Origin of the sequence: Synechocystis sp. LKSZ1, from assembly GCF_040436315.1 — a bacterium.
GTDB lineage: Bacteria > Cyanobacteriota > Cyanobacteriia > Cyanobacteriales > Microcystaceae > Synechocystis.
The window spans coordinates 2,529,945-2,587,615 of record NZ_AP031572.1; the positions used below are offsets into that span (position 1 = coordinate 2,529,945).

Sequence of the window (57,671 nt, forward strand, 5' to 3'; positions counted from 1 at the left end):
TTTCGCATTTTTGAGGTTGATCCGTCGCAATTTGACGCATCCTATGAAACTTTTTTGAATTTGGTGCATCCAGACGATTGTACTATGGTTGACGAAGCCTACCGTCGCCACCTCCAATATCACCAACCCTATAGCCTGGTGCATCGTCTGCTGATGGCGGATGGCCGGATTAAGTACTTGCAGGAACATTGCGAAACCCACTATGCCGAGGATGGCTCTCCCCGGCTCTCTCGCGGAACAGTGCAGGACATTACGGCTCAAACAGAAGCGGAATGGGAGCGTCAGCAGGCCGTCCAAGCCCTGGCTCAACTCAACCAAGACCTTGAAGAACAAGTTATCCAGCGCACCCAAGAACTGACGGACAAGGAGGCGAAGTATCGAGGCTTAATGGAGTGTGCCGCCGATGCCATTATGTTGGGCAATCTCCAAGGCTACATCCTGGAGGTCAATCAAAAAGCAGCAATACTATTGGGCTATTCCTCGGCAGAACTTACTACCCTACACTTTAGCCAACTGCATCCACCGGAAGAGCTACCGAAGGTTACTACAATTTTTAGAAAAGCCGCTGAACAACTCTCTGCTTCATCCTCCCCCGATGTTCTTATCTTTCAGCGACGTGATGGCTCTATGGTACCGGTAGAATTTACCTGTGCTCTGATTAAGAGCCATGGAGAATTCTTGTTGCAGGGTATTTTTCGGGACATTTCCGAACGACAAGCCATGGAGCAGGCCCTGCGGGCCAGTGAGGCCAAGTATCGCCAGATTATCGAAACGGCCCAGGAGGGTGTTTGGATTATTGATGCGGAAGCGAAGCACCAATTTGGCAATGCGGCCCTGTTGAAAATGCTGGGCCGAACCGCAGAAGAGATGGCCGGCCGTTCCCTGTTGGATTTCTTTGCCCCGGAACTGCATCCTCACATTCAAGAACTGTTAGCGCGGCGACAGGCCGGCATTGCGGAAGTCAATGAAGTGCCTCTCCTGCGGGCAGACGGGTCAGTGGTCTGGACTCTGGCCTCGGCGACGCCCCTTTTTGATGAAGCAGGCCAGTATATCGGAACCATGGCTCTGTTGGCAGACATCACCGATCGCAAGTTGGCCGAAGCAACCCTCCAGGCAGAAAACAACTTCCGTCGTTTGATTTTGGAGAATCTGACGGAGGGATTATGCGTGTGCCAGGCCTGCCCCGATTATCCCTTTGTACAGTTCACCGTCTGGAATCCCCAGATGGAGGTGATAACGGGCTATACCCAGGCGGAAATTAACGAACGGGGCTGGTACCAAACCCTCTACCCCGATCCAGAAGCGCAGGCCCGGGCCATGGCCCGGATGACCGCCATGCGCCAGGGTGATCATATTCAATCGGAAGAATGGACGATTCGCCACCGGGATGGCTCGGATCGGATCCTGGCCATTACCACGTCGCTCCTACTTGGCCCAGAAGATGGGACTCATGTTCTAGCTGTGATGAAGGATGTTACCGAGCAAAAGCAGGCCCAACAATTACTCCAACACAATAATCAACTACTTCAGGGCATCACCCAGGCCCAAGCCCAGTTCATTACGGCCCAGAACCGCCTCGAAATCTTTGAAGGCCTTTTGACCTTGCTTCTCGACATGACCGATAGCGAGTACGGTTTTATTGGCGAAGTCTTGTTCCGGGATGATGGAATCGCCGTGATGGAGGAGAGTTTCCTCAAAATCCGGGGCGTCCCCTACCTCAAGACCCACAGCATTACCAATATTGCCTGGGATGAGGTAACCCAAAAATTCTACGAAGAAAACTACGAACAGGGCATGGAATTCACCAATATGAATACCCTGTTTGGGGCGGTAATTATGACGGGCCGACCTGTGATCGCTAATAGTCCCAGCACCGATCCCCGTCGAGGCGGCATTCCCGAGGGCCATCCTCCCCTCAAGGCCTTTTTAGGCCTGCCCTTCTTTAGTGGCGATACCCTGATCGGCATGGTCGGGGTGGCCAATCGGCCCGGTGGCTATACTCTAAAACTGGTTGAGACTCTCCAACCGCTGTTGGTGACCTGTAGTAACCTGATCGAGGGCTATCGGGAAAATCGACGGCGACGCCAGGCCGAGGTCATTATTCATCAACAGGCCGAGCGAGAGGCTTTACTGCGACAAATCAGCCAGCGGATTCGTCAGTCCCTCGATCTCCAAGTTATCTTTGATACGGCTTGTCAGGAAATTTGCCAGGCCCTCCAGGCCGACCGGGTGGGGATTTTCAAGTTTTATCCGGATGCTCACTACAATGATGGGGAGTTTGTGGCGGAATCCCCGATAACGGAATGGCCCTCTGTCTTAGCGGTGCGGGTTCATGACCATTGTTTTGGTGAAAACTTTTCCTCCCTTTATGCTCAGGGACGCTACTACGCCGCCGATGATATTGAAAACAACGGCTTAGAACCTTGCCATAGCGCTATTTTGACCCAGTTTGGTGTCCGGGCCAATCTGGTTTTGCCCCTACAGTACAGACAGCAATTATGGGGACTCCTCTGTATTCATCAATGTTCGGCTCCCCGTCAGTGGCAAACTTCAGAGATTGCTTTAGTGCAACAACTGGCCAACCAATTGAGTATTGCCATCTACCAGGCCAGTCTTTATGACCAAGCTCAGATGGAATTGTTAGAGCGGCAACGGGCCGAGGCCCAGTTAGCGTCCCAACTCCGTCAGCAACAGGCCCTGGCCACCATTACCCAACTGATCCACCAAGAGGCCCTGGAACTACCCCAGATCCTCGTCACGGTTACTCAGCAAGTGCGAGAGGCCCTGAAGGGCGACCGGGTGATTGTCTTCCGGTTATACCCCGACGGCCGTAGTCAGATTGTGGAGGAGTCGGTGGTCGATGGCCTGCCGCGCCTCCGTGACCGCCATTGGCCCGATGAAGTGTGGTCTCAAGAGATTTTGGATTGTTACTGGCAGGGCCAACCCCGCATTGTCCCCGATGTCATGGATGATACTTGGACAGATTGCCTGGTTGAGTATTCCCTAGAAGGGCAAATTCAGTCCAAGATGGTTGCCCCCATTTTGCAGGAAATCACCCCGCCGGAAAGTCACCGCTGGGTGGCCCCCCAGGCGAATAACAAACTGTGGGGCGTTCTGGTCATCCACGCCTGTACCGAAAAACGGGTCTGGCTAGACAGCGAGGCCCGACTCTTGCAACAGGTGGCCAACCAAGTGGGGATTGCGATTCACCAGGCAAATCTTTTTGAGCAATTACAACAGGAATTGGGAGAACGCCAACGGGTGCAATCTCAACTGCTGGAGCGTAACGAGCAACTCGCCATAACCAATACTGAGCTAGAACGGGCTACCCGTCTCAAGGATGAATTTTTAGCCAATATGAGTCATGAACTGCGGACGCCCTTAAATGCGGTTTTGGGTATGACGGAGGGCCTGCAGGAAGGTATTTTTGGACTCATTAATGACAAGCAACTCAAGGCCCTGCGGACTGTCGAGAGCAGTGCCAATCACCTCTTGTCTCTGATTAATGACATTCTGGATGTGGCCAAAATTGAGTCGGGACAGGTCAGCCTCGACTACAGTGTCACCTCGATTGAACAACTATGCTATTCCAGTCTCGCCTTTGTTAAACAGCAGGCCCTGAAAAAACAGATTCGCCTGGAAACCAACATTCCTCCCCGTTTGCCGGCCATCACCATTGATGAAATCCGTATGCGGCAAGTGTTGCTGAATTTGCTCACCAATGCCGTGAAGTTCACCTCCGAAGGCGGTCGGGTGAAGCTAGCTGTTTCCGTTTTACTTTCAGACCCTGGAACGCTCCCCTATCTACGCTTGGCGATTACCGACACGGGGATTGGCATTGCCCCGGAAAATATTGCCAAACTCTTTAAACCCTTTGTCCAAATTGATAGTGCCCTCAACCGCAAATATACCGGCACGGGCTTGGGCCTGGCCCTGGTTAAACAAATTGTGGAACTCCACGGGGGCCGCGTTGGCCTCACCAGCGAGTTGGGGGTGGGCAGTTGTTTCACCGTTGATCTCCCCTACCGAGCGGCATCCTCCATCGCCAACTCAGGAAATATAGGCTTGGAGAATGAGGCGGCTCTCTCCTTCCTGGAAACTGGGGCATTGGAATCCGCCCGAGGGCCTTTAATTTTGCTAGCGGAAGATGAACCGGCCAACGTGATTACCATCTCCAGTTATTTAGAGGCCAAAGGTTATCGCCTCATCTGTGCCAATGATGGCCGGGAGGCCCTTGAATTGGCCCTGGCCCATCCGCCCGATCTCGTCTTGATGGATGTGCAAATGCCGGAGATGGATGGCCTAGAAGCCATACGAAAAATGCGTCAGCAGGCAAGCTTGTGCAACATTCCGATCATTGCCCTAACGGCCCTGGCTGCGGAGGGAGATCGAGAACGCTGTTTAGCGGCGGGGGCCGATGACTACCTGAGTAAACCCGTTCGACTCAAGCAATTGGATAGCACGATTAAGGCATTACTGGGCTCCTAATCTCTGGTTTTGGAGACAACCGTAAATCAACCTGGATAACACAATGAATCATCAAATAATCAATTTATAATTAACCTATAGTTCAACAGATCAACGCCGAAGCCTCCACTAGCAGAAAAGGGGGTCTTGATGGAGCTGACGCTGGCCGATACCGTTATTCGTGAGCCGATTGCCGTTTCCCCCGTAATCACTGTCAGGGAAGCTATCGCTCTGATGAGTGGGGCCCGCTCCTATGGTGAAGTTGACTCGACAACTCCGACAGAGGCCCAGCAGATGATGCTAGAAGCTCGGGCAAGTTGTGTGGTTGTCCTCGACGCCCAGCGGGTCATCGGCATTGTCACGGAACAGGATGTGGTGCGTCTCTGCGCTCAACAGCAATGCCTTGATGAAATATCGGTGGGTCAAGTAATGACAAGATCGGTACAGACCCTGCGGGAATCCACTATGACCGATCCCTTAGCAGTGTTTTCTGTACTCCAGCAAAACCATCTCCGCCCTTTACCCGTGGTGGATGAACAGGAGCATTTATTGGGCCTGGTAACTCCTGCCACCCTGCAACTGGCATTGCACCCGACGGCCCTGTTGAACCTCCAGAAACAACTGCAACGAGAACGAACCGTGGCCCATTTAGCCACTCAAATTCGTGCTTCCCTGAGCCTACAAACGATATTAGAGACTGCTGTTGAGCAAATTCATCAAGTGATCGACTGCGATCGCGTTTACATTTGCCAATTTGGGCCGGACTATGCCGGGGTGGTGGTGGCCGAATCCACTCATTTAGCCGAATCCCTGCTGGGAGTGCGGATTTTCGATACCTGCTTTCAGCAGGAGGTGCCCCATCTCTACCACGAGGGCTATGTGCGGGTCGTCCCAGACATCTACACCATGGAGATAGCTGATTGCCACCGGGCCTTACTCATTCGTCTGCATATTCGCGCCAAGGTGCTACTACCGCTCTTCTGTCGGGAGCAACTCTGGGGCCTGCTGAGTGTTTCCGAAAGTCATAGCGCAAGGGATTGGCAGGCGGACGAAGTGGATCTACTCCGCAACCTCGCCACGCAGTTGGCGATCGCCATCCAGCAAGCCTCAACCTATGAACAACTGCAATTGGAGTTGCAAGAGCGCCAACAAAGAGAAGCCCAACTACGTCAGCTCACCCAACGCTTACAAGAGGCTCAACGCATTGCCCATTTAGGCAACTGGGAACTGGATCATCGACAGAATCACCTCTATTGGTCGGAGGAGGTTTTTCGCATCTTCGAGATCGATCCGCAGCAATTTGGGGCCTCCTACGAAGCCTTTCTCGATTTGGTGCATCCCGAGGATCGCCCGGTGGTCAATACAGTCTATGAAAATCATTTGAACAATCACCAACCCTACAATCTGGTACATCGCCTGAAAATGGCTGATGGTCGTATCAAATATGTGCGTGAGCAGTGCGAAACCCGTTACAGTGCTGAGGGCACTCCCCTGCTCTCTCAGGGAACGGTGCAAGACATTACCCAACAGCGGCAGGCCGAACTAGAACGACTGCTGACCGCCCAAGCGCTGGAACAACTCAATATTGAATTGGAAGACCGAGTGACCCAGCGCACTGCCGAACTGGCGGAACGGGAAGCTCGCTACCGGGGCTTGCTGGAAGAGGCCGCCGATGCCATTTTGTTGACCGATCTTCAGGGCAACATTCTAGAAGCGAACCAGAAAGCAGAACTGTTGTTGGGCTATCCTCTGGCAGAGCTGACAACCTTGCAGGTGACCCAATTGCACCCCCCGGAAGAACTCGAGCGGGTGGGCAGTACGTTTGCCGAAATTACTCAACAACAACGCACCCAAGTTCTGGATATCACCTGCCGTCGGCGCGATGGCGGAACGGTGCCGGTGGATATTACGGCCAGTGTGATTAACCTGAAGGGAGAAGTCCTGGTACAGGGGATTTTTCGTGACATCACTGAGCGCAAACAGATTGAACTGGCCCTGCGGGAGTCTCAGCAATTCCTGCAAATGGTTCTGGATACCGTTCCCATTGCCGTTTTTTGGAAGGATCGCGCGTCTAACTATTTAGGGGCCAATCGACGCTTTCTCCAGGATGCAGGTCTCAGTTCTGTTGCAGAATTAATCGGTAAAAATGACTTTGATCTGCTCTGGGGAGCGACAGAAGCCAAAGCCTATCGTGCCGACGATTGCATGGTTATGGAAGGGGGCGAGGCCAAACTGGGCATCATCGAAACCGTTAGCAAATCCGACAATCAGATCCACTGGGCGGAGACGAATAAATTGCCTCTCCGTAATCTGGCAGGGGAGGTGGTCGGCGTTCTGGGAACGTCTCAGGATATTACCGAACGGAAAAACGCTGAAAATAGCTTACGAACCCAGTTAGCGGCAATCGAGGCGGCGGTGGACGGGATTGCCATTCTTCAGGATGACCATTTCCTGTATCTCAATTCTGCCCACGTGAAAATGTTTGGTTATGAGCAGGCAGAAGAGCTAATTGGACACAGTTGGCACATTTTGTATGGGCCTGAGGAGCTAGAGCGTTTCGATCGAGAAGTAAACCCCTCGTTATTAGCCCACCAGTCCTGGCAAGGAGAAGTCACCGCCACCCGCAAAGATGGCACCACTTTTCCTGAGCAGTTATCCCTAACTATTTCGGGGGACAATATCTTGATCTGCGTCTGCCAGGATATTAGTGCTCGCAAAGCGGCCGAACTGGCCCTGAAAGAGAGTGAAACTCGATTCCGGCGAGTGTTTGCGTCCAACGTGGTAGGGATGATGTTTACCGACTTTAGCGGTCAAATCATGGATGCGAACGATCGTTTTCTGCAGATCATTGGCCGTAGTCGCGCTGACCTAGAAGCCCATCGCATCAATTGGGCAGAGATGACTCCCCCAGAATATCTAGAAGCCGACCAGCAGGTGATGGCCCACCTACAACGCTACGGCGAGATTTCACCGTGGGAGAAAGAGTACCTGCGTCCAGATGGCAGTCGTGTCGCGGTCTTGCTCGGCATTGCCATGTTCTCTGAACGTGATAGTCGCTGTGTGTGTGTTGTACTCGACATCAGTGATCGTAAACAGGCCGAGGTCGAACGCCAGCAACTCTCCACCCGTCTAGAATTAGCAGCCAAGTCCGGCACCATTGGCATTTGGGATTGGGATATTAGCCACGATAACCTGACCTGGGATAATTCGATGTACGAACTGTATGGTATTGTCCCTCATCAATTTGACAACATTTATCAGGCCTGGTTAAGCCGGGTTCATCCCGAAGACCAACCCCGCACTCATCAGGCCATTCAGCAGGCATTAGCCGGGGAAAAAGACTACGACCCCGAGTTTCGAGTGCTACATCCCGATGGGAACCTCCGTTATATCAAGGCCTATGGTGTGGTGAACCGCGATGCCCAGGGGCAACCCCAACGGATGATTGGCGTTAACTACGACGTGACGGAACAAAAACAGGCGGCACAGGCCTTGCAGGCGGCCAAAGAGGCGGCCGAATATGCCAACCGGGCCAAAAGTGAATTTTTGGCCCTGATGAGCCATGAGATTCGTACCCCGATGAATGCCATCCTGGGCCTGACCTATCTGGCCCTCCAGGCCGAGCCGCCAGACCCCCAACAGGGGTATCTCAGCAAAATCCGAGTCGCGGCCCAGTCGCTTTTACAAATTATCAATGATATTTTAGACCTCTCTAAAATTGAAGCCGGCAAACTGGAGCTGGAATGCATTCCCTTTGACCTCGATGAAGTTTTAAACCAGCTCACCAATATCCTGGCCCTCAAGGCCCTGGAGAAAGGGATAGAGTTAGTGTTCCAAGTAGACAAAGAAGTCCCGCAACAATTAATTGGCGATTCTCTGCGGTTACGCCAAGTGCTAATGAACCTAATTGGCAATGGCATCAAATTTACAGAAGTGGGAGGGGTGCGGGTTTCGATTACCGTCATCACCGCTGGCCCAGATACGGTTAAACTCCGATTTGAGATCCAAGATACGGGCATTGGCATTGCTCCAGAGCAAATCACCAAGCTGTTCCAAGCCTTTACCCAAGCCGACCTGTCTATTACCCGCAAATACAGCGGCACGGGCCTGGGCCTGTCTATATGCAAGCGTCTAGTGACCTTAATGGGGGGAACGCTCGGTGTCGAAAGTGAAGTGAACCGGGGTAGTTGTTTCTATTTTGAGGTGACCTTGGGTTACATTCCCTCATCCCAGCTGCTCCCGGCCGTCGCAGTCTTGCCCGATTTAGAGGGCCTCAGGTCTTTGGTCGTCGATGACAATCCCCTCACCCGAGATACCTTAGAGCATATCTTAACCTCCTTTTCTTTTCGGGTCACCACGGCCAGTTCTGGGGCCGAGGCCCTGGCCTATCTGCGTCAGGCCCACGATGACCCCTACCAACTAGCTCTGATTGATTGGTCGATGCCCGAAATGGATGGTCTCCAAACCATTCGTCAGATCAAATCCGACCCCAATTTATCCGCTCTGCCCCATATTTTGATGGTAACGGCCTATCATCAGGAAGTGATTCGGCAACAACTGACCGAGCTCGGCATTAACATCCTTTTACCGAAGCCCTTCAATCGCTCTCAGTTATACAACGCTATCCTGGGAAGCTTTGGTTATGCTCCCCCTAACCCGCCTAAACAAGCCGAGGACGTGAGTACCGACCAGTACAAAACGGTCTTGCAGGGGGCCTCGGTATTGGTCGTTGAAGATAATGAGGTTAACCAACTGATTGCCCAGGAATTATTGGCAAGTGTGGGGATTCAGGTTGATCTCGCCGCATCGGGGGAAATTGCCCTGGCAAAAGTCCAAGCCCATCGTTACCAGGCCATCCTGATGGATATTCAAATGCCCAACTTGGACGGCCTGAGCACTACTCGTCGGATTCGCAATCTGAGTGTTGAGGTGGGCAACTTGGAGCAGGAGTATTTTGCGACGGTGCCTATTATCGCCATGACAGCCCATGCCATGAAGACGGATCGGGCCAAGAGCCTGGCGGCTGGCATGAACGATCATATTGCCAAACCCATTGATCCCCAAGTCTTGTTCCATATCCTGGTTAAGTGGATTGCCCCCGAAACCACCTGGGAAGATCTGCTTTCTGCCCCTGTCCCCGACCAGCCAGCGGCCCTGCCCTTCACCGTGCCCGGCCTGGCGGTGGCCACGGGCTTGGCAAGAGTTGGCGGGGATTCGGCGGTCTATGAACGTCTTTTACATCGCTTTTGCCAAAGTCATCACCCCACGCCGGAAGCGCTACAAACGGCCCTCGCTGTTGCGGATCGGGAGCAACTGGCCTACTTGGTTCATACCCTCAAAGGCTCCGCCGGTAATATTGGTGCCGAGGACTTATTTGACCAGGCCAGTTCCCTAGAAGCCAATTTAAGGAATGACGCCATCCCCCTTAGCTCCCTGGCGACGTCGGTGCTCAACTTGGCATCTCGCCTCCAAGATCTCCTGAGGGCCCTGGCCACGGTTCTGGATCAAGGGGATGATGCGGTTAGTTCCGAGGGATCGAGTCCGACCATCAGTCTCTCGGAGGTACTGTCGGTTTTGACTGAGATTTCAGATCTCCTCGAAACAGATTTGCCCGAAGGCATCGCTCGCCTTGACCACCTCCGCCAACACCGGTATGACCCTGTCCTGCAGGAGCACCTACAGGTGATCGCCGGTCATCTAGCCGAGTTTGATACGGATACTGCTCATACCCTTATACAATCACTAGTAACAGATTTAAAGACCGATAAACGATAATTTATGGATACCCTATAGCCAATGTCTACCACCCCCAAACCCAAAGTCTTGATTGTCGATGACAGTCCCGATAACCTCCAGATGCTGATGGAGATTTTGAAGACGGATTATGCCGTGGTGGTGGCAACAACGGGGGAAAAGGCCCTGCAGTTGGCTCGGAAAATCCCGCCCCCTGATCTGATTATTCTCGATGTCATTATGCCGGGTATGGATGGCTACGAAGTCTGTACCCAACTTAAGCAAGATTTCCAGACTCAGGCCATTCCGGTCATCTTTGTCACGGCCCTGGGGGAAGCGGGCCATGAATCCAAGGGCTTTGAACTAGGGGCAGTGGACTATATTATCAAGCCCTTTAGTCCCCCCGTCGTGAAAGCACGCCTCAAAAGCCACCTAACGATGCAACAACTCTACAACGAACTCCAACAGACAAATCAGGAACTCTCACGAGCCACCCACCTGAAAGACGAATTTCTAGCCAATATGAGTCACGAACTGCGGACTCCCTTAAATGCGATTTTGGGTATGACGGAAGGCCTCCAGGAAGGTATTTTTGGCCTCATTAACGAAAAGCAACTCAAGGCCCTGCGCACTGTTGAAAGTAGTGCGAATCATTTACTTTCCCTGATTAATGACATTCTGGATGTAGCCAAAATTGAGGCGGGGAAAATCACCCTCGACTACGGTAGCACTTCAATAGAATCTTTGTGTCAATCAGCCTTAACTTTTATCAAACAGCCAGCTCTCAAAAAAAATATCCAACTGCAAACTGATATTCCCTCCGACCTATCTGACATATGGGCTGATGAAATCCGTCTGCGGCAGGTTTTATTAAATTTGTTGACCAATGCGGTGAAGTTCACCCCTGAGGGGGGCACCGTGACCCTAGCTCTTTCGGTTTTACCCCCAGAAAAGAATGAACCGGCCTATCTCCGCTTTGCCATCACCGATACAGGCATTGGCATTGCGCCGGAAAATATGGTCAAATTATTTAAACCTTTTGTTCAAATTGACAGTGCTCTCAACCGGCAATACAATGGCACGGGCTTGGGGCTAGCCCTCGTGAAGCAGATTGTGGAACTCCACGGAGGTCACGTGGGTCTCGTCAGTGAATTAGGGGCCGGTAGTTGTTTCACGGTTGATCTGCCCTATGAGCCGAAGCCCGATTCCTCTCCCCACGCTCAGGATTTCTCCTACGCCAATGGGACGGGTCGTGTTATCCCTGAGACGAGCCCCTCTTTGAGACCGTCAGCCGCTTTAATTTTGCTGGTGGAAGATGAGCCAGCTAATGTAATTACAATTTCCAGCTATTTAGAGGTTAAAGGTTATCGTCTACTCTGTGCCAACGATGGGCGCGAAGCCATCGAACTGGCCCTGGCCCATCATCCCCATCTAATCTTGATGGATATACAAATGCCGGGAATGGATGGGCTAGAAGCCATACGGCAAATCCGTCAGCAGGAAGCTCTGCAGGAAACGCCGATCATTGCCCTAACGGCCCTGGCCGCGGAGGGAGATCGAGAACGTTGTTTGGCGGCCGGAGCCGATGAGTACCTTAGTAAACCCGTGCGACTCAAGCAATTGGAGAAAACTATTCAGGCCTGGCTGGCTCACGGTCACTCATAATCTTTTGCTCTAGGCCCGACGGCTCAGGGCCGTTCTAATTTCTGCGTGGCGTTCACGGGTAATGGGATAATAGGCCGCAAGCACAATCCCGAACAGGAGGAAAACCGCTGGCAGGGGAGCCACGGCAAACCGAATTGCCCAGAGGGCACTATCCGGCTGGACAGGAATCGCTTCTCCGGGAATGCGGGGAATAAACCCGGCGGCTTCTAAGGTGATACCCACTAAAAAGAGACCCAGGGCCAGCCCAATTTTTTGCAAAAGAACCATAAAAGCATAGAAAACCCCTTCCCGTCTTTGGCCCGTTTGCAGTTCATCCCAATCCACCACATCGGGAATCATCGACCAGGGAATCAGGTAGGCCACGGATACACCAAAACCCGCCAAAATGGCCAACAGATACATAGCAGTGATTTGCCCCGGTTGCAGGAGCCATAAACCCGTCTGGGCCCCCAACCACACCAGCATCCCCAGTACATAAACCACCTTTTTATCCCAGCGCTGACAGAGGAATTGCCAGAAAAAGAGCATCAGCAAAGCCGTGCCCTGAACGGCCAGGGCCACCGTCCCCGATTGCTCTTCACTGAGACGCATCCAACTAACAACGTAGTACACCAGGATCGAAGCGGTGAGTTGAACGGCTAACCAGGAGCAGAGGTAAATACCAATCACAAACAAAAAAGCCCGGTTAGCAAAGGCAATTTTGAGTTGGGCCAGCAGGGGTAAGGCCTCGGCACTGACCGTTGACCCCTGGTGGTTTTTGGTTTTCAGCAGATGGAACTCGGTTTTAATGTCCGTCAGCGTATAGCCAAAGGCCCCGACCATGGCTCCGAGCAGAAGCAGAAAAAAGACGAGGTGATCTAGGTTCCCGATGATCAAGCCATGGGCCAGGCCAACCCCCGCCAGAGCTAAACCCGTGAACAGTAACCCTTGACCCAAACGACGACGCAGACGCGGTTCCAGAATGGCCTGGTAGCCCCGTTCTTGCAAACGCAGGGCACACCAGAGGAGGGCCACGGTGGAGAGTACCGCACACATGATCCCTAGTTGCCAGAATTGGGCCTTGGGTTGGTTGGGTAAGCTCCGGGCAATCAGGATATAGAGAATCAGGGAAAGAATACTACCGCCAATGGAAAAGGCAAAGCGAAAACTGTTCAGGCGAGTCCGCTCGTTATAGTCCTGGGTCAACTCCGGGGTCATGGCCGTGTAAGGAAGATTGACCATGGTATAGGCCAAGTTAAAGCCAATGCCAACGGCGGTGTAGTAGGCAAATAGGCCCCATTGATTGACGCTGGCTTCAGAGCTGAAGTGGGGAATGAGCCACTGGGCCAGATAGAGCAAAACGAAGGGAACAATACCCGCCAGCATCCAGGGCAAACGGCGGCCCCAGGGGGTTTGCAGGCGATCACTCCATAGACCAACGATAGGATCATTCACCGCATCGAAAATTTTGCCGATCATCAGCACACTTCCGGCCAGGCCCGCTGGCAGGCCAGCCACATCGGTGAGAAAGAAGAGCAGATAAAAAACTAGGATATTGGCGGTAACGGCAGGGCCAAAATCCCCGGCCCCATAGGCCAATTTGGTACTGAAATGGAGTTTTTCCGGGGACAGGGATGCCATGGTTAGCCCACCACGTAGGCCACTTTTAAGGCCCAGATAATTAAGGCCCCGATACTGCCGAGGACAAGAATAGCGGAAACAATGACCAGGACAGGCTTATCGGCCCCGTCAAATTTCATGATGCCACGGTTTAGGTCTGACATAAAAAGCTAACCCCTTGGGAAATGCAAGATAAGGAAGAACAAGAAATTAGAATTTTTCAAGTTTTAAGTGTATCGTCTCCTTTACGGCTAGGTAGGTTTGCTTAATAACATTTAGCGTAAGTATCTTTGAGCGGGTGGGAGTCTTAACCTGGACATAATCGTTGCTGGAGGGGCTTGGGGTAAGATTGGGGAAAGTTTTGCCCCGACGGCATTTTTCTCCAAAGCCATGACTCAAACTCCAGACCTCCAAGACCCCCAATACTATTTCAATCGTGAGTTAAGTTGGTTGGCCTTTAACTACCGAGTCTTAGCGGAGGGGATGGATGAGCGCACACCTTTGCTGGAGCGTCTCAAGTTTTTAGCCATTTTTAGTTCCAATCTAGATGAGTTTTTCATGGTGCGGGTGGCCGTCCTCAAGCAACAACTAGAAGCCAACGTTTCCAAATTGCCTCCCGATGGCCGCACCCCAGCCCTGCAACTTCAGGAGATTAGTGAGGCCCTGCGCCCCCTGCTCAAACAACAGGAACAGGTGTTTGAATTAAGCCTGAAGTCGGAACTAGTGCAGCAGGGAATCCACCTGACCCACTACGTTGACCTCAACCAAGAAGAACGCCATTACCTGCATCGCTTTTTCAAAGACCATATTTTTCCAGTATTGACCCCTCTAGCCGTCGATCCGAGCCATCCCTTTCCCTACATTTCCAATCTCAGCCTTAATCTGGCGGTGGTGGTGCGCGATCCAGAAACCGATGAAGAACTTTTTGCGCGGGTCAAGGTGCCTAAAATTCTGCCGCGTTTTGTTTCCCTGCCCGCAGAAATTTGCCGGCCCAAGGGCGACCCCCACTGGGTTTGGAGCGGTGTTCCCCTAGAGCAAGTGATTGCCCATAACCTAGAGGCCCTGTTTCCGGGAATGATCATCCAGGAATGTCATCCCTTTCGCGTGACTCGCAACGCGGATCTTTCCGTTGAAGAAGATGAAGCCGATGACCTCCTGCTGGCCATTGAACAGGAATTGCGCAAACGACGGGTGGGTAAATCAGCGGTGCGTCTGGAAATCCATGCCTCAACGCCCCAGGCTATCCGGGAGCGATTAATGGGGGATCTCGGCCTGGCAGAAATTGACGTTTATGACATTGATGGCCTGCTGGGTCTGAAGGATTTGTTCTTTTTCCTCTCCCTGCCCTGTCCCCACCTGAAGGATACGCCCTGGTCGCCCGTGGTTCCCGTCTTCCTCAAGCGCGTTAAGGAAATTGTCGATGGCGATGAAGACGGTGAAATTCAACAGGAAGGCTCCGATATTTTTACCCTAATCCGCAATGGCGATATTTTAGTCCATCACCCTTACCATTCCTTTGCGGCCTCTGTCCAACAGTTCATCACCCAGGCCGCCCACGACCCAGATGTTCTGACTATCAAAATGACCCTCTATCGCACCTCAGGGGATTCTCCCATTATCAATGCCCTAATTTCTGCCGCTGAAAACGGCAAGCAAGTGGCGGTCCTGGTGGAACTCAAAGCTCGCTTTGATGAGGAAAATAACATTACCTGGGCCCGTAAACTAGAGCAGGCGGGAGTTCACGTTGTCTATGGCCTGGTGGGCCTGAAAACCCACACCAAGACCATGCTGGTGGTACGCCAGGAAGGCAAAAATCTCCGGCGCTACGTTCACATTGGTACGGGTAATTACAATCCCAAAACCGCTAAACTTTACACCGATCTGGGCCTCTTGAGTTGTCGGGAGGCATTGGGGGACGACCTCACCAATCTGTTTAACTACTTGACCGGCTACTCTCGCCAAACAGCTTATCGCAAACTGCTGGTGGCCCCAGTCAATATGCGAGAACGCATGATCGAAATGATCAACCGAGAAGCCGAGCATTGCCGTAATGGCCGCACCGGCCGGATCGTGGCCAAAATGAATGCCTTGGTAGATGCGCCCGTGATTCGTAGTTTGTATCAGGCCGCCCAGGCGGGGGTGAAAATCGACCTGATTGTTCGGGGTATCTGCTGTCTGCGACCTGGCCTGCCCGGCATCAGTGAGAATATTCGCGTGATTAGTGTTGTCGGTCGCTTCCTAGAGCATTCCCGTATCTACTATTTCCATAACGACGGCCAAGAAGAGGTCTATATCGGTAGTGCCGACTGGATGGGCCGTAACCTCAGTCGTCGGGTCGAAGCAATTGTCCCCATCGAAGACCCTGCCATTATGCAGGAACTCCAGGAAATCCTCGGTATTTTACTGGCCGATAACCGCCATGCCTGGGAACTCCAACCCGATGGTTCCTACCTCCAACGCCGGCCCCAGGCCAACGAGCAGGCCCATAGCGCCCAGGATATTTTCATGGCCCAGGCCAGTCACCATGCCCTAAACGGAGAAATTTAGGTAAGTCCATTTTTGCTGGACGCTAAACATTATCCTGGCGCAGGGCCAGAATGGTTTTCTGTAAAATCTCAAGGGCCTGGTCAATCTCGGCTTCGGTGGTAAATCGTCCTAGGCCAAAGCGCAAAGAAGCCCGCGCCAAGGACTCCTCTCGACCTAGGGCCATGAGTACATGGGAGGGCCGGGGATTGCTAGCAGAACAGGCGGATCCCGAGGAAAGGGCCAGGTAGGGCTGGAGGGCCAACAATAAACTAGTTCCCTTAACCCCTGCGATACCGACATTCAAGTTGCCGGCTAAACGCGCTTCGGTATCCCCATTGAGATAAATTCCCCCTAGGGATTGCAGGCCCTGCCACAACCGCTCCCGCAGGGCCCGTTGACGGGGGATCTCCGTGCTTTGCTCGGCCAGGGCCAGGGCCACCGCCTGGCCAAAACCGACAATTTGGGGGACAAAAAGCGTGCCCGCCCGCAGCCCTTGTTCTTGACCACCGCCGTGGAGTTGGGGGGCCAAGCTAACATGGGGAGAGCGCTGACGCCGGTAGAGGGCCCCAATGCCCTTAGGACCATAGAGTTTATGGGCCGTGATCGATAGGAGATCAATCGACATTTGCTCAACATCCAGGGGAATTTTCCCCAGGGCCTGGGCCGCATCGGTATGAAACAAAACACCCCGCTGACGACACAGGCGACCAATCTCCGCCAGGGGTTGAAGCACACCAATTTCGTTATTAGCAGCCATCACCGACACCAGCAGAGTATCCTTCTGCAGAGTGGCCTGGAGTTGCGCTAGATCCAAGCTGCCATTATCCTGTACCGGCAAGTAGGTCACCTCAAATCCCAGAGATTCCAGGTAGCGACAGGGCTCTAAAACGGCTGAATGCTCCGTCTGGACAGTAACGAGATGTTTGCCCCGACCCAAATAGGCCTCCGCGACTCCCTTCAGGGCCAGGTTATTGGCTTCGGTGGCCCCGCTGGTGAAAATAATTTCCTCCGGTTGGGCCTGGATAGCCGCCGCCAGGATTTCTCTGGCCTGTTTCACTGCGGCCGCGGCCTCCCAGCCGTAGCGGTGTTGACTGCCTGGATTGCCGAAGTTCTTTTGAAAATAGGGCAACATGGCCGTCAACACGCGGGGATCGAGGGGGGTTGTGGCCTGGTTATCGAGGTAGATGGGCCGCTGTCCCATGGTTAGGCTTGCCGTTGCTTGAGGTAGGTAAAGACCGATTTATCGCCAATATCGGGCGGAATCGGCTGAATACTCTTGCGGACGACGAAAATTAGTAGTAATCCCGCCAACAGGGCCAGCAGAATCTGTTCTGCTTCAAGGGTTAACCAATGAAAAAGATGGCCCAAAATCAGAATCGGCAGCAGAGGCGTGAGGCACTTGGTTTCCAATCGGTTAAAACAAAAGGCCTCTTTGAAAAAGATCCCGGTCAAGGCGGCAAAACTAAAACCCAGGCCCCAGAGGCTAGAGGGATTGTGGTAAACGTAGGCCAGTAGGGGCTCCGAGTGCATCAAGCCCAGGAGCAGGGCCGTTGCCGTGCCAATGGCCCAGAAGGTTTGTAGAAGCCGATGAAGAGGTACTAAATAGATATGAATTTTCCACAAACTCAGGCCGAGTCCTAGACTAAACAGGGCAAAGAGGGCAGTTAAAGCCTGGAGGAGACCCCCCGTGGGCGGGAGTCGCAGGATTAGGCCCGTCCCCAGGATGACACTCAGCCCCACCATACCTAGGCCCGTGCGGTAGAGAATCACATCACGGCGGTCTTGGTCATCAATGGTAAAGTCGCCAAATTGGCCCTGGTAAACAGGGGACGGGGTTATCATTTTGCCTCAACTTTGCTTACAACAAACGGAGCACCCACTCCGTGGATGACCCTATTTTAGGGGAGCAAAGCCAAAGGTGGCATCAAATTGTTCACACCAGATCCCGACGGTATTAATCTCCTTCAGATTAACGGTGGCGGGAATTTCATACCGTTGCTTACCCGTAAAATTCTTGAGGGGAGACAGTTTGATGTAGGACATCCCTTTGAGGTGGACAGGGAGTTTGCTTGGCTTGGCCAGAATGACCTTAAGGTCAGGGCCATCGGTCGAGGTTTTAAAATCAGGCCCTAACTCAACATAGGTCTTATTCCCTTCCTTAACAATTTTGGCGGTGCCGGAAGTCGGTTTTTCCACCTGCATAAAACTGCCTTGGGAGCCAATGCTGGCCGCGATACTGGGGATGGGGAGAATGACACCCGCGCTGAGCATGAGCAGACTGGAGAATACGAAGGATTTGATCGGTTTCATGGTTTTTGTCCTGGTTTGAGAAAAATCCAGCATCGCCCCGGCCCTGTCCCTAAAAGCATGAGTCAAGGCCAGAAGCGACTGATTGCTTCTAATACGGAGCGGAGTCGGGCCTGGATGAGGGGCGGAGGATATTCCGGCCTTGTCTTGAAGTCCGTCGGGCGGTTGACCATGGCCTACATCCCTTGAATGGTTAGAGATGTTTCCAATCGTGACACCATGGCCAGGCCGGTTTCACTCCAGGGCCGAACAGGGGTCACTTGGCCCAGGACAGGCGCGGTGTAACTGGGATAAGCACTGGCCACCAAGGCCACATGACGGTCACTCACTGCCAGGCCATGGGTAGGATCATAACCCCGCCAACCGGCCCCCGGTAAATAGACTTCTGCCCAGGCGTGCAAATGCCACTGGTCTTGGTCGGGAACCCCTTCTTCGTAGCCACTGACGAAACGCGCCGCCAGGCCAACGGCTCGACAGGCCTCGATCCAGAGGACAGCCAGGTCACGGCAGGAACCCTGACGACGACGCCAAGTGACACCGGCGGGCCAGGGGTCTCCCTGTTCTCTCGTCAGGTACTCACAGTTTTGGTAAAGGTGTTGCGTGAGCACAGCAAGAAATGCCACCGTATCAAAGTGAACCTCCGCCAGTAGGTCTTGGGCTAATTTCAAGGCCTCGGGGTCTAGGGCCACTCCGCTGGGTTGGAGATAGGGTTGGAGTTGGGCTGACAGACGACTGGGATAATCGCAGGGAAGACGCAGGGCCCAGCTTTCCAGCAGATAGTTAAAGGGATTGGTTCGATGGGTTTCGACTTGGCTCAGGGTCTGGATAGTGAACTGCTCGGTGCTCGTGTTAAACCAAACGCGGGTGATGGGATTGCCATCCAGGTCATCGTAGGGAGATTGGCCCGCAGGGGCCGGGTCGAGGTGGAGGGAAAAGGCCCGGAGGGTCTGGGCACTATCCCCGCGGGGTTGGAGCCGCACCAGTTGGGGCTGGAGCCAGACGGGTTGATTGTAACGATAGGTTGTCCAGTGGCTAATGGAATAGAGCACGTTACAGGGCCTCTAGGGCAAAAAAGGTCGCGTAGATCTGCTCTCCCACCTGATTAATCTCCTGTTGGGTTTGGTCTAGAAATTCATGGAGGCCAAGGTTAACAATGTCCTCAATAGTGAGATAGCCCAATTGACTACACAGCTTTCCCAGGGACTTTTCTGCACCATTGCACCAGGTACCGGCGGGAGTTTGAGTAATAGCGTGGAGACACTGCTCCGCCTGGCCCAGGCAAAAACGAATAGAGCGGGGAAACTGTCGGTTTAGAATCAGAAATTCAGCGACGCTGTTGGGCAAAATCCGGTGTTGCGACTTGCGGTACATTTCGTAGGCACTGGCAGACTTGAGCAGGGAAATCCATTGAATTTGGTCGAGGGGCGTCCCCACCCAGCGGGCGGAGGGTAGAAGTAGATAGTACTTGACATCTAGAATCCGGGCCGTTTTATCTGCCCGTTCCAAAAAGCGTCCCAGTTGGCCAAAGTGCCAGCCTTCATTGTGGCTCATGGTGGCATCCATTACCCCGGCAAAGCGATGACTGGCCATTTTGACCTGATTAAAAAATTCCGGCAGGGCATCAAAGGGTTTTCCCTCGGCGGCCTCCTTGACCATCAAATAAAAGGTGTTGACCTCCTCCCACATCTCCGAGGAAATAATTTCCCGGATCGAGCGGGCATTTTCCCTCGCACTCTGTAAACAGGCCACGATGGAGTTAGAGTAATCCCAATCAAAGGTTAAAAATTGGATTACATTGTCCGCCGTCACGGCGCCGTAACGACTTTGAAACAGGGCCAGATCGCCTGTCGTATGAATTAACGGCTCCCATTGTTGGATCATCCCCGTGGAGAGATCCAGCATGAGATTGAGATTAACGTCCATAAAACGGGCAATATTTTCGGCCCGCTCAATATAACGGTTTAACCAGTAGATCGAATCCGCCACCCGACTCAGCATAAATCCTCGCTTCCTATTGATTTTGTTGGTAGATAGGGAAGGTCTCCGGGTCTGGGGCCAGCACCCAAGTATCTTTACTGCCGCCCCCCTGAGAGGAATTCACCACCAGAGAACCCTTTTTCAGGGCCACCCGCGTCAGTCCACCGGGATGGACGTAGATATCTTCCCCCCGGTGCAGAATATAGGGCCTTAAATCCACGTGGCGGCCCTCCACTTGGTCATCGATTAGCGTGGGCACCCGCGACAGACTCAAGATCGGTTGGGCAATGTAATTGCGGGGATTGGCCTGGATGCGCTGGGCAAATTCCTGGCGCTCCGCCGGGGTCGCCGCCGAGCCCACCAACATACCATAGCCGCCGGATTCATTGGCCGCCTTCACCACCAAACTCTCCAGGTGGTCTAGAACGTAACGCCGGTCTTCTTCTTGCCAACAGAGGTAGGTGGGCACATTGGCCAGTAGGGGGTCTTCCCCAAGGTAGTAGCGGATCATGGCAGGAACGTAGGCATAGACCACCTTGTCATCGGCCACGCCAGTTCCCGGTGCATTGGCCAATACCACTCGGCCCTGGCGATAGACCTCCATCAGGCCCGGCACGCCCAGGAGCGAATCGGGGCGAAAGACCTGGGGGTCTAAAAAATCATCATCGACACGGCGATAGACCACATCCACCCGATGCAAGCCCTTGGTGGTTCTCATTTGCAAGTAACCATCCACCACCACTAAATCCCGGCCCTCCACCAGTTCCACCCCCATCTGCTGGGCCAGGAAAGAATGCTCGTAGTAGGCGGAATTGTAGATACCAGGAGTCAGGACAACCACCGTGGGATTGGGTAAATGGGGCGGCGCTAGGCCCAAGAGGGTCTCCAGCAAATTACCGGGATAGTCATCAATGGGCCGGACTCGCATTGTCTGGAAAATATCGGGAAAAGTACTCTTCATCACCCGACGATTATCCAGCACGTAGGAAATGCCGGAGGGAACCCGTAGATTATCCTCCAGCACATACCATTGACCATCCCGGTCTCGTACTAGATCAGTACCCGTAATATGGCACCAGATGTTATGGACTGGTTTTAAGCCAATGCAGGGTTTTAAGAAGCCTGTGGCGGATTGGATGACTTCCGCCGGAATCGCACCATCCTTGAGAATCTGTTGAGGGCCATAAATATCCGCCAGAAACAGATTCAGGGCCCGAATCCGTTGTTTAAGACCTGTTTCCAGCCCTTGCCATTCCTGGGCGCTGATGATGCGGGGAATAATATCAAAGGGAAAAATTCTTTCCAGGCCCCGCTGGTCGCTATAGACATTAAAGGTCACGCCTAACCTAAACAGGGCGATCTGGGCGGCCTGTTGATACTGCTGGAGCTGTTGCAGGCTAATATTTTGGATGCCTTGAATTAAAGCTGCTAGATGGGGCCGGGGTTGACCAGGGGCCAAAAAGAGTTCATCGTAAAAATCTTCGGGATCATAATTATTGATCTGCACAACCAGGCCTCCTGTTAACCGGAACCCTAACCTATCCTCATCCATGGCCCCTCGGCTCGACGTCAGGAAAGATTCTCGGCGTATTGACAACACTGTCCTTAGGGTCAGGCCAAGGGCCCCAAAAAAAAGTAACTTGGGATACTTTTATCCCGCCGCCACCCGTTCTCGTCCCCCGTTTCCCGTCCGCTGGCCCTTGGCCCAAGGGTGGTACAATGCGTTTGTTCAAATCCACCCTAGCAACGAGGAGACTAATTTGGAACGCACATTTATTATGGTCAAACCCGACGGAGTTCAGCGGAATCTGGTCGGCGAAATTATCCGTCGTTTTGAAACGAAGGGCTTTAAGTTAGTCGGCCTCAAGCTCATGGCAGTTAGCAAAGAACTGGCGGAAAAACATTACGAATCCCTGAAAGATAAGCCCTTTTTTCCTGGCCTGGTGGAGTTTATCTGCTCTTCCCCTGTAGTGGCCATGGTCTGGGAAGGAGAAAACGTGGTTGTTACCTCTCGCCAAATGATTGGGGCCACCAATCCCCACGCCGCTGTGCCCGGTACCATTCGGGGAGATTTTGGGGTTGCCGTCGGACGCAATATTATCCATGGTTCTGATGCCATTGAAACGGCCCAACGGGAAATTGCCCTCTGGTTTAGCGAAACGGAATTAGCTCCCTGGGATGCAACGATTGCGCCTTGGTTGTACGAGTAACTTCAGTTATCTGATGGGCTTTGCCCTAGAAGAGGATGAAGAGATAGTTATGGCCTGGAATCTGAGTCGCAATGAGCCAATCTATGGCAAGGCGGCCCAGAGACAGGCCTTTAAGGTCTTTAGAACCCTCTATGACCAAGGCCCTCTGGGGGTTTAGCTTACATGAAGCCGATGGTAGCTAGACCTCCTTATTTGATAATAATTTTAAGTATCTTTACAAATAATTGCGAAAGACTCATGTTCTTGTTATTCTCAATACATCTTAAGTAGAAAGTACTTACAGGCGATTTAGGAAACAAGCAATATCATCTATAAGCGAATAGCATTATGTCGTTTGCTTCGCTATTTTATGGCTTTTTTGTTTCACTTTAAACTTCTGGTTATAGATAAATTTTTTGATTTTTATACGGTGAGAAATGTACCTCATCTTAAGACTGTAGATAGTTCCAATAAATGCTTACTCATCGCTCTCACAGACGACAGAAACCTATTGAGGTTCATGCTCTTTATCCTAGATATCCACTGATGGGAGTTATTACATGGACATCAGATAAAGCATTTGGTCATATAAAACCTGATATTAATATCATAAATTTTTATCTGGGAAGGGTTTTTGCAAACATTACTGGATATAAGGTCTTTGCACATATTACTGGATATAAAGGGCATCATTCTAGAGATTGGCTAAGACAAAATGATATTTCTAATGAAAGATGCCTATTTACTCTTGGAGTAAGTCCTCATGAATATCAAAGAAATGGCAGAGCAATCGCTATTAATTGGCTTCTTGAAAGTGATCTTGCAGATCCAGAATCTCTCGAAACTTATTACTCAGATAGGCTAAAAGCACTAGCCAACTTTCCATCATCGTCATTAAATAATATTCTACAGTCTCAATGGTACGTTGATTTATGGACAAGAAGTGGAGTTTTTAATTATCCACAAGTTAAGCTTGACCTAGACATTGATCCATTACTTGCATCAGTAATAGATCAGTATGAGCAAAAAATTGAAAGTATTGAAGAATACAAAAGATGGATAAAAATTAAGCAAAAATCACCTTATTTTGCTATAAATGAAGCAGAGAAAAACAGTCTTAAGCAACAAATGCTTGAAGCATTAAGGCAAAAGCCTACTGCGTTTTTTTCTAATCTGTCTTATAGTGAACTAATTAACTTAATAGATGAATGCGAGCAATTCCTGCCTGATAATTTCTGGAGCCGTACATTAGCAGAGTTATCGGTAATGATGAAACCTCAGGAGCTGATTCAAATTACTGAAAAGCTTACTGATTTAGACCGCCAAAAAGATTACATAAATGCTGTTTTTTCTGGTCGTACAATTGCTGTTGATATTGAAAGTGATGGAAAGCAAATTTATCAAATGGGCTGGTACATAAATGGACAAAGATCTCTTGAATCAGATAATGTTGCATTAAGCAATATTAGAAAAATTTTAGAAAAAATAGAAACTCATGCTAATAGGCAACCACTTCAATGGTTAGTTGGTCATAACATAATTGCCTGGGATTTACCTATTCTGCGCCAATTCTATTCCAACTTTTTCCAAAATATTCCCGTCTGGGATACTCTATTGATATCATGGTTGCTAGAACCTTGGAAAAAAAGCCACGCCCTCACAACCTCAGACAAAGCCCACCAAGCTGACTATGACGCAGAGGCGACTTTTCAACTTTTTCAACAACAACTTCCATATTTGCCTCAAAAGTTCAGAGAGTCACAAATTGAACAAGCGACTAATCCCCTTCAATGCCTGTATGAGTCTGGCGAAAGTATTGAGCGCTTAGGTGATTTAAAATATCCATCTTTGTCAGCTAATTTTGCTCAGTCTCCGAGGCTAATTGTTGTATCAAAATGGCGATTATGGTCAGAATTTGCGTGGCGGCCCAAGGTTATTCATGCTTATTCCGATGCCCAAATTCTCTCACCAGACAAACTAGACGAAGCGGTCGTTAATCATCCAGATAACGCTGGGCTAATGGCAATTGCTTGTGTCGTCAGAGATGCGGCAAACTACCAGATTCAAGTCACACTAGCCATGCTACCTGCTTGGTTAAAAGAACAAGTAGTCCAAATTCTCCCAAATTGTATTGATAATGATTTAGTACCAGATTTACGAGACTCTGGTGATTATATTCAAGTTACAACCTATAGTGCCTACCGAAATGATATTGCTCAATTTCCAAACACAGAAAATATCCAACTAATCCATGCAGAAGAAAGCTATCTGGAGTTGATACCGCAAAGTCTAAGCCTGTCAATTACCGATGTTAACAAGCTTAATTTACCTGTCTCTAAACTTCCTACTCGTGATGAATTTAGTACAAATTCGCTCTTTGCCCAAAGTTTGTTCCAGCTTATAGACGAAGCCTCACTTTTACAATTAGTCCGTCAAGATGAGCTTCCCAAGTTTCGCTACTGGCTAGAATACAATCCTGTAGCCTTGCAAGAAACCAATCACCCTTGCTGGTGGCTCCATCGATTTTGGAAGCAATTGCCGTCATTATTGACAATTCAAGAAACCAGTTCTAATTCCAACGATCAGGCAATAGCCACCTTGCCTCGCTGGCAAGCTACAGGAACATCGTACAACCGACTTGCTGAAGAAGCCATTCCCCCAACCTCTGGTAATCGTTTACGCTACTGGGAAGCTACCTTACTTCGATTATTTGCCCTTGCCGCTGTTTATAGCGATGAAACTACCATTGTTCTCCTAGCCACTCATTCCCGCGAAGTAGAGGCCATCACCCATGTATTAGCTAATTTAGGACAAACTTATCGAGTGTCCAGTAGTGTGCTACGGGTCTTAGAAACCCTTCACCGTCGAGGAATGCGTCTAGCGGTTGATACCGTCAACAATGCTCACCTTTGGTTAGAAGCCTCTGAAACCTTGAGCTATCCCGTCCAATTGGTTATTGAGTCCTTGCCACTTTATCAGTGGTGGATCTGCCTAAACTCACAAGCCATTACGGAAGACCTCTCAATTCAACCAGAAGAAAATTTAGAACAAGAGCATGAAGCTGACGAAGACGAGAGTAACAGCGACGATGATATGGATGGCGCTGATCCTGAAATTTTGGACTCATTCACTCAATATGAATCTTCGTCGGTACCTCCTCGTCAACCTATTCCCGTCAGGCTGTCAGAAAGTGATGTCTTAAACTGCCTTGATTACTATTTGAGACCTTGGCTCAATGGACTTTTGCAGTGCGAAACAGTTAAGTCCGTGCCCATTATCCTAGACTCTCGGCTGGACAGCGTTAGACTCAACCGAAGAAACGACTTGGTACGCCAAGACATCCCCATTTCCCCGCCAACTGAGGCAGAGGAAACAAGATTAATCGAAGCACTCAGAGATGGACTTGGAGAATTGGAGCGTCAGATAGCACCCACAGATTACGAATCCTATCGAGCTTTTCTCCAGGCCAACTGGGATTATCCAGACTTTAGAGAAAATACTCAAAAGCCTGCCATCGAAGCCATTATTCCTAACAACCAAGATGTTTTAGTTCGCCTGCCCACGGGTGAAGGCAAATCGGTCTTGTTCCAGGTGCCAGCTCTACTGCGCGGTTTCCATACACAAAGGCTGACTCTAGTGATTACTCCCCTACGGGCCCTTATGGCAGATCAGGTCAAAAGTCTGTGGGCTAAGGGATTTTTGCAGTCGGTCGATTACTTGAGCGGAGATCGTGATTCTTGGGTGATGGATGAGGTATACCAAGGGATTGTAGATAATCGTATCAAACTGCTGTTTGTTGCTCCGGAGCGGTTCCGTGTAAAGCGTTTTCGGGAGGCCCTACAGCGTCGGTACGACATTGATAATGGATTTGAGTACGTCGTCATCGATGAAGCGCACTGCATCAGCCAGTGGGGGTTCGAGTTTCGACCCGATTATTTATATGTGATGAAAGAAATTCGGCGTTGCTACAGCAATACTCATCTACTCATGTTTTCTGCTACCGTTACAGAAGCTGTTAGAAGCGAGCTAGAACGAGAAGCTGGTATTGCAGAAGGTGAACGTGCCTATGTCGCACGTCCTGAAACTATGCGGCATCCCATTCAGCCATTTATTCATCTGGGTGCTGAAAATGTCGGCACATCAATTTTTGGTAAAGATCCAGATGCCCTCATTTCTAACCGCATTGGTTATATAGAAGAAGCTATCAAAAAAGCCAACCCAAAGATTAGTAGTATTATTATATTTGTTACTCGAAAAAATCATGCAGAGATACTGTGCAGACTACTCAAGGAGCGTCAAGAAGTGGATGCTACAGTTGAATATTTTCATGCGGGTCTGGAGGCCGAGACACGCCTTGAGATCTATGAAGCCTTTTTAGAGCGGCAAATACAGGTTCTAATTTGTACCAAAGCCTTTGGGATGGGAATGGATATTCCCCACATCCATTGGTGTATCCATCTCGCACCGCCACCTTACCTCGAAGACTATTTGCAAGAAGTGGGTAGAATTGGACGAGATCGCTTGTTGAGAGAAGAGGCTGGCCTCGACAGGTTAGAAGGAAAATTACTGTATGCACTGGCGGATTTCGATAAAAATCACGCTCAGATTAAAGAAAGCCGAATTACGCCCCCTATGCTTATCAAACTCTGGAACAGCATTCGGGACGCATCTAGACCATTAGCTCAAACCAATCAACAGGTCTGTATCATTCCAGTTGATCAATTTGATGATCTCACAGAAAATGCTCTAAGAAGTCATCTTTTTTGGCTAGAAAGATGTGAAAGAATTGAAATCAAGGGTTATTTAGCGGGACTGCTTAAAATTCAAATTAATCGCGCTCAACTCGAAAAAGATGCTAATAAATCTAGTGATATTGGCTTACTTGCTCAAGCTTTGTTGGAAATCTACTCTCAATCTCCTAGCGACTCTCAAATATTATCTGAATCTCCAGAAAATATACCTAGAGAATCATCTGGTTTTCTAGATAATTTATTTGGCTTTGCAAAAGACTTTCTTGGCTTTTTATTTGGCTCAAAATCAAATTCAACTAGAGTAGATTCAGCAATTGTTAAAGCTCAACAAGGTTCTGAAGCCAAGTCTAGTCAAACAATCCAAGAATTAGATGAAGCAGAAATTAAAATAGATTCTCTATGGCAGAAATCTGATTTACCTCGATTGGATGACGTCTATCATGCTCTTTATCAATTAAATCGCTCTGGTAGTATTAAAATCTTAAGAGAAATTGAGTTTGAAGAAGGTAAGTATAACAACCTTCAAGCTCAAATGTGGACTTGGCTTGACAAGGTTTTGGAATTTCTTCTGGTCAGCTCTAATGATGTCAATAGAAGTATTTCAATCGAAATGATGCTGGCATCAATAAACAAAGCTGTTCTAGAGAAAGAAGAAGGTCAAAATATTACTCAAAGAAGAATGCAAAGCTCTCAGAGAAGAGTTGTGAGATCTGCAATCAAACTCTGTAATGATAGCTCTTTAAGGATTCGCGAAACTGTTGACAAAGAGAATAATATAATTTGGCAGTATACATTATCTAGAGAGCGCAAACAAATTATTGAAAAAAGGCTCAAAAACATTCAGTATCTAGCAAGTGAGATTGCTAAAAAATTAGCAACTGAATCAAGCTTAAGCTTAGCTAAATTATTAGAATGCTGTCAGACATCAATTAGTATTCGAGACCTAAAAGCAGCTCTCAGACTGCTCTCTAATCTCGGCCTCTATAGAAACCAGAAAAAACTAACGACTTATAGCTATATTGTAGCAGTTCACAAAATAGATAAAAATCTTGTCTCTCCAGGTGCTGAAGGTATCTTGGAAAGTGATTGTGAAATGTATGAGTGCTTAGCCAGAGTAAATAAAATGGCTGAGTTTCGCTCTTTTGCAACAGAGTTATATGCTTTATTGCCAGATAGTATGAAATCAGCTTATATCGATAAGTACTTCTCGGCTGATTCACCTGAAGAATTGCAGAAAGTGATAGAAAAAAGTGTTGGCGAAATCGAGGAAGAAACCCTGCAACGAAATGCTGATTTATTAAATTTGTTAACTCGAGTTCGTCAAGAAGCATTTACTAAAGAAATAGAGAAGCTAAGTGCAGAGCAATTGCTAGTTTGTCAGTTTCCTTATAACAAAAACTTGTTGGTCAATGCCGGCCCTGGCGCTGGTAAAACTCATGTCTTAATGATGAGGTGTGCAGACCTAATTTATCGCCAGGGGATACAGCCACGTGAAATTCTAGTTTTAGCCTTTAATCGCGCTGTTGTATATGAAATTAAAAAGAGAATTAGTCGGTTATTTACTGAGTTGGGCTATGGGTCTTATGTTCAGCGACTGCAAGTTTACACATTCCACAGCTTTGCATTAAAAAATCTAGATAGCGATCTTAAGAGCTTAGAAGATTCTCTGCATGAATTTGCTCTAAAAATGGCAGAAAATAGTGATTTTAGAGAACAAGTTGCTAGCCAGTATCGAGCAATTCTTGTTGATGAATTTCAAGATATGAATGAGGATTTTTATAGTGTTATTAATTCTCTTTATAAAGCCTCTGGTGCAGGTGTAATGGTCATTGGAGATGATGATCAGGATATTCTTTTATGGAATCGATTGAAAAATCAACAGCTATGGCTAGCGGATTTTGGTCAAGCTCGTCTTCACGCTCACCAATACTTCGATGATTTTCAAACTAATTTTAATGCAGAATATCTTAATTTAACCTTTAACTATCGGTCAGCTATATCGATTGTAGAGCGCTCTCAATCATATACAAACAAAATTACTAACAGGCTACAAAGAAGATTAAAAAGTGATGTGAAATTAAGTGCTTTTAGGAATGATACTGGAAGTGTTTATAGTATAATTTCCAATCTTGAAGAAATAGTAAAAGCTTTATTAGATGATGAGAATAGTAAACATCAAAAGAGTATTGCTGTCTTATGTAGAACTAATGCTCAAGCTTCTGAGATATATGAGAACTTTAGAGAAAATGGATTTCAATCATTAAAGATTCAGCGTTCAGACGACCTAAAGCTGTCTCAGATACGGGAAATTGCAGAGTGGCTAGATATTTGTGAAAACTATCAACAAAATAATGGAGAAATTTCTCTTTCTAATCAACTTTATTTACAGTTAATTAAACAATACAATCAATATAATTTAGCTGACCATGTTAAAGGGAAAGCACAGATTGAAGAACTGTGGAATGCAACTTTAATAGAGAATAGCAATAACAGCATTTTAAGTCAACATATTGAGTTTATAAAAGACTTAAAAACTTCAGATTTTGAGCGCGTTGTCAACCAGGTTTCATCTAGCAATTACAATATCACAATTTCAACAATCAATAAGGTTAAAGGGCTGGAGTTTGATGTTGTTTTTGTTACTTCTTCTCAGGCTCGTTTTCCACTTACTAATAATCCTAATTCTGGAATTAAACTAAGGGATTTTGCTGCTGAAGAAGCCCGACTGTATTATGTGGCTCTGACTCGTGCTAAGAATACTCTTTACTTTAGTTGGGGAGATAGAGAAAAGTCTTGGAAAGATCTTAATCAATATACTAGCGTTAATCAAAATAGAGTTTTCCTTGAAGGTATTCCAGATGAGGTTTTTATTTCTTGGCCTGGATTTTCTATAGAATATAGATTTGGTTCTAATTTACGAGTTCAAGACCTTCAAAACTATATTAAATCTCAAGTTAAAGTTAATGACTTGGTGCGTGTTAATCAAAGAACTATCTGTCATGGCAAAGACAATACAAGAATAGCAATACTAAGTAAGGATTTCTCGGGAAATAGTAATTCAAAGCTGAGAGTAAGTAATGTTTATCGCTATCCTGTTGATCTTCAAAGAATTAATGAGAATATTCTTAATAAAATCGCGCCTAAAATTAGAGAACAGGGTTGGTTATACACTGTATTACTAACTGGAAGACTCACTTGAATTTTTTAGGTGAAATTAGCTATTGATTTATTGCAGAAATATTGAATGGTTTATTTGAACCACCAAGGAATAGACACAACGATTCTGTAAAAGCCCAGATTCAACAATTTACCACTAACTCTCTTAGCCAGTGTACATAACTTATTTTTTCACACATAAATGCCTGTAAATACCGTAGCTTATCTAATAAAGATTCCCCAAACTCTTTCGGAATTCTTACCAATCTCAACATTAAATATCCAATCAGGCAACTATAAATCTGAATCTCTATTCCGTTTGTATTTTTAGTGATTAGCCTGTCCAACTTTAAGTGCATTTTTAAGAACTTCCATAATAGTTCTATTTGCCAACGCAATCGATAAAACTCAGCTATCTCTTCATTACTTATTCCTCCCTCTCCCTCTTCTGGTAAATTTGTTGCCAACCTAAACTCTGTTCTTTCTTCTCTATCACTAAATACTACTACTCTTCCTTCTAGCTTTTCCTTCCCACTTCCTATTTCATACTTTCCATTTTCCAGCATATTTAAGCTTATATTGTTCTTTGTTCTTAACACAAAGTAACGCTCTTTCTCTTCTTGCAGTTTTGCTATTCTTGCTAGACTACAAAATCCTCTATCCATTATCCCAACTCCATTCTCTGGCGTTGCTTCTATCGTTTCATTCCCATATTTACTATCATGCCCTTGACCAAAATTAATTACTATTCCTCCTGGGGCTCCTGTGTCTAAATTAATCCCACTAAATAGTTTTACCTGATGATGTCCTTGTCTCCATAATAATTTGCTCGTTAACGATATCACTGTTGAGTCCAGTGGAAACAAAACCAGTTCCCTTTTTTCTGGTTCTCGAGAGACTTCTACTTCTTTTTTTAGCTTTTTTAATATTTCTTTAAAAACCTTTGGGTTTCGCTTTTTACTTGCTTTTGAGAAGGTCGATATATCTACTGACTCTCCTCTCGCGTTTAATCTCTTGAATTGACTTCTCATGCTTGTTTGGCTTTGGTCTAGCACGAAACTTAGCCAAATTGAGACAAACTTAAAGGTGTCCAGTTCTGGATAATCCTTTTTGGGCAAGTGACCCAGATGCTTTTGCACAACTTGAGGAAAGTTTGATATAATCATATTCAGTTATTTTGATTTTGTGCCCCTAATTATACAAGTTTAGGGGCTTTACCTTTTTGATTTTCTTCTAACATTCAACACTTCTGGATTTATTGAGTATTAGTTTATTAAAATTGGATAAAGCAAAAATACTAAATTAATAACATTTAGTTCTCTCTATTTTTGACAAATTTCTTATTATTATCCTTCCTTTGGAAAACCAGCACCAAGCTTTCTGGTTTACTGAGCATCTTGGCTGACAGGGCCTTGGAAAAGCTCCATTAAACCGATGGTTCCCACAAAGAAGGTATAAACGCCGATACTCAGTGGTGATCTTCCCTTAGAAGGAGCGTACACTGCGGCAATCAGGCTCTCGAGAGCATGACCGATTAGCGCCACCCTCCCCAGATAAAAAACCAACGACCAAGCGGGGAACAGGGAGCCTTGAAGTATAACATTCCCCAGCTCTAACCCCAGTGCTCCAGTAATCAAGGCACTAGAAAAGACCTTAACTAGACGACTAAGACGCTCTCCAATTTTCATGAGTGAATCCTTGTGTTGTCCTACTCGCCAAAGCAGTAATGCTTACGAACGGCCTCGTGAATCGTCCAGGTGCAGGACAGGCCTGCTGAAAAGGTCACTAAATCTCCTTTGCCAAAGGTCACCGTTTCTGAGTCTGTGGTCACGCTTACCTGGCCTGCCAGTAGGTAACAGGTTTCCTTTTCTTCGTAGTACCAGGGAAACTCCGAGGCCTCCTTTGTCCAGATGGGCCAGCTCCGAACCCCCAGAGCGGTGAGCTTTTTTTGACTAGGTTGGCTATCAATGTGAATTTTGAGTTCGGTTTGAGCAGTCATAGGAGATGATAAAGGGAATTTTCCATCAGTATATCCCCAAAGCTTCAGACCACGGGACTAGTCATTTGACAATGGATTTAGCGCTGAAACCTCTACTAAAAAAGAATTTGAATTCCCTACTTTCCTCTGACTCAAAAACCTGCTCCTATCCAGGGTCACAGATAAGTGTCAATGGATAACTAGGGAGACGCCGCGACTCTTCATGCTTTGTCAAGTTACCCGCTGATCAAATTCCTTTAAATCCCATTTGGGTCTCGATCGCTTGCTCGGCTTGAGCAGATGTAACCCTCGTCATGGCAAGTCTACGAAGGGTTTGGGAATAGACGCCTACCTGACTAAGAACCAGACCCAGAAAAATGATACTGCCACCGACAAATTGGGCATGAGTGGGAATTTCTCCCAAAATCCAATAGGCGGCCAGAATACCTGCGATTGGAGTAAAAGAGCCAATCACTGATGCTGTAGAAACCGATGAGGCCCGTAATCCCACGATCCAGAAAGATTGGCCTACCACCACAATAATGACACCGTATAATAGCATCCACTCCCACAGAAAGGGGGAGAAGACCCCTATAAAATGAGTGCGGCCATACAGCACTAAGGCCACCACAAAAAAGATCAGGGTTCCCAGACCTGTCCGCACCGTACTGTAGAGGCCAAGTGGCACTCTCGCTAATCGCTGTTTACCAATGATAGTTGAAATGGATAAGGTAATTGCTCCCAACACAGCCCATAACTCACCCAGGCTGAGGTGAAATCCCCCCATGGGCATCAGAGGGGCTGGAGTAGGTTGAAGCAGGATGGTAATGGCAACTCCTATGAACGCCGCGATCGCCCCCGCAACGTCCCAGCCCTTCACCTGTTCGCCTAGTAGCCAGATCGACAACGCCAGGGTAAGCGGTGGTTCTAAGCGCCCCACCAGAACCACATTGGTCACTGGAGTTAAGGCTAATGCCTGGAAGATTAGGCCAGGAGCCAGGGCACCTGATAGAACTGCAACCATCGCTAAAGCGATCCATTCTCGCCGGGATAATCGTGCTAGGGTTCTCCGGTTCCACTGATGTTTGTGAATTATCAGTAGCACCAGCAAGGCACACAGATTGCCGACAAACAAAACATTGCACAGGGAGATCGGATTTTGTCCGCCCACAAAGTTATGAGCACCAATTTCTGTAATCTTGCGGGTCACGGCACTGGAAGCTCCAAAGATCAGAACAGCTAGCCAAAGATAAAACTGCCCAGGAATACGGTTGATGAGATGTATCAATTTTGGTTTCCATTCAATTAGTTTCCCTAGCGAGTAGGGCCTCGGAAACGGAGCTTTACTCGCCAAGGGTTGAGTCTGAGTTTCCATTCAATTAGTTTCCCTAGCGAGTAGAGAGGTTGAAATTGAACTGAAGACAATTTAGGGAGATAGTCGATCGATCGTCCATGGGGAACTCCCGCTTGCCGCAGCACGATACAAAAAGCGATCGTGTAGGCGGTTGGAGCGTCCTTGCCAAAACTCAAAGCTTTGGGGAATCACTCGATATCCACCCCAAAAGGGGGGCAACGGCACTTCGCCCTGAGCAAATTTCTCCCGCATTTTCTCAAACTGGACTTCTAGCAACTGACGGGAAGAAATCACTTGGCTTTGCTGAGAACACCATGCCCCAAGCTGACTACCCCGAGGACGAGACAGAAAATAGGTTAAAGATTCCCCGGTAGAAACTGGGATGGCGATGCCGGTAATAATCACCTGTCGTTCCAGCGCCCACCAGGGAAAAAGTAGACACACCTGGGGGTTGTGGTGAATATGTTGGGCTTTGCGGCTCTCGTAATTGGTAAAAAAGACAAAGCCCTGGCGATCGAAATATTTAAGTAAAACAGTCCGCTGCATGGGCATTCCCTGGGCATCCACAGTAGCTAAAATCATGCCATTAGGTTCTAGCAGGTTAGCTTGAGTGGCTTGCTGAAACCACTGCTCAAATTGATCAAAGGGATCCGACTGAAGGCTCGATCGGGTGAGCCCAGTTTTACTATAATCACGACGTAACGCACTTAAATCCATATGTTTTCATTCTATTCGTTTCCCTAACTAGTACAGCGAATGGCGTGTGAGTCTGGTGTGCTCAGAAAAGCTGAAAAGCCTACTCACTCGTTGATTTGCTGTCCCCAACGGATGTCGTAACTGCTGTACCGTAAGCCTAATTAGGCTTATTATGTTAGTCCTGACCGGTAATTAAGGCCCCAATCCTCAGGCCACGGACTCGACTAACGGCTGGTATTGACTCAGACGTTCTAGCCAGGGCCAAAGGTAGCCATGGATTCACTAAAAACCTGAGTGCGCTAGAGAAAACGTTGACCTAACTTGGTTAATCTAGACTACCCAACGGGAGCCCGGATAAACGCTGAGAGAAGGGCCTTAAGCCAACTTCCCAAGGAATATAGTACATAAACCAGACGCAGGACTCGGCCTTTGGCTCTAAACCACCGTTTTAGGCAGACTAGGCAGAGGATGCAGGATGCAGAGGATACGGAGAACCCGGCCCTGCCCATCACAGATGGGACTACACCACCCTTGATAATTCAGACCATGGAGTTTAAAGTTGACTGCTTCAACGCCTTGGCCAGTCAGGGCTTCGTTAATGGCAGTGAGTAAATTAGGGGCAATGGCGTACAGGTCGAAGACGGAACGCCCCAGGCTCTCTTCTAGGGAAACACCTAGATTGGGAAAGGCCAGGCCCCCGCAGACTAAAAAGTTCCCCTGATTATCCAACACCCAAAGAATACCGGGAAAATTGAGAATTAATTGGCCAAAGAGCTCGTCCCGAGTCCGCAATTCATCTTCAACCTGCTTGCGCTCCGTATAAACTTTGGCCGTATTCAATACCAGGGCAATCAGCTCGGCGGTTTTTTCCATGCCGTGGGCTATCCCTTCATTAAATTGGCCCGGTAACGGGTGCATCAGGGTCATGACCCCCAATAAAACTCCACCCCAAAAGATGGGAATCCCCAGGGCCGAGCGAACTTCGTAGGGTTCATCGGGAAGCTTCAGCCAGCGAAAATCTTTGAGGGTATCTGTTACTAGGCCCGTTTGGCGATTTTCCTTGACCCAACCCGCTAATCCCTTATCCAACACCTGGCCCAGAATTTCTTCCCGTTGGACACGGGTTGTGGCCCCCCGAGCCAGAATACTTTCGGTGACATGGCCCTGGGAATCGAGGAGAAATAAACTCCCCTGGGCCGCTTGGGTCTGCTTAATCGCCGCTTCCAGGGTCTTCTGGAGAGTGGCTTTCACAATTAGCCAGCCAGCGGAGGTACTGGCCAAAGAAACAAAGTTTTTCAGAATCTGATTATGAACCGTGAGCATCGCCGTTTCGGCTCGGAGCGTTTCTAGCTCTTGGCGGTGGTGGTGGATGCTCTGGAGAAGTTCATCCGGGGATTGGGAATCAATACTCATTTTCAATAATGGTTAGGAATTTATAACGTATCAGAGACTTTTTGAGAAGGGCCGGTGGGCGGGCTAAATCTTCCGGAGTGGAAGAATAGAAGGTCTTCCCAATAACAACTTAGATAGTTGTCTTGGCGAGATCCTGTAGCGTTGCTTGGATCTGGTGGGCAATGGCCAAAGACCCACCGCTAGGGCCAAGCCGTTCTACCCCATTCTCCCGACAGCGAGCCAAGTAGGCGGGATTATCTAGAATTGTCAGTATTTTAGCGACAGCTTTGTCCACGAGGCCCACTTCTTGGGGATGTTTGCCCACCATCGTAACGGAAAGCCCCAGCAGACGCATTTGAGCTTCCGCAAAAGCGTAGGTAAATTGAGGGCCATGGCCCGGAATTTGCAGGACGGGTTTACCGAGTCCCACCGCTTGTTCTACGGCCGTTCCCGCCATCCCCAACACCAAGTCACAACGGTGAACAATATCGGCAAAGGCCTGCCAATGACAGCTTACCCGACAAAGCCCTTTGCATAACTGCTGGTTCTCGAAGATCCAACCGAGACGATCCGCCAAGGCTTGGAGATCCGCTGGCGTAATCACTGACACAAGGGCAATGGCAAAGTGACTGGGCCGAACGTCTGTCAACCGTTCACACAGGGGCAAGAGTAATTCAAGATTATTGATCGCCTCGGGCAGACGACTACCGGGGAGAAGGGCAATGAGGGGCCGACCCGGTTCTTGCGGTAGGACAATGCCTTTCGGGGTGAGGGCATCCATCACCGGATAGCCGAGACATTGGGCCTGATGCAGTCCCCTGGCCTGGAGGTCTTGGGCTGTAAACGAGTCGCGGGTTAGAATTTGCACACAGCGGGATGAACGCAAGCACCAGAGGGTCAGGACTGGAATCCGTAATCGGCCCTCGTAGTAGCTAGAGGTCGAAACCAAAAAAACAATAAAGGGCCTGCCGCTAAAATAAGCAAAGGCAATGGGAACAATATCCCCCACCGCCACCAGCAGGTCTAAGCGATGGCGGACGCGCAGAAGGGCCTGGAGTTGTTGTAGAAGAAGGCCCAAAAGTCCCGACGAAATGTCCTTGATCCAGTTCAAAGGACTGGTATAAATAATGCCACCGGAGGGCAGACTCCGGGTCGGTGCAATCAGAGGAATTTGCTGGTTACGATAGGCTTGGCCTTCCCCCACCAAAGGTAGGCCCTGGATGACAATCTGGGGCTCAAGTTGCTGCAAGGCCGAGATAATCAGGCCGGCATTGAGGTCTTCGCCGTGGCCATTACTCAAAAATAAAACGTTGCGCACACAACTCCTGATTATTTTATCCTTTAAGTATTGGGCGCAAAACAGAGGAGAGAGTGGCCTGACTCCCAGACCATCTTCTCATCCATGACAAAGAACAAGACTCAGTTCTATTCCCTGAAAGACTTGGTTACTCCGGCAATCACCGACTACTCTTCGGCTTGGTAATTGCGCCATACCCCAATCAAAATGCCTTGAATTTCTACTTGATTGGCCTTGAGTTCTAAAACTTTTTTGTTGGAGGTCATGGGCTTTAGCAACACATTATCCCCCTCTTGGTAGTAGCGCTTGAGGGTTGTTCCTTCCTCTTCGACACGCACGGCCACCAGTTCTCCATCAGCAATGGTTTCTTCTCCGCTGACGGAACGCAGAATCAGCATATCGCCATCGGCCACGAGGTCATCCTCCAGGCTATCGCCACAAACCTTAAGGGCATAGACATGGTTGAGCTTGAGCAGATGACTGAGATCTAGTTTTTCTACATCCTCGGTGGTGGGCTCTACAATTTCCCCGTTGGTTAATTCCCCTAAAACCGGCAGGCCTTTGGGCTTATGGTGCAGGATCCGAAGCGTACGCGCCTTACCGTCTGTCCAATCAATGTAACCTTTGTTGCGGAGGCGCTCCAGACGACTTTGGATCGGGGCCGGAGACCGCAGATTCATGGCTCGCATCATCTGACGAATAGAGGGGGCATGCTGGGTTTCCTCAATGTACTTTACTAACCAGTCGTAAAGCTCTTGTTGGGCGCGGGTCAGAGATTCCATAGTGAGTCGCTCCTGCTTGTGTTCTTTAGCACTGCTGACCTATTTTAGCGTACTCCCCCTTTTTTCAGAACCCTCGTACTAAAAAATTAAGTTTTGTAACAGGCCCTGAGGTAGCCGGCTCATTTTTCAGGTTTTGAGCGACCGCAGGCAATGAAGCCAATGATGCAAGCGGTCACCGTTGAGACGATAGCTAAGGGGGTGGGCAATCAGGCGAGCCGTACTTTCAAATAGCACCTCAATTTCGATCAGGCCATTTTCCTTAAGCGTCCGGCCGGTAGAGACGAGATCCACGATGGCCTCGGACATGCCGGTGATAGGGCCAAGTTCCACGGAGCCGTAGAGGGGCACGATTTCCACCGGCAGGTCTAGACGACGAAAATGCTCTTGGGCACAGTGGACAAATTTCGAGGCGACTTTGCTGTGGGGAGGCAGGTCGATGGAACGCCGGTAGGGACTCGCTTCGGGCACGGCCACCGACAGGCGACACTGGCCAAACTGGAGGTCGCTAAGGTGGGCCACGCTGGGGCTTTTTTCCAGGAGAACATCGTAACCCACGACCCCGAGTTGGGCCTGTCCGTACTCGACGTAAACTGGTACATCATGGGTTCTCACCAGGAGCGCTTTTGCGGTTCCAGTGGGGTCGATAATCTGGAGTTGACGATTCTGGGGGTCGAGAAAGGCGCTGAAGTCTAGGCCAATGGCCTGGAAGCGTTGGATACTATCGCGGAGCAAGGCCCCCTTGGGTAAAGCAATGGTAAGCATGATAGAACCGTAGGATTAGGAGTCGCTGGCGGGAGGGGCCGGTTGGATATTCCAGTTTTCAATCACCCGTTGCCGGGAGCGGGCAATCACCAGGGCATCGCTGGGGACATCATGGGTCACGACGGAACCCGCCGCCACCGTTACGGAATTGCCCAGGGTGACGGGGGCCACGAAGACGCTATTGGCGCCGGTTTTAGTCCCATTACCAATGTTGGTTTGATGCTTATTGACCCCATCGTAGTTGGCGGTAATGGTGCCAGCACCGACGTTCACCCGTTCCCCTAGACGGGCATCCCCTAAGTAACTGAGGTGAGCCACGTTGGTTTGGGGGCCAATCTGGGATTTTTTAATTTCAACAAAGTTACCGATACGACAGTGGTCACTAATTTCAGCTCCGCCCCGCAGATGACTATAGGGGCCAATGCGGCAATGGGAGGCAATTGTGCTCTGGCTGACGACGGAGTATAAAATACTCGTTCCTTCCCCGACCACGCTATCTTCGAGCAAACTGCCCGGCCCAATCCGACAGCCATTGCCCAGAATGGTTTTACCCCGGAGGTGACTATGGGGTTCAATAACGACATCAGTGCCGATTTGGACGGTATCGTCAATGGTAATACTGTCGGGGTTAATCAGGGTAACGCCCGCCGCCATCCATTGGTCTTTAATGCGGTTTTGCAGAACTTCGTAGGCACTGGCTAATTGTTTACGGTCGTTAATGCCGCTAATTTCTAGGTGGTCTTCGACGTCCATGGCCATCACTGGTTGGAGGAACTGTACCACATCGGTTAAATAATACTCCTGTTGGTCATTGTTAGCCTGGAGTTGAGGAAGGATAGCCGCTAGACGGGGCCAATGAAAACAATAAATACCACCGTTAATGCGATGATTTTTGCGTTGGGCGTCATTACAGTCCCGATCTTCCACGATCTGGGTAACGTGATTATTGCCATCGCAGAACACCCGGCCGTAGCCCTTGGGGTTAGGAAGATGAGCTGTTAAGACGGTAGCGACATTTTGATGTTGCTGATGAGTCTGCATAAGTTGTTGCAGGGTTTCCGGCCGCAGGAGGGGGGCATCGCCATTCAGAACCAGGAGATCACCTTGGTATCCCTGCAGATGGGGTAGAAGTTGTTGAATCGCGTGGCCCGTGCCGAGTTGTTGTCGTTGCTCGACAAATTCCACATCGATTCTGCCTTGAAACTGGGCCCGGACGGCATCGGCCTGGTAGCCGACGATCAATAACTGTCGTTCTGGATTCAGGGAGCGACAACTTTCTAAGACTCGCTCCACCAGGGTCAGCCCGCCGAGTCGATGGAGAACTTTTGGTAAGGTGGACTTCATGCGAGTACCTTTACCCGCCGCCAAGATTGCTACCGCGACCATGCTGTATTTTCGTCAATATCATCGCATCTGAGTATATCGTGTCCCATCCCACTCCCCTGCAACGGATTTGTGAGACCACCCTGCTGTTCTATAAGCCCTACGGGGTTCTTTGTCAGTTCACGAACCCTGGGGATACTCCCGAACCACGTCTCACCCTCAAGGATTTTATTGCCCTACCGGATTTTTATCCTGCCGGTCGTTTAGATTTTGACAGCGAGGGCCTCCTACTCCTCACCAACCATGGCCCTCTCCAGCATCGCCTGGCCCATCGTCAGTTTGCCCATGCCCGTACCTACTGGGTCCAAGTCGAACGGATTCCCGCAGACAGCGACCTAGAACCCCTACGCCAGGGAATACGAATTCAGGACTACCACACCCGACCGGCCCAGGTGCACCGCCTGGAGCCAGAACCGCTACTTCCCCCGCGTCAGCCCCCGGTACGCTATCGTAAAAGTGTTCCCACGAGTTGGCTAGAACTGACCCTAACCGAAGGGCGCAATCGTCAAGTCCGTCGCATGACCGCCGCCATTGGTTTTCCGACGCTTCGCCTGGTGCGGGTAGCGATGACGGTGATGATCCCCCAGCGCAGAAGAACGCCTCAGCCGTTAACCTTAACCCTTGAGGGGCTCCAGCCGGGCCAGTGGCGTTGGCTAACTCCCACTGAGGGCCAATGGTTGCAACGACTAGGCTAGATTGCTCTGGATGGCCCAGCGGGCCAGTTCTGTCCGGTTATGCAGACTGGTTTTGTTGAGCATGTTGGACACATGGCTTTCGATCGTACGCTGACTGACTTTCATTTTCTCGGCAATTTCACGGTTGGCCATGCCCTGGGCTACTAACTGCACCACTTTAAGCTCTGTGGGAGTCAGCTCAACATTACTGGGAACCTGGAGGGGGTGACTATCCTCCGTCGGCCGATGATGGAAACGCAGGAGACGGCTGGCCTGCCGCAGGGAGGATTCAACCTGAGCCACCAGTTCCTCGGGCTCAAAGGGCTTCACCATATAGACATCGGCGCCGGTATTGAGGCCTTTGACTCGGTCTTGACTCTGGCCCTTGGCTGAGAGAAACATAACCGGAATCCAGCTAATCCGGGGGTCTTGGCGCACTTGGTTAATCAGGGCATAGCCATCCATCTCCGGCATCATGATGTCGCAGATGATCATATCCGGCACATAGGTATCGAGAATCGTCAGGGCCTCTTGCCCATTCTCCGCCGTCATGACGTCATAGCCCTGAAATTCGAGGTAATCTTTGACCAACAAAATAAGATTGGGGTCATCGTCCACGAGGAGTAAGCGATAGGTTTCTTTGGTGGCTTTGGCTGGATGCTCTTTCATGGATACCCTGGGCAGTGATTAACCGCAAAACGAGGCTTTCAATCTCTTCAATTGTAGCAGTATAATTGCTCATACTGATTCGATAGGCTGAAAATAAGTAGGGCTTATCACTAACAGCAAACCTTCTGCGTGGACTGGGTTTAGCCCCTTGAGGCTGGGGTAATAAGAGGCCTAGGCAAGCTTTTTTGAATATGAGGGGAAGAAACGGGGAATGGTATGATAAACCATTGAAAATTTGCTAACTTATTGATGCCCCGCGCTCCATGGAAAAACTCCTTGAGGGACTACAACAGTTTCAGATGGGTTACTTTAGCTCCCATCGAGACTTGTTTGAGCAATTATCCCACGGTCAACACCCCCGGATTTTGTTCATTACTTGCTCGGATTCCCGCATTGACCCCAATCTAATTACCCAGGCCCAGGTAGGGGAATTATTTGTGATTCGGAATGCCGGTAATATTATTCCCCCCTACGGAGCGGCCAATGGAGGAGAAGGAGCGGCGATGGAATACGCCCTTGCCGCTCTGGGTATCGAGCAAATTATTGTCTGTGGCCATTCCCACTGCGGTGCGATGAAAGGCCTCCTCAAGCTTAACTCTCTCCAAGAAAAACTCCCCCTCGTCTACGATTGGCTCAAACACGCAGAAGCTACTCGTCGCCTCATGCTGGAAAATTACAGCAACCTAGAGGGAGAGGAACTAATCGAGATGACAGTGGCCGAAAATGTCCTAACTCAACTCGAAAATTTACAGACTTACCCCATCATTCGCTCAAAACTCCACCAAGGAAAGTTGGCCCTGCACGGTTGGATCTATCGCATTGAAACCGGAGAAGTTCTGGCCTATGACGGGGTTCTCCACGATTTCGTCCCTCCCCAGAGTCGGTTATCGACCCCGGAGCCAGAGTATAATCTCCACCCCAGTTGTCCGCTCCTGAGCCATCAGCCCTTCAAGATTGCTAGTCCGGCAACGCCCCTCTCAACCCTAGCTGTACCAGCGAATCGTCCCATGTCCCGGCCGGGGTTCGCCCATTTGTCCCCAGAACAAGCCGAAAGAATCTATCGGGGTTCTGTCTAGGGTTTTTTGCCCAGGGCCTTGACTCCGGTGAGGAGCAGAATTAGGCCAGCACAGCAAATCCCCAGGGCCAGAATTCCCAGCAGACCGTCTAAGGTGGTAGTACTTTCCATCGCTCGATATCGTAGGTGAACGGTAGAGTAGACGCTATTTCTGGCAACTCAGTTGCTGTAGCTTGGCCTTGAGGCTGTCATTTTCCTGTTGGAGTCCTTGGTTACGACGAATCAGTTCCCGACGAAATTGCTCCTGCTGTTGGGCTTGGCGCTGGCGTTCCCGCAAGTCTTGCAAAATGGCCATTACAAAGGTCATGGTTCCCTGGCTATCAAAGATGGGGCTGGCCGTGAGTTCAATGGGAATAATCTGGCCGCCCTGGTGGATCTCCAGATCCGTCACGGTATTCGTTTCTCCCTGAAAGGCCAGGAGGAGAGGATGCTCTGCTAAAGGATAGAGTTGATTGGTGCCAGCTTGATAGGCCTGGTAAATCACGTTTAACTGCTCTAAATTAGCCTGAGGAAGAACGCCTTTACCTAATAGATCGATGGCCTTGAGATTGGCATAGTAGGGGTGGCCTTGGGCATCCAGAATGAAAATTCCTAGAGGACAAGCATCTAAAAAAGCTTTGAACGCCATGAATTGTTAACGAAAGACTCCATTCGTTGTAGCTACTTTCCTATCTTAAGGGCCGTCTCCGGCCTTCTGCATCGACAAAGTTGAGCGTTGAGACGATGGCCCCATCGGCAGTTTATCCTGGCCGCGATGATCGACAGCAGAGACTGATACAATGAACCACGAACCAATCACGCTTGCCGTCCTGATTCTGGCAATCGAAGACCCTACTTTTCTCCCGACCTATGAGTATTTCTGTTGACGGCATCGCCCCCCACGGTGGCCAACTGATTAATCGCATTGCAACCCCAGCGGAGCGAGCAGAATTTTTGGCCCAAGCGGATCATCTGTCCCGTATTCAGCTCGATGAACGGGCCACCTCTGACCTGGTGATGATTGCCATTGGTGGTTTCAGTCCCCTGAAGGGCTTTATGGAACAGGCTGATTATGAGTTGGTCGTGGAGGAAATGCACCTCACCAACGGTCTGCCCTGGACGATTCCCATTACCCTCTCCGTTGCGGAAGCGGTGGCTGAACCCCTCAAGGAAGGCAGTTGGGTGCGGCTCGATAATCCCCAGGGTCAGTTCATCGGGGTCTTAGAACTCACGCAAAAATATTACTACAACCGGGCCCACGAGGCTGTGAATGTATACCGCACCGATGACCAGGCCCATCCCGGCGTTAAGGTGGTTTACGACCAAGGGCCTGTCAATTTAGCCGGGCCGGTTTGGTTACTAGAGCGTGAAGCCCATCCCCAGTTTCCGGCCTATCAGATCGATCCCCTAGTCTCTCGTAAATTATTTGCTGAAAAAGGTTGGCAAACCATTGTCGGCTTCCAGACCCGTAACCCCATTCACCGGGCCCATGAATATATCCAGAAATGCGCTCTAGAAGTGGTGGATGGCCTGTTTCTGCATCCTCTGGTGGGGGCCACTAAAAGCGACGATATTCCGGCGGATGTGCGGATGCGTTGCTACGAAATTATGCTAGAGCATTATTTCCCCCAAGACCGGGTGATTTTAGCCATTAATCCTTCTGCTATGCGCTACGCGGGCCCTCGGGAGGCGATTTTCCATGCCTTGATCCGCAAAAACTACGGCTGTACTCACTTTATCGTGGGCCGTGACCATGCGGGGGTCGGTGACTACTACGGCACCTACGATGCTCAGTATCTGTTTGATGAGTTTAAGCCTGAGGCCCTGGGCATTGTTCCCATGAAATTTGAGCACGCCTTCTATTGTACCCGCACCCAACAGATGGCCACTACTAAAACGAGCCCCAGCAGTAAGGAAGAACGCATTCACCTCTCGGGAACCAAGGTGCGAGAGCTACTCCGCCAAGGTAAAATGCCGCCACCAGAATTTTCTCGGCCTGAAGTGGCCCAGGAATTGATTCGGGCCATGCAAGCCGCGGCCACTGAGGGGTAACAATGGGACAGGGGGGCTTGGGGACTGCGTGCCTGAGCCTCTCTGGCGTGCTGTATCAGAGGGTTTTCCCTATGAGCTTGAATCGACGAACCTTCCTGAAATGCGGCTTTGGCCTGGGGGCCAGTTCCCTGGCCTGGGGAACGCTTCCCTGGCAAGGCTGGGCAGACTCGTTTCAAGCCACCGCCGCGACGGCCCCCCGTAAGTTGGCCCTGCTGGTGGGTATTAATCAGTACGCAAAACCGGCGACAGGCAATAATCTTCTGCCCGACTTGGGGGGCTGTGCCACCGATGTGGCCCTGTACCGGGATCTATTGGTGGAGCGTTACGGTTTTCAGCCAACGGATGTCCTGAGTTTAGTGGATAGTCAGGCCACGTTAGCTGACCTGAAAACTGCCTTTCAAGAGCATTTAATCCAACCGGCCCGGGCCGGAGATTGGATTGTTGTTCACTTCAGTGGTTATGGCACTTGGTTACCACAACCCGCAAGCCTGACAATGCCTGAGCCTGTTCTCCTGACGGCTGAAGCTGGAGAATCAACGACATCGTTAGTGGGCCTGGCCTGGTCTGAGTTATGGAGTCTCGTACAGGGCCTAGCCACCGATAAAGTCACCCTGATTCTGGACAGTAGTTTTAGTCCTCGCTCAACCAGCCTATCCGGCAATTTGCAGAGTCGGAGTGCTCCTTTAGAGGGGATCGTCCCGGCTCCCACCCTCCCGGATCTGAAAAAAAACCTCAAAAATCGCTGGGTGCTCTGGGCGACGCAGGCCGATGGGGAAGCCTTTGAATTACGCGGGAATGGCTTTCAGTGCGGAATGTTTAGCGAGGCTCTGACCCAATACCTCTGGCAAGCGGCTACGCCCCAGCGTCTCCAGGTGGCCCTGGCCCATACAGCAGATAGTCTTGTCCCCCGTCTGGGAAATCAGCAACAACCCCAGGGGAGCGGCAACCCCTCCGGAACCTGGGGCGACACGACCTTAGCAGGGCCTTTTCTGGGGGCAGACGGCTTTGTGCAGGAGAGCCTAGACGAACAGACACTCCTACTCTCGCTTCGGGGGCTAGCTCCCGATCTGCTCAATTGCTCCCGTCTTAATTCCCAGTTCCAAGTCCAGACCGCCGATAGTACCCTGCCCCTAATTGTCAAAATTACAGAACACAATGGTTTCCAGGCAAAGGCCGTGATTCAAGGTTCCCTTGTTGCGATACCCCAGCCCGGCCAAGGGATTCAAGAAAAAGTCCGGGCTGTACCCCGACATCCGAGCCTTACGTTGGCCCTGGGGCATCAATTAGATCGTATTGAGCGGGTCGATGCCACCAGTGCTCTCACCGCCGTTACGACCGTGACCCAGGTCGTCAACGCTGGAGAGCAAATGGCGGATTGTGTCTTGGAAAAATCCAGCGATGACGGTTATATCCTGCTCACGGAGGGGGGGCAGACGTTGGGGAAACTCAAGGCCAAGGAAAGCGAAGCCATTAAATCGGCGATTGGTCGTCTGAACCCTGTTTTTGAACGATTACTGGCCCTGAAATGGTTGCGGCTACTAATCAATGACGGCGCGACGACCCTCGGTCTGCGGGCGAGTCTAGGAAGCCTGGAGGGCCAGCGTCTCCGTTGGTGGCAACAACGTGAAACCGTCCACTCCCAAAGAACCGCCCCACTGGTTACCACCTTTTTGCCCCAAATTGCCCGGGACATTCCCCTCCAATTACAGCTCGACAACCTTAGTAACCTGGACTTGTACTATCAAATTCTGGGATTAGGGAGCCAGGGCCAGATGATCGCTTGGTACGAAACCCCGACTCCCCTGATGGCCTATCAAAATCAGATAGCGCCGAAGCTCCACCGCTTGCCTAGTGGTAAAACTTCCGGTCTAAACCAATGGTTTGTGGTGGCGGCCCCAGCCTCCTTCGGAGTAGTTCAGAGCCTCTTCGCCAACTGGGCTCCCACGCCAGGTCAGTTCGTTGACATTCCTCAGCCCCTGACGTTGATTCGTGCCCTGCTAGAGGCTCTGCAAGCGCCGGCCCTCGCCTCAGACGGAGAGAATTATTATCTGGCCCTCACCGATTGGGTAACGTTGCCCTTGTTGTACCAAATAGCCGGCGAAGGTTAGGAGGATGGTAAGGGACGGAATCCTTGTTAGGATGAAGAGCACCCCTGATAATAATCTTTGCCCCTGCTTTTTGAACAGACTCTCTGGCTGTGTTTTCTATGACCTCCCTGCCCTCGAATACCCAACATCGTCTCCAAAAGTTGCCTCAAATTCCCAGTGTGTGGGAAGGAGATCGTCGCACCCTACAGGGAGGGGAGTACAGTATTGATGGTGATAGTCCGGCAGCAGGGGATTGCATTCTTTGGGTCGATGGTAGCGAAGGGATGGTCAGGGCCATGGACATCGTAGCTAGTGACATTGGCCCCGAAGCCATTGTCCGTACGCTGATCCGAGCCATGGAAACCCCTCGTCGTCCAGCGGTTCCTGCCCGTCCTCAAAAAATTGTAGTACGGAATCGAGAAATCCAGTTTTTTCTGCGGGGGGCCCTGCAAAGCCTGGGGATTGCTATTGACTACGTTCCAGAACTCCCCCTGATTGACGAACTTTTTCGCAGTTTTGAGGCCCCCGAAGATAATCGCCCCGACCCCCTACCCAAGGCCTACAGCAAGCCCCTCAAACAATTAGCAGATCAGCTCTGGAAAGTTGCCCCTTGGCAGTATCTCACCGACCATGAAATCATTACGATCCATTGGGATGCGGCCGAAGCTTCTCGAGAAATTTATGGCTGTGTGTTGGGAATGCTTGGTCAAGAGTACGGCATTATTCTCTATCGTTCCTTAGATTCCCTGAAGCAGTTTCGGGTTATGGCCGCTTCGGTAAAAGATCCGGAACAAATGGAACAAGCCTTTTTAAGTCAAGACTGCTGGTTTCTGAACTACGAAGCCCACAATTTTGACCCCGAAGACACCTTCGATATCGGAGAACTCTCCGTTGATGAAGTTGTACCACTGTTCGGTAGTGTTCATCCGTTAGAGGGCGTCCGTCCCTTCCTAGACGAAGAAGAAGCGGAGGTTGTGTACTATGCCCTAGAGGGGATTCGACAATTTGTCCGTCAACATCACAAGCATCTCAGCCAGGACCCCATCGAAGCCTTGGAGCAGAAGCTCGCCATTGCTCCCCCTTCAACGACATCGACGGCAGGGCCAACGGTTCAGCTCAGCCTGGCCATTCAACCGCCCCTGATCGAAGAATTACTGGCCATTGAGGATGAGGCCGATGAGACCGCCCAGAGTCCCCTCCGCAATGACCTGGTTCCGGCCAATGCCTGTCTCAGCCTGGGGATGATTCCCTGGCCCGTACGGGAGGCCCTACACGACAATCCCCGGGCCTATTGCCAAAAACAGACGGTGGAAACCCAAGGAGATGGCTTTCCAGTTTTAATTATTCAGACCTCCCGGCCCAAGGCCCAGGAAATGATTAACCGCTTGCAGGAAGAGGGGGGGATTATCGGCCTGGGGTTTAATCTGGGAGAAGATTCCTGGACGGCAACCTCCTACGACTTGGGCATCCTCCAGACTGGCGCCAAGAACCTATACTTATTCGGTGAATTTTTGCAAGATAGCCCGACCCATCACAAGGCTCGACAAAAATGGAATCAACGCTGTCAATCCACCAAAGGCTATTGCGGCCTGCTGATTGCGATGGGAGTCAGTGGTCGTTCTCGAGGGAATCCCCAACTTAAGGATATGCTGGGCTTCTTTGAGGCACGCTTCCTTTCTGCGGAAGAACTAGGGATTGGCCCGCTACAGTTAATGCCCCATTTTGATATGGAATGGTAGCCCTCGAATCAATGGCCTCGGCCGTCCCCAGACCTGATACATTGAGTTAGATGATATCAGCAACAGAAGTTTATCGAGTTTAGTATGCGAGTTCTGGTTATTGGTGGTGATGGCTACTGCGGTTGGGCTACGGCACTCCATCTGTCCAACAAGGGATACGAAGTCGGGATTCTAGATAGTTTAGTGCGTCGTTTTTGGGATGCCCAGTTAGGCGCAGAGACCCTAACGCCGATTGCAACCATTCATCAGCGAATTCAGCGATGGTACGAGCTAACGGGCAAAAAAATTGATTTATTTATCGGTGATATCAACGACTATAGTTTTTTAACCCAATCCCTACGACGCTTTGAACCCAGTGCCATTGTTCATTTTGGGGAACAACGTTCGGCACCGTTCTCGATGATTGACCGGGAACATGCCGTACTGACCCAAGCCAATAATGTTATTGGCAACCTCAATCTCCTCTACGCAATGAAAGAGGATTTCCCCAATGCCCACTTGGTTAAGTTGGGAACCATGGGAGAATACGGCACGCCCAATATTGATATCGAAGAAGGCTACATTACCATTGAACATAATGGTCGTAAAGATACCCTTCCCTACCCGAAACAGCCCGGTAGTTTCTATCACCTGAGTAAGGTTCACGATAGCCATAATATTCATTTTGCCTGCAAAATTTGGGGTCTGCGGGCGACGGATCTAAACCAGGGTATTGTCTACGGCGTGTTGACGGAAGAAACAGGCATGGATGAAATGCTGATCAACCGCTTGGATTACGACGGGGTCTTTGGAACGGCTTTAAATCGTTTTTGTATCCAGGCCGCCATTGGCCATCCCCTGACGGTCTACGGCAAAGGGGGCCAAACCCGAGGCTTGTTGGATATTCGGGACACGGTGCGTTGTATTGAACTGGCTATCGCCAATCCCGCAGAGCCAGGCCAATTCCGGGTCTTTAACCAGTTCACAGAACTCTTTAGTATTGCCGATTTGGCCAACATGGTACAAAAAGCGGGCGCAGCCATGGGCCTCAAAGTGGACGTTAACCACCTAGAAAACCCTCGGGTAGAGCTAGAAGAGCACTACTTTAACGCTAAAAATACGAAGCTTCTGGATTTGGGTCTCAAACCCCACTATCTCTCTGACTCCCTCCTGGATTCCTTGCTGAACTTTGCCACCCGCTACAAAGACCGTATTGACCAGAAACATATTCTACCCACGGTTTCCTGGCGACGCTAATTGCGGATTCCTCCCTCTAGGTTGCTAGGGGGTAATAGACTTTGCCCCTTGCTTCCTATGAGAATTGCGCTTTTTACCGAAACCTTTTTGCCTAAAATTGACGGTATTGTCACTCGTCTCAAGCATACCGTCGAGCACCTCCAGCGACAGGGCCACCAGGTGCTGGTCTTCTGTCCAGAGGGAGGCTTAAGGGAATACAAAGGGGCCAGGATCCATGGGGTTAAGGGCATGCCGCTCCCTCTCTATCCTGAGCTTAAACTAGCTTTTCCGGGGCCACCACTCAAGCAAGCCCTGCAACGATTCCGTCCTGACGTGATCCATGTCGTCAATCCGGCAGTGTTGGGGGTCGGCGGCATTTACTATGCCAAAACCCTCCAGATTCCCTTGGTGGCCTCCTACCATACCCACCTACCCCAATACCTCCAGCATTATGGCCTAGGGGCCTTAGAGGGTCTCCTCTGGGAACTCCTCAAGTTGGGTCATAATCAGGCTATGCTCAATCTTTGTACTTCGTCGGCCATGGTACAGGAACTGCAAAGCCACGGCATTGAGCGGGTTGACCTCTGGCAACGGGGCGTTGATACGGAGCTTTTCCAACCTCATCTAGCCTCCCGAAGCATGCGCGAGAAGCTTTCCCAGGGCCATCCCGAAGCCCCCCTATTACTCTACGTGGGAAGAGTCTCCGCTGAAAAACAAATTGATGAAATTAAACCGGTTTTGGCTGCGATTCCCCAGGCCCGTCTGGCCATCGTCGGAGATGGCCCCCAGCGGGAGGCCCTGGAAGCCCATTTTGCTGGAACACCGACTTATTTTGCGGGTTATATGCAGGGCTTAGAATTAGCCTCTGCCTTTGCCTCCGCCGATGCCTTTATTTTTCCCTCTCGTACTGAAACCCTGGGGTTAGTATTGTTAGAAGCCATGGCAGCGGGTTGTCCGGTGGTGGCGGCGGCCTCTGGAGGTATTACCGACATTGTTAGTGATGGGATTAATGGTTATCTTTTCAATCCCCAAGACCCTCAGGGGGTTGTGGCGGCAACCCAACGACTACTCGCCTCGCCAGAGGAGCGGGAAACCCTACGGCGCAATGCCCGTCTTGAAGCAGAACGCTGGGGTTGGGCCGCCGCTACTCAACAACTTCAAACCTATTACGAACAGATCCTCGGACGTTCTTCCCTGCCCCAGGTGGCCTAGTCTGCCCTCCCCCTTGGAGAAACTGGGGACGGATGGTAGGCTATTAATGTTGACAAAATGCAACCTAGCAGGTACGTTATGCCGCTTTTGGTTTTAATGGCCGACGATGATCCCAGTACCTGCTCCCTGGTAAAGGATTTTTTAGAAATGCAGGGGTACGCTGTGATCACCGCCAATAATGGCCAAGAGGCCATGGCCCTGCTCAGCACTTATCATCCCCATCTGCTAATCTCCGATGTGAAAATGCCCAAGCAAGACGGCTATCATTTACTCTGGGAATTGCGTCAACGGCCGGAATTTCGGCTCTTGCCGGTTATTTTATTAACGGAGTGTGACCAGCCAGAACAACGAATTCAGGGCTATCAGATGGGCTGTGATGCCTACTTACCGAAGCCTTTTAACTTACTGGAATTATTGGCCATTGCCCGTAATCTTCTAGAACGGAGCCAAGTGATTCAAAATGAATTGCGCTTCCAGCGAGAAGAGCGGCCGCTTAGTCCCCAGGCAGGAGACGCTGACATCCCCGAACAAATCCGTGAAGCCATGGATCAATCGATGTTGGCCCATTTGGAATCGCTCAATCTAACCCAGCGGGAGCTAGAGGTTCTCGATGTCCTGATTCAGGGGTTTTCCAATGTGGCCATTGGCCAACATCTGCACCTGAGTCCTCGCACTGTTGAGAAATATGTGAGTAATCTTCTGCGGAAGACCCGTACTAATAACCGAGCTGAATTAGTCGGCTTTGCCCTCAAGTACCATCGCAAGGACGGATGACAAGACGCCTCCATGTTGCTCGAGCTAGGTATTTTTTTTGAATAAATTTCGTTCTGGGAAAAGCGTTACCAGCAGTTGATTGATATAGACTTGACCCACTACCGGGGGCTTTTCTGGCGAACGCTCTGGTTTAAGTTCCTCCCGTTCGGCCAGGGGAGCTTCTTCGGTTGCTGGGGGACTCAGCTCAACGATGACGTCTTCCGAAGCTAAGGATTCTGGGGTAGCTTCAGGAGGAGAAACAGGATGCTCTGCTTCACTATCCCAGGGAGAAGGGATTGACACGGTTTCTTCCAGTAATGGCGGGATTTCCTGTTGGGGGCGAGACGGGTCTCCCAACAGAGATTTGGGGGGGATTAAGGCCCTTTCTGCCACTGCTGTATTCCAAAGCGTTACCTCTGCCCCCAGGCAAGCATCTTGCCCCACCTCAACTTGGCCCATAACCAGACACCGAGGCCCGATGATGGCCCCCGGCGCAAGAATAATAGGGCCGCCCCAGGCATGGATAATTGAACCTCGACCAATACAAACACCGGCTCCAATCACAACTTGGTAGCCGGGATCTGCTTGCAAAATCGTGCCGGGAGCAATGACTGCCGTTTCATGGATGGTGATTTGGCCCCTCACCAAATACGCCGATTGACTAACCAAATGAGCGGAGGGTCGTGACATGGTGATGGCCAAACTCCCAAAGAATCTTGCTAGGGACGTTGAATAATGGTCTCAAGCACACGCCGCTTGGCCTTGGTATCAATCCCTAACAAGCGGACATATTCGCCACTATGATCGGCCAGACAATTTTCGAGGGAGCGTAAAACCTCTGCTTCCCGAGTACTGGTAATCGGTGCGCAACTCTGCCACGATTTTGCCCGGAAACGACGCGGGTCGGTATGCTCTGTACCAATTTGGTATCCCTGGGCCAGGAGAGAGCGGACTTGGTTCACAACGTCTGCACTTAGGCTTTGGCTGATGCTAGAGCTATAGCTGTTACCGTAGCTAGGGCTAGGGGCCACTGGAGTCGTACTTAGGGGGGCGCGGGTCGTTGGGGCCTTGCCATTTCCATTGCCATCCTCCGGGCGTTGGATAATCACTTCTGCCACACGACGTTTGGCCTTGCGGTCAATACCAATCAAACGAACGTATTGGCCGGGATGGTCCGCCACACAGGCCATTACTGCCGCTAACACATCCGCTTCGCGGCTACTAGTAATGGCGGCACAGCTATCCCAGGATTTGGCCCGGAACCGTCGTTTATCGGTATGCTCCACAGCAATGCCGTAGCCCTGGCCCAGTAGACTGCGGACTTGGGCCGTCACATCCGCCGTCAGGCCGGTTGTCCCGAGACCGGAAGCGCCGGAGTAAGCACTACCATTGCCATTACTAGAGCCCTTACTGCTATCTTCTCCCGGCCGCTGAATTACCACTTCTGCCAGACGGCGCTTCGCAACGGGGTCAATGCCAATTATACGAACGTACTCTCCGGCATGATCGGCCAAGAAGGCTTCGATACGTTGGATCGCTTCTCCTTCCCGGGGCGTGTCAATAATATCACCCGTCAACCAGGAACTGGTTTTAAAACGGCGGGCATTGGCGTGTTCCAGACCAATTTTGCAACCTTGATGAAGCAAAGAACGCACTTGGCTGGCGATATCCGCCTTGAGGCCAACCAAGGAATTATTCGACCCCTGATTACCACCGTTGTAGTGACGTGTCGCACTCGTCCCCCGGGCCGGGATTCCAGGAGCATCGCCTGGGCGCTGGATAATTACTTCAACCGCCCGACGTTTAGCCTGGGTATCAATGCCAATCAAACGGACATACTCCCCAGCGTGGTCCTGGAGCCAGCCCTCTACTGTCGCAATAATTTGTTCATCTCGATAGCCTTCGGCAATGCCACAACTAATCCAAGATTTGGTTTTAAAGCGGCGCTCGTTAGCGTGTTCACCACTAATGGCATAGTTTTGGGCTAACAAGGCTCGGATTTGGTTTCTAACGTCTGCATTAACACCCATCGTTTTTCCTGAATTTATATAGTGAGTTTCGTTTACAACACCCGGATTTTCCAAGGAATCCCCTGGAGAAGAGGGGGTCTGAGGGCCCGTGACCACAGTCCCCGGATCTAAATCCAGCCCTAGATTTTTGATCTGTTGAACCAGTAGGCGGTCACTCTTTTGGATATCCGGCAAATTCTCCGCTTGCTGTTGGTTGGTAATCACAGCGCCAGAGGGGACAAACTTGCCTGGGGGAATAGCTACGTCCTGAATTAAGGCGTGCATCATGACAATACAATCCGCGCCAACCCGAGCATTAAAGACCGTCGAGCGGAAACCAATAAAGGCCCGGTCGCCAATATAAACGGGCCCATGGATCAATGCCAGGTGAGCAATACAGGCCCCAGAACCAATCCAAACCGAGTACTCAGCCTGGTCATCCCCCAAAATCTGGCCCTGGTCTAGACCATGAATCACAACCCCTTCTTGGATCAGGGTGTCCTCTCCGATCCGAAAAGGCGTTCCTTCGTCCGCTCGAATGGATGTTCCGGGAGCAATGGTTACCCTTGCTTCGACTCGCACATCCCCAACCAGGTTAGAAAAGGAATGGATATAAGCCGTTTGATCGATCTGGGGCTCCGCCAGGTTTTTGGCCCAGGGGCTAGTAGGAGCAACTGTAGTACGGACTGCCATGGAAATTAAACCCCCCTACGTATGGTCAGACAGTGTCTCAAAAAAGAGAGTGGCAGGATTAGGTTGAAGTACGATACTCATCTTTTTTGCTGTACAAGGAACGATTCTCCACGGTCACGGTGTCGATAATACCAATCACCATGGCATCTAGGGGTCGCTCTTCATTTCCACTATCCTTCCGAGCGGCACTCCCCCGCGTGACGAGTACCCATTCATTAACGCCAGCACCGACAATATCCGCCGCCACTTCGTACTGGTCAAGGGCTTGACCTTGAGCGTTAATGTATTGGACTACTAGGAGCTTAACTCCCGTTAAACTACGGGTTTTATGAGTGCTTACCACCGTGCCAAGTACTTTGGCAATTTGCATAATTTAGAGTAATTGCCTACTAGATCCGCCGGAGGGGACGCGGGTTAACAATATCCCGAAATTGTTCGACCGCTTCGGTGTAGCGAATGGGCAAGACGTATTCCAAGTTTTCGTGGGGACGGGCAATGATATGGTTCGAGAGGACTTCTCCACCGTTGACCCGCAGAGCATTTTGAATCCCGGCCGATACAGAGGCCTGGACTTCTGAAACATCGCCGCGAACAATGACCGTCACGCGCCCACTACCAATTTTTTCGTAGCCGACCAGGGTAACACGGGCTGCTTTAACCATCGCATCCGCTGCTTCGACGACTGCTGGAAACCCTAAGGTTTCTACCATTCCAACTGCAATTGACATGATCTTAGGTGCTCCTAGAGACTTTTCATAAATACAGACGTTAGTGACCAAAGGCGAATTTCGTTGCCTTGGCTACCGACTATCCCAAGGGAATTTGACTAGAATTTTTAGTAGGTACGGAATTGTTCTACGTCTTCGGTATAACGAATCGGAAGAACGTATTCCAGGTTTTCGTGGGGACGTGCAATGATGTGGGTCGATAATACTTCTCCCCCATTAACCCGATTAGCCGCTTCAATGCCTGCGGAAATAGAGGCCTGGACTTCAGACACGTCGCCTCGGACAATGACAGTCACGCGACCACTGCCGATTTTTTCATAACCGACTAACGTTACTCGAGCCGCTTTGACCATCGAATCAGCGGCTTCAACAACAGCCGGGAAGCCTTTGGTCTCTATCATTCCTACTGCAATTGACATGGTTAAATTCCTCGCTTATCTTAAGCCAGATTAAACAGAATAAAAGACGTTTTCGAGCAAGAGCTTGGGGTAAATTTTTGCCTTGAGATTTTTGGCAGAGAATTTCGTCAGGGCCAGGCCCAGCGACAGCACAAAATCTCGTTCTAATTTTCCTAAAAACGGTTTAAGCCAGAAAAATTAGACGGAAGCGGCGAAACTATTGACTCTATCAAAAGCATAGGAAACCTTGGCCCCTTTGACAATATAAAAGAACATGATATTTTTTAATTTCAGGGTTAACCAAAGTTAATCTAGGCCATAACCAGCCCGGATAGGCGCCGATGGGGCCATCTCGGTTCGCCGCTGGTGATGAAGTCAGAAAGCACTAGGAACGATGCTGACGATACCAGTCAATGGTGTGTTGTAGGCCCTGACGTAGACTGACCTGGGCGGTAAAGCCAAAAGCGGCCTTGGCTTTCTGGGTATCGAGGCAACGGCGGGGTTGGCCATTGGGTTTATCGGTTTGCCAAAGGATGTCTCCCTGAAAATCCATCAATTCACAGATCAAGGACACCAAGTCCCGGATCGAAATTTCAAAATTGGTACCTAAATTGATGGGATCCGGCTGGTCGTAGGCCTGGGTAGCCAGCACAATGCCTCGGGCCGCATCCGTCGCGTAGAGAAACTCGCGGGTGGGGCTGCCATCCCCCCAGACCGCCAGGAAAGGCTCATTATTTTGCTGGGCCTGATCCACCTTACGGATCAGGGCAGGAATAACATGGGAGCTCTGGGGGGCAAAATTATCGCCGGGGCCATAGAGGTTGACCGGCAGGAGATAAATGCCATCGAAGCCGTACTGTTGTCGATAGGACTGGAGTTGGACGAGCAGGGCCTTCTTGGCAATGCCGTAGGGTGCATTAGTTTCTTCTGGGTAGCCCTGCCAGAGGTCTTCTTCTTTGAAAGGAACCGGCGTGAATTTGGGATAGGCACAGATAGTACCAATGCAAACAAACTTTTCTACTTTAGCGCGGTAGGCCGCCTCAATCAGTTGGGCTCCCATCATCAGGTTGTCATAGAAAAGCTCCGCTGGCTTAGCTTGGTTGAGACCAATTCCCCCCACATGGGCAGCTAGATGAATGACAATCTGCTGACCCGCAACGGCCTGTTGACAATGATGCCATTGGCGGAGATCGCACTCACGGGAGCGAGGAATGGTAATGTTTTCGGCCTGGGCACCGGCTTGGATGAGTTGCTCGACGACCTGTCTTCCTAGAAAACCAGCTCCACCAGTCACTAAAATACGCTTGTTTGCTAAATCCATCATGGCAGTACGGGTTTAGTCCCAGGAGTAAGCCTTTATAGGAAGTAGTGTACCATGGCTAGCCCGGAAGGCGACTATTCGGAAAATTTCCACTTTTTTCACCTTTTTTCTACTTTTTGCGATTTGGCAAATCCCTATTTGTTGCTCCCATTGCCGTTAATTTCCCTTTAGCTAGGGACTGACATCCCCTGGGACGTCACCTATTCTAGAGGAGACGTTAAGCACAGAACGATTTTGTTTCGTTAAGCAAGATTGAACTGTATTAAGCGTCATAATTCACAAGAGAATGGAGTCATTTGTTAACCATGAAAAAGCTACTTTTAGGTTGTTTGGCCCTGACCACCCTCACGACTTTAGCGCTACCGGCCCATGCCGGCGATGAGGCTAATGTCCAGGATGCAACCCAGGTGATCACCCAGGATGGGGATGGCAATACCTCCTTTCAACGGAGTACCCAAAAGATTCAATCTCAACACCGAGGTATGACGAGCACCGATAATCTGGGGAATGCCCAAAGCATTTACCAAGATGCGCTACAACAAGGCTCTAATAACTACGGCCAACAGGAAAATAATCAACAGATTAAGGTGCGCCGCAACCTTCGCAATGGCAGTACTGAAATGATGATTCGCCAGGGCAACTAGACAATCAATCCAACATACCGGCCGCCAGAGTAGAAAAACCAGGGGAGCGACCAAGCCAACGTCGGAAGTCGTTGTGTCATGCTGATGACAGTGGTTTGCTCCCTATTTTTCTTGGGGGTGGGACCGGATGCAGCTCAGCGGGAGAGTAGACCATGACAACCAAGCACGGATTTTTATTAGTTCTAGTAAGTTTATCAATACTAGAGCCAGTGAACTTGGCTTCGGCCCTAGAGGTACAAGTCGGAACTATTCGTATTCAGACCCCAGGGCCTACTCCGCCCCGTCGTCGTCCAGTTCCTAGCAAATACCGTGCTCATCCCCAGTTTTCCGCCCCGGCGGCCTCCCGCCAAACCCTAGAAATGTACTGTGTCTCTAGTAATGGTCAGGCTGTTCAATCCCTACGCCAGAC

The 57,671-nt window shown here is 50.2% G+C and carries 43 protein-coding genes (2 of these 43 cut by a window edge); 17 read left to right on the top strand and 26 right to left on the bottom strand.

The genetic code is table 11. The features are described from left to right. The 3 genes from ABXS88_RS11515 to ABXS88_RS11525 form a co-directional block, all read left to right on the top strand. Positions 1 to 4,488 carry the 3' portion of a PAS domain S-box protein gene (locus ABXS88_RS11515; RefSeq protein WP_353672191.1) on the top strand. It extends 534 nt beyond the left edge of the window, so 4,488 of the gene's 5,022 nt are visible here — the last part of the coding sequence; its start codon lies beyond the left edge, outside the window; the stop codon is at positions 4,486 to 4,488. Between the two features lie 129 nt (positions 4,489 to 4,617). Continuing rightward, the gene (locus ABXS88_RS11520) at positions 4,618 to 10,242 is read left to right on the top strand and encodes a PAS domain S-box protein (protein ID WP_353672192.1); all 5,625 of its coding nucleotides are present in this window, start codon (positions 4,618 to 4,620) and stop codon (positions 10,240 to 10,242) included. 21 nt (positions 10,243 to 10,263) lie between these two features. After that, the gene (locus tag ABXS88_RS11525) at positions 10,264 to 11,865 is read left to right on the top strand and encodes a response regulator (RefSeq protein ID WP_353672193.1); all 1,602 of its coding nucleotides are present in this window, start codon (positions 10,264 to 10,266) and stop codon (positions 11,863 to 11,865) included. Positions 11,866 to 11,874: 9 nt separating this feature from the next. Here the strand turns inward: ABXS88_RS11525 and ABXS88_RS11530 are convergent, their stop codons facing one another. Together ABXS88_RS11530 and ABXS88_RS11535 are read right to left on the bottom strand one after the other, a co-directional pair. Beyond that, positions 11,875 to 13,485, bottom strand: a complete 1,611-nt coding sequence (locus ABXS88_RS11530; RefSeq protein WP_353672194.1) for an MFS transporter — start codon at positions 13,483 to 13,485, stop codon at positions 11,875 to 11,877. Positions 13,486 to 13,487: 2 nt separating this feature from the next. Further along, on the bottom strand, positions 13,488 to 13,628 hold the full coding sequence (locus tag ABXS88_RS11535) for a hypothetical protein (protein ID WP_353672195.1): 141 nt from the start codon (positions 13,626 to 13,628) through the stop codon (positions 13,488 to 13,490). Between the two features lie 226 nt (positions 13,629 to 13,854). Here ABXS88_RS11535 and ppk1 point away from each other — a divergent pair, with 226 nt between their 5' ends. Beyond that, a complete protein-coding gene (ppk1, locus tag ABXS88_RS11540) occupies positions 13,855 to 16,011 on the top strand; it encodes a polyphosphate kinase 1 (RefSeq protein ID WP_353672196.1) in 2,157 nt (718 codons plus the stop codon). A gap of 22 nt (positions 16,012 to 16,033) precedes the next feature. Here ppk1 and ABXS88_RS11545 read toward each other — a convergent pair whose 3' ends face one another. The 6 genes from ABXS88_RS11545 to ABXS88_RS11570 form a co-directional block, all read right to left on the bottom strand. Beyond that, positions 16,034 to 17,191, bottom strand: coding sequence for an aminotransferase class V-fold PLP-dependent enzyme (locus ABXS88_RS11545; protein WP_353672197.1), 1,158 nt, complete (start codon positions 17,189 to 17,191; stop codon positions 16,034 to 16,036). A 2-nt stretch (positions 17,192 to 17,193) separates the two neighbouring features. Beyond that, entirely contained in the window at positions 17,194 to 17,832 is a 639-nt protein-coding gene (locus ABXS88_RS11550; RefSeq protein ID WP_353672198.1) for a DUF2301 domain-containing membrane protein, read from the bottom strand. A gap of 51 nt (positions 17,833 to 17,883) precedes the next feature. After that, the gene (locus tag ABXS88_RS11555; RefSeq protein WP_353672199.1) at positions 17,884 to 18,300 is read right to left on the bottom strand and encodes a DM13 domain-containing protein; all 417 of its coding nucleotides are present in this window, start codon (positions 18,298 to 18,300) and stop codon (positions 17,884 to 17,886) included. 173 nt (positions 18,301 to 18,473) lie between these two features. Continuing rightward, positions 18,474 to 19,346, bottom strand: a complete 873-nt coding sequence (locus ABXS88_RS11560) for a transglutaminase family protein (RefSeq protein WP_353672200.1) — start codon at positions 19,344 to 19,346, stop codon at positions 18,474 to 18,476. A 1-nt stretch (position 19,347) separates the two neighbouring features. Next, positions 19,348 to 20,295: an alpha-E domain-containing protein gene (locus ABXS88_RS11565; RefSeq protein ID WP_353672201.1), complete on the bottom strand. Its 948-nt coding sequence runs from the start codon at positions 20,293 to 20,295 to the stop codon at positions 19,348 to 19,350. A gap of 13 nt (positions 20,296 to 20,308) precedes the next feature. Next, positions 20,309 to 21,781 carry a circularly permuted type 2 ATP-grasp protein gene (locus tag ABXS88_RS11570; RefSeq protein WP_353674813.1) on the bottom strand — a complete coding sequence of 491 codons (1,473 nt, stop codon included), beginning with the start codon at positions 21,779 to 21,781 and terminating at the stop codon, positions 20,309 to 20,311. 253 nt (positions 21,782 to 22,034) lie between these two features. Between ABXS88_RS11570 and ndk the strand changes: the two genes are divergently transcribed. From ndk to ABXS88_RS11585, 3 genes are all read left to right on the top strand, one after another. Then, positions 22,035 to 22,484: a nucleoside-diphosphate kinase gene (ndk, locus tag ABXS88_RS11575; protein WP_353674814.1), complete on the top strand. Its 450-nt coding sequence runs from the start codon at positions 22,035 to 22,037 to the stop codon at positions 22,482 to 22,484. Continuing rightward, positions 22,453 to 22,641, top strand: a complete 189-nt coding sequence (locus ABXS88_RS11580; protein ID WP_353672202.1) for a hypothetical protein — start codon at positions 22,453 to 22,455, stop codon at positions 22,639 to 22,641. Before ndk ends, ABXS88_RS11580 begins: the two co-directional genes overlap by 32 nt. Positions 22,642 to 23,009: 368 nt before the next feature. Further along, complete coding sequence (locus ABXS88_RS11585; RefSeq protein WP_353672203.1) at positions 23,010 to 30,413, top strand: UvrD-helicase domain-containing protein; 7,404 nt, start codon at positions 23,010 to 23,012, stop codon at positions 30,411 to 30,413. 100 nt (positions 30,414 to 30,513) lie between these two features. On the opposite strand, the gene ABXS88_RS11590 is transcribed toward ABXS88_RS11585, so the two are convergent. The 10 genes from ABXS88_RS11590 to glmU form a co-directional block, all read right to left on the bottom strand. Then, entirely contained in the window at positions 30,514 to 31,533 is a 1,020-nt protein-coding gene (locus ABXS88_RS11590; RefSeq protein WP_353674761.1) for an IS4 family transposase, read from the bottom strand. Positions 31,534 to 31,755: 222 nt separating this feature from the next. Next, on the bottom strand, positions 31,756 to 32,058 hold the full coding sequence (locus tag ABXS88_RS11595; protein ID WP_353672204.1) for a hypothetical protein: 303 nt from the start codon (positions 32,056 to 32,058) through the stop codon (positions 31,756 to 31,758). A 20-nt stretch (positions 32,059 to 32,078) separates the two neighbouring features. Then, positions 32,079 to 32,369, bottom strand: coding sequence for a cupin domain-containing protein (locus tag ABXS88_RS11600; protein ID WP_353672205.1), 291 nt, complete (start codon positions 32,367 to 32,369; stop codon positions 32,079 to 32,081). A 226-nt stretch (positions 32,370 to 32,595) separates the two neighbouring features. Then, on the bottom strand, positions 32,596 to 33,636 hold the full coding sequence (locus ABXS88_RS11605) for a DMT family transporter (protein WP_353672206.1): 1,041 nt from the start codon (positions 33,634 to 33,636) through the stop codon (positions 32,596 to 32,598). A gap of 138 nt (positions 33,637 to 33,774) precedes the next feature. Then, entirely contained in the window at positions 33,775 to 34,419 is a 645-nt protein-coding gene (gene pdxH / locus ABXS88_RS11610) for a pyridoxamine 5'-phosphate oxidase (protein ID WP_353672207.1), read from the bottom strand. A gap of 414 nt (positions 34,420 to 34,833) precedes the next feature. Continuing rightward, entirely contained in the window at positions 34,834 to 35,811 is a 978-nt protein-coding gene (locus ABXS88_RS11615; RefSeq protein WP_353672208.1) for a GAF domain-containing protein, read from the bottom strand. A gap of 109 nt (positions 35,812 to 35,920) precedes the next feature. Next, positions 35,921 to 37,108: a lipid-A-disaccharide synthase-related protein gene (locus ABXS88_RS11620; RefSeq protein ID WP_353672209.1), complete on the bottom strand. Its 1,188-nt coding sequence runs from the start codon at positions 37,106 to 37,108 to the stop codon at positions 35,921 to 35,923. Positions 37,109 to 37,254: 146 nt separating this feature from the next. After that, the gene (gene lexA, locus ABXS88_RS11625; protein ID WP_353672210.1) at positions 37,255 to 37,869 is read right to left on the bottom strand and encodes a transcriptional repressor LexA; all 615 of its coding nucleotides are present in this window, start codon (positions 37,867 to 37,869) and stop codon (positions 37,255 to 37,257) included. Positions 37,870 to 37,995: 126 nt separating this feature from the next. Next, positions 37,996 to 38,631, bottom strand: coding sequence for an ATP phosphoribosyltransferase (gene hisG / locus ABXS88_RS11630; RefSeq protein ID WP_353672211.1), 636 nt, complete (start codon positions 38,629 to 38,631; stop codon positions 37,996 to 37,998). 15 nt (positions 38,632 to 38,646) lie between these two features. After that, positions 38,647 to 40,017: a bifunctional UDP-N-acetylglucosamine diphosphorylase/glucosamine-1-phosphate N-acetyltransferase GlmU gene (gene glmU, locus ABXS88_RS11635; protein ID WP_353672212.1), complete on the bottom strand. Its 1,371-nt coding sequence runs from the start codon at positions 40,015 to 40,017 to the stop codon at positions 38,647 to 38,649. 65 nt (positions 40,018 to 40,082) lie between these two features. Between glmU and ABXS88_RS11640 the strand changes: the two genes are divergently transcribed. Further along, positions 40,083 to 40,709 carry a pseudouridine synthase gene (locus ABXS88_RS11640; RefSeq protein WP_353674815.1) on the top strand — a complete coding sequence of 209 codons (627 nt, stop codon included), beginning with the start codon at positions 40,083 to 40,085 and terminating at the stop codon, positions 40,707 to 40,709. Here the strand turns inward: ABXS88_RS11640 and ABXS88_RS11645 are convergent. Further along, positions 40,701 to 41,357: a response regulator transcription factor gene (locus ABXS88_RS11645; RefSeq protein WP_353672213.1), complete on the bottom strand. Its 657-nt coding sequence runs from the start codon at positions 41,355 to 41,357 to the stop codon at positions 40,701 to 40,703. The two genes, ABXS88_RS11640 and ABXS88_RS11645, sit on opposite strands and share 9 nt — an antisense overlap. Before the next feature lie 263 nt (positions 41,358 to 41,620). Between ABXS88_RS11645 and ABXS88_RS11650 the strand changes: the two genes are divergently transcribed. Next, complete coding sequence (locus tag ABXS88_RS11650; RefSeq protein WP_353672214.1) at positions 41,621 to 42,433, top strand: carbonic anhydrase; 813 nt, start codon at positions 41,621 to 41,623, stop codon at positions 42,431 to 42,433. Positions 42,434 to 42,577: 144 nt separating this feature from the next. On the opposite strand, the gene ABXS88_RS11655 is transcribed toward ABXS88_RS11650, so the two are convergent. Then, a complete protein-coding gene (locus ABXS88_RS11655; protein ID WP_353672215.1) occupies positions 42,578 to 43,060 on the bottom strand; it encodes a PAS domain S-box protein in 483 nt (160 codons plus the stop codon). A gap of 221 nt (positions 43,061 to 43,281) precedes the next feature. Here ABXS88_RS11655 and sat point away from each other — a divergent pair, with 221 nt between their 5' ends. From sat to ABXS88_RS11685, 6 genes are all read left to right on the top strand, one after another. After that, a complete protein-coding gene (gene sat, locus ABXS88_RS11660) occupies positions 43,282 to 44,463 on the top strand; it encodes a sulfate adenylyltransferase (protein WP_353672216.1) in 1,182 nt (393 codons plus the stop codon). Positions 44,464 to 44,534: 71 nt separating this feature from the next. Further along, positions 44,535 to 46,571: a caspase family protein gene (locus ABXS88_RS11665; RefSeq protein ID WP_353672217.1), complete on the top strand. Its 2,037-nt coding sequence runs from the start codon at positions 44,535 to 44,537 to the stop codon at positions 46,569 to 46,571. A gap of 98 nt (positions 46,572 to 46,669) precedes the next feature. Further along, positions 46,670 to 48,289 carry a hypothetical protein gene (locus tag ABXS88_RS11670; protein ID WP_353672218.1) on the top strand — a complete coding sequence of 540 codons (1,620 nt, stop codon included), beginning with the start codon at positions 46,670 to 46,672 and terminating at the stop codon, positions 48,287 to 48,289. An 84-nt stretch (positions 48,290 to 48,373) separates the two neighbouring features. Beyond that, a complete protein-coding gene (locus ABXS88_RS11675) occupies positions 48,374 to 49,525 on the top strand; it encodes an NAD-dependent epimerase/dehydratase family protein (protein WP_353672219.1) in 1,152 nt (383 codons plus the stop codon). A 57-nt stretch (positions 49,526 to 49,582) separates the two neighbouring features. Continuing rightward, complete coding sequence (locus ABXS88_RS11680; RefSeq protein WP_353672220.1) at positions 49,583 to 50,716, top strand: glycosyltransferase family 1 protein; 1,134 nt, start codon at positions 49,583 to 49,585, stop codon at positions 50,714 to 50,716. 78 nt (positions 50,717 to 50,794) lie between these two features. Further along, positions 50,795 to 51,490 (top strand): response regulator transcription factor, encoded by a 696-nt coding sequence (locus ABXS88_RS11685; protein ID WP_353672221.1) that lies wholly within the window; start codon positions 50,795 to 50,797, stop codon positions 51,488 to 51,490. A 24-nt stretch (positions 51,491 to 51,514) separates the two neighbouring features. On the opposite strand, the gene ABXS88_RS11690 is transcribed toward ABXS88_RS11685, so the two are convergent. The 6 genes from ABXS88_RS11690 to ABXS88_RS11715 all read right to left on the bottom strand — a co-directional run bounded on the left by ABXS88_RS11690 (position 51,515) and on the right by ABXS88_RS11715 (position 56,621). Then, positions 51,515 to 52,159: a hypothetical protein gene (locus tag ABXS88_RS11690; RefSeq protein ID WP_353672222.1), complete on the bottom strand. Its 645-nt coding sequence runs from the start codon at positions 52,157 to 52,159 to the stop codon at positions 51,515 to 51,517. A gap of 29 nt (positions 52,160 to 52,188) precedes the next feature. Beyond that, on the bottom strand, positions 52,189 to 54,171 hold the full coding sequence (locus ABXS88_RS11695) for a ribulose bisphosphate carboxylase small subunit (RefSeq protein WP_353672223.1): 1,983 nt from the start codon (positions 54,169 to 54,171) through the stop codon (positions 52,189 to 52,191). 58 nt (positions 54,172 to 54,229) lie between these two features. Beyond that, positions 54,230 to 54,541: a EutN/CcmL family microcompartment protein gene (locus ABXS88_RS11700; RefSeq protein ID WP_353672224.1), complete on the bottom strand. Its 312-nt coding sequence runs from the start codon at positions 54,539 to 54,541 to the stop codon at positions 54,230 to 54,232. A 19-nt stretch (positions 54,542 to 54,560) separates the two neighbouring features. Next, positions 54,561 to 54,899: a BMC domain-containing protein gene (locus ABXS88_RS11705; protein ID WP_353672225.1), complete on the bottom strand. Its 339-nt coding sequence runs from the start codon at positions 54,897 to 54,899 to the stop codon at positions 54,561 to 54,563. Between the two features lie 107 nt (positions 54,900 to 55,006). Continuing rightward, complete coding sequence (locus tag ABXS88_RS11710) at positions 55,007 to 55,318, bottom strand: BMC domain-containing protein (RefSeq protein ID WP_353672226.1); 312 nt, start codon at positions 55,316 to 55,318, stop codon at positions 55,007 to 55,009. Between the two features lie 364 nt (positions 55,319 to 55,682). After that, positions 55,683 to 56,621, bottom strand: coding sequence for a GDP-L-fucose synthase (locus tag ABXS88_RS11715; RefSeq protein WP_353672227.1), 939 nt, complete (start codon positions 56,619 to 56,621; stop codon positions 55,683 to 55,685). A gap of 302 nt (positions 56,622 to 56,923) precedes the next feature. On the opposite strand from ABXS88_RS11715, the gene ABXS88_RS11720 reads away from it, so the two are divergent. Beyond that, positions 56,924 to 57,262 carry a hypothetical protein gene (locus ABXS88_RS11720; protein ID WP_353672228.1) on the top strand — a complete coding sequence of 113 codons (339 nt, stop codon included), beginning with the start codon at positions 56,924 to 56,926 and terminating at the stop codon, positions 57,260 to 57,262. A 152-nt stretch (positions 57,263 to 57,414) separates the two neighbouring features. Then, on the top strand, positions 57,415 to 57,671 hold the 5' portion of the coding sequence (locus ABXS88_RS11725) for a hypothetical protein (RefSeq protein WP_353672229.1). 61 nt of this gene lie beyond the right edge of the window; only the first 257 of its 318 coding nucleotides appear in the window; it begins with the start codon at positions 57,415 to 57,417; its stop codon lies off the right edge, out of view.

Coding starts and splice junctions, on each gene's coding strand:
- ABXS88_RS11650 (WP_353672214.1), top strand. CDS start 41,621: ATGGAAAAACTCCTTGAGGGACTACAACAGTTTCAGATGGGTTACTTT.
- sat (WP_353672216.1), top strand. CDS start 43,282: ATGAGTATTTCTGTTGACGGCATCGCCCCCCACGGTGGCCAACTGATT.
- ABXS88_RS11705 (WP_353672225.1), bottom strand. CDS start 54,899: ATGTCAATTGCAGTTGGAATGGTAGAAACCTTAGGGTTTCCAGCAGTC.
- ABXS88_RS11710 (WP_353672226.1), bottom strand. CDS start 55,318: ATGTCAATTGCAGTAGGAATGATAGAGACCAAAGGCTTCCCGGCTGTT.
- ABXS88_RS11675 (WP_353672219.1), top strand. CDS start 48,374: ATGCGAGTTCTGGTTATTGGTGGTGATGGCTACTGCGGTTGGGCTACG.
- glmU (WP_353672212.1), bottom strand. CDS start 40,017: ATGGTCGCGGTAGCAATCTTGGCGGCGGGTAAAGGTACTCGCATGAAG.
- ABXS88_RS11600 (WP_353672205.1), bottom strand. CDS start 32,369: ATGACTGCTCAAACCGAACTCAAAATTCACATTGATAGCCAACCTAGT.
- ABXS88_RS11585 (WP_353672203.1), top strand. CDS start 23,010: ATGGGAGTTATTACATGGACATCAGATAAAGCATTTGGTCATATAAAA.
- ABXS88_RS11615 (WP_353672208.1), bottom strand. CDS start 35,811: ATGAGTATTGATTCCCAATCCCCGGATGAACTTCTCCAGAGCATCCAC.
- ABXS88_RS11680 (WP_353672220.1), top strand. CDS start 49,583: ATGAGAATTGCGCTTTTTACCGAAACCTTTTTGCCTAAAATTGACGGT.
- ABXS88_RS11565 (WP_353672201.1), bottom strand. CDS start 20,295: ATGCTGAGTCGGGTGGCGGATTCGATCTACTGGTTAAACCGTTATATT.
- ABXS88_RS11695 (WP_353672223.1), bottom strand. CDS start 54,171: ATGGCAGTCCGTACTACAGTTGCTCCTACTAGCCCCTGGGCCAAAAAC.
- ABXS88_RS11670 (WP_353672218.1), top strand. CDS start 46,670: ATGACCTCCCTGCCCTCGAATACCCAACATCGTCTCCAAAAGTTGCCT.
- ABXS88_RS11550 (WP_353672198.1), bottom strand. CDS start 17,832: ATGATAACCCCGTCCCCTGTTTACCAGGGCCAATTTGGCGACTTTACC.
- ABXS88_RS11665 (WP_353672217.1), top strand. CDS start 44,535: ATGAGCTTGAATCGACGAACCTTCCTGAAATGCGGCTTTGGCCTGGGG.
- ABXS88_RS11525 (WP_353672193.1), top strand. CDS start 10,264: ATGTCTACCACCCCCAAACCCAAAGTCTTGATTGTCGATGACAGTCCC.
- ABXS88_RS11715 (WP_353672227.1), bottom strand. CDS start 56,621: ATGATGGATTTAGCAAACAAGCGTATTTTAGTGACTGGTGGAGCTGGT.
- ABXS88_RS11555 (WP_353672199.1), bottom strand. CDS start 18,300: ATGAAACCGATCAAATCCTTCGTATTCTCCAGTCTGCTCATGCTCAGC.
- ABXS88_RS11595 (WP_353672204.1), bottom strand. CDS start 32,058: ATGAAAATTGGAGAGCGTCTTAGTCGTCTAGTTAAGGTCTTTTCTAGT.
- ABXS88_RS11530 (WP_353672194.1), bottom strand. CDS start 13,485: ATGGCATCCCTGTCCCCGGAAAAACTCCATTTCAGTACCAAATTGGCC.
- ABXS88_RS11545 (WP_353672197.1), bottom strand. CDS start 17,191: ATGGGACAGCGGCCCATCTACCTCGATAACCAGGCCACAACCCCCCTC.
- hisG (WP_353672211.1), bottom strand. CDS start 38,631: ATGCTTACCATTGCTTTACCCAAGGGGGCCTTGCTCCGCGATAGTATC.
- lexA (WP_353672210.1), bottom strand. CDS start 37,869: ATGGAATCTCTGACCCGCGCCCAACAAGAGCTTTACGACTGGTTAGTA.
- ABXS88_RS11520 (WP_353672192.1), top strand. CDS start 4,618: ATGGAGCTGACGCTGGCCGATACCGTTATTCGTGAGCCGATTGCCGTT.
- ABXS88_RS11580 (WP_353672202.1), top strand. CDS start 22,453: ATGCAACGATTGCGCCTTGGTTGTACGAGTAACTTCAGTTATCTGATG.
- ABXS88_RS11655 (WP_353672215.1), bottom strand. CDS start 43,060: ATGGCGTTCAAAGCTTTTTTAGATGCTTGTCCTCTAGGAATTTTCATT.
- ABXS88_RS11645 (WP_353672213.1), bottom strand. CDS start 41,357: ATGAAAGAGCATCCAGCCAAAGCCACCAAAGAAACCTATCGCTTACTC.
- ABXS88_RS11700 (WP_353672224.1), bottom strand. CDS start 54,541: ATGCAAATTGCCAAAGTACTTGGCACGGTGGTAAGCACTCATAAAACC.
- ABXS88_RS11690 (WP_353672222.1), bottom strand. CDS start 52,159: ATGTCACGACCCTCCGCTCATTTGGTTAGTCAATCGGCGTATTTGGTG.
- ppk1 (WP_353672196.1), top strand. CDS start 13,855: ATGACTCAAACTCCAGACCTCCAAGACCCCCAATACTATTTCAATCGT.
- pdxH (WP_353672207.1), bottom strand. CDS start 34,419: ATGGATTTAAGTGCGTTACGTCGTGATTATAGTAAAACTGGGCTCACC.
- ABXS88_RS11720 (WP_353672228.1), top strand. CDS start 56,924: ATGAAAAAGCTACTTTTAGGTTGTTTGGCCCTGACCACCCTCACGACT.
- ABXS88_RS11535 (WP_353672195.1), bottom strand. CDS start 13,628: ATGTCAGACCTAAACCGTGGCATCATGAAATTTGACGGGGCCGATAAG.
- ABXS88_RS11685 (WP_353672221.1), top strand. CDS start 50,795: ATGCCGCTTTTGGTTTTAATGGCCGACGATGATCCCAGTACCTGCTCC.